39 protein-coding genes, 1 tRNA gene and 1 pseudogene are annotated in these 44,549 nt (G+C 75.2%); 25 read left to right on the top strand and 16 right to left on the bottom strand.

All coding sequences use genetic code 11. The features are described from left to right. The 5 genes from GJV82_RS20145 to GJV82_RS13640 all read left to right on the top strand — a co-directional run. Positions 1-395, top strand: a 395-nt coding sequence (locus GJV82_RS20145; protein WP_404812986.1) for a ComF family protein, incomplete at its 5' end; no start/stop codon positions are given. A gap of 194 nt (positions 396-589) precedes the next feature. Then, complete coding sequence (hpf, locus tag GJV82_RS13655) at positions 590-1,243, top strand: ribosome hibernation-promoting factor, HPF/YfiA family (RefSeq protein ID WP_024839345.1); 654 nt, start codon at positions 590-592, stop codon at positions 1,241-1,243. A 211-nt stretch (positions 1,244-1,454) separates the two neighbouring features. Then, complete coding sequence (locus GJV82_RS13650) at positions 1,455-2,690, top strand: winged helix-turn-helix domain-containing protein (protein WP_155099606.1); 1,236 nt, start codon at positions 1,455-1,457, stop codon at positions 2,688-2,690. A 249-nt stretch (positions 2,691-2,939) separates the two neighbouring features. Continuing rightward, a complete protein-coding gene (gene secA, locus GJV82_RS13645) occupies positions 2,940-5,993 on the top strand; it encodes a preprotein translocase subunit SecA (protein WP_318657646.1) in 3,054 nt (1,017 codons plus the stop codon). Between the two features lie 308 nt (positions 5,994-6,301). Beyond that, the gene (locus GJV82_RS13640) at positions 6,302-7,972 is read left to right on the top strand and encodes an enoyl-CoA hydratase-related protein (protein ID WP_155099597.1); all 1,671 of its coding nucleotides are present in this window, start codon (positions 6,302-6,304) and stop codon (positions 7,970-7,972) included. A gap of 70 nt (positions 7,973-8,042) precedes the next feature. Here GJV82_RS13640 and GJV82_RS13635 read toward each other — a convergent pair whose 3' ends face one another. Both GJV82_RS13635 and GJV82_RS13630 read right to left on the bottom strand, forming a co-directional pair. After that, the gene (locus tag GJV82_RS13635) at positions 8,043-8,741 is read right to left on the bottom strand and encodes an Rv3235 family protein (RefSeq protein WP_155099596.1); all 699 of its coding nucleotides are present in this window, start codon (positions 8,739-8,741) and stop codon (positions 8,043-8,045) included. A 28-nt stretch (positions 8,742-8,769) separates the two neighbouring features. Continuing rightward, the gene (locus GJV82_RS13630) at positions 8,770-9,942 is read right to left on the bottom strand and encodes a LysM peptidoglycan-binding domain-containing protein (RefSeq protein WP_155099595.1); all 1,173 of its coding nucleotides are present in this window, start codon (positions 9,940-9,942) and stop codon (positions 8,770-8,772) included. A 159-nt stretch (positions 9,943-10,101) separates the two neighbouring features. Here GJV82_RS13630 and GJV82_RS13625 point away from each other — a divergent pair, with 159 nt between their 5' ends. Further along, complete coding sequence (locus GJV82_RS13625; protein ID WP_024839339.1) at positions 10,102-10,641, top strand: hypothetical protein; 540 nt, start codon at positions 10,102-10,104, stop codon at positions 10,639-10,641. 68 nt (positions 10,642-10,709) lie between these two features. Here the strand turns inward: GJV82_RS13625 and GJV82_RS13620 are convergent, their stop codons facing one another. Beyond that, positions 10,710-10,925: a helix-turn-helix domain-containing protein gene (locus GJV82_RS13620; protein WP_024839338.1), complete on the bottom strand. Its 216-nt coding sequence runs from the start codon at positions 10,923-10,925 to the stop codon at positions 10,710-10,712. Positions 10,926-11,051: 126 nt separating this feature from the next. Between GJV82_RS13620 and GJV82_RS13615 the strand changes: the two genes are divergently transcribed. Genes GJV82_RS13615 through GJV82_RS13605 form a run of 3 tightly spaced genes read left to right on the top strand, consistent with a single transcriptional unit; the run spans position 11,052 to position 13,625 of the window. Then, positions 11,052-11,741 carry a CpaB family protein gene (locus tag GJV82_RS13615; RefSeq protein WP_155099594.1) on the top strand — a complete coding sequence of 230 codons (690 nt, stop codon included), beginning with the start codon at positions 11,052-11,054 and terminating at the stop codon, positions 11,739-11,741. Further along, positions 11,738-13,093: an AAA family ATPase gene (locus GJV82_RS13610; RefSeq protein WP_318657645.1), complete on the top strand. Its 1,356-nt coding sequence runs from the start codon at positions 11,738-11,740 to the stop codon at positions 13,091-13,093. Before GJV82_RS13615 ends, GJV82_RS13610 begins: the two co-directional genes overlap by 4 nt. Positions 13,094-13,097: 4 nt before the next feature. Further along, a complete protein-coding gene (locus GJV82_RS13605) occupies positions 13,098-13,625 on the top strand; it encodes a DUF6912 family protein (protein ID WP_155099593.1) in 528 nt (175 codons plus the stop codon). Positions 13,626-13,730: 105 nt separating this feature from the next. Here the strand turns inward: GJV82_RS13605 and hisN are convergent, their stop codons facing one another. From hisN to GJV82_RS13585, 4 genes are all read right to left on the bottom strand, one after another. Continuing rightward, positions 13,731-14,525, bottom strand: a complete 795-nt coding sequence (hisN, locus tag GJV82_RS13600) for a histidinol-phosphatase (RefSeq protein WP_024839334.1) — start codon at positions 14,523-14,525, stop codon at positions 13,731-13,733. A gap of 57 nt (positions 14,526-14,582) precedes the next feature. Next, on the bottom strand, positions 14,583-15,635 hold the full coding sequence (gene rsgA, locus GJV82_RS13595; RefSeq protein WP_024839333.1) for a ribosome small subunit-dependent GTPase A: 1,053 nt from the start codon (positions 15,633-15,635) through the stop codon (positions 14,583-14,585). Then, positions 15,635-16,984, bottom strand: a complete 1,350-nt coding sequence (gene aroA / locus GJV82_RS13590; protein ID WP_115942975.1) for a 3-phosphoshikimate 1-carboxyvinyltransferase — start codon at positions 16,982-16,984, stop codon at positions 15,635-15,637. Before aroA ends, rsgA begins: the two co-directional genes overlap by 1 nt. A gap of 71 nt (positions 16,985-17,055) precedes the next feature. After that, positions 17,056-17,703: a DoxX family membrane protein gene (locus tag GJV82_RS13585; RefSeq protein WP_155099592.1), complete on the bottom strand. Its 648-nt coding sequence runs from the start codon at positions 17,701-17,703 to the stop codon at positions 17,056-17,058. Between the two features lie 288 nt (positions 17,704-17,991). On the opposite strand from GJV82_RS13585, the gene GJV82_RS13580 reads away from it, so the two are divergent. Then, positions 17,992-18,768 (top strand): sigma-70 family RNA polymerase sigma factor, encoded by a 777-nt coding sequence (locus GJV82_RS13580; protein ID WP_203232023.1) that lies wholly within the window; start codon positions 17,992-17,994, stop codon positions 18,766-18,768. A gap of 17 nt (positions 18,769-18,785) precedes the next feature. Beyond that, positions 18,786-19,061, top strand: a pseudogene (gene rsrA / locus GJV82_RS20890) (mycothiol system anti-sigma-R factor); the annotation flags it as partial. 212 nt (positions 19,062-19,273) lie between these two features. On the opposite strand, the gene GJV82_RS20885 reads toward rsrA, so the two are convergent. Further along, positions 19,274-19,348 (bottom strand): 50S ribosomal protein bL37, encoded by a 75-nt coding sequence (locus GJV82_RS20885; protein ID WP_099052597.1) that lies wholly within the window; start codon positions 19,346-19,348, stop codon positions 19,274-19,276. A gap of 145 nt (positions 19,349-19,493) precedes the next feature. Between GJV82_RS20885 and GJV82_RS13565 the strand changes: the two genes are divergently transcribed. Genes GJV82_RS13565 through GJV82_RS13555 form a run of 3 tightly spaced genes read left to right on the top strand, consistent with a single transcriptional unit; the run spans position 19,494 to position 21,966 of the window. Further along, on the top strand, positions 19,494-20,513 hold the full coding sequence (locus GJV82_RS13565; RefSeq protein ID WP_155099591.1) for a DUF4097 family beta strand repeat-containing protein: 1,020 nt from the start codon (positions 19,494-19,496) through the stop codon (positions 20,511-20,513). Then, complete coding sequence (locus GJV82_RS13560; RefSeq protein ID WP_024839327.1) at positions 20,513-21,109, top strand: PadR family transcriptional regulator; 597 nt, start codon at positions 20,513-20,515, stop codon at positions 21,107-21,109. The genes GJV82_RS13565 and GJV82_RS13560 overlap by 1 nt, the downstream gene beginning before the upstream one ends. A 53-nt stretch (positions 21,110-21,162) precedes the next feature. Continuing rightward, on the top strand, positions 21,163-21,966 hold the full coding sequence (locus GJV82_RS13555; protein ID WP_024839326.1) for a DUF4097 family beta strand repeat-containing protein: 804 nt from the start codon (positions 21,163-21,165) through the stop codon (positions 21,964-21,966). A gap of 129 nt (positions 21,967-22,095) precedes the next feature. Here the strand turns inward: GJV82_RS13555 and GJV82_RS13550 are convergent, their stop codons facing one another. Then, positions 22,096-22,710: a GDSL-type esterase/lipase family protein gene (locus GJV82_RS13550; RefSeq protein ID WP_231492778.1), complete on the bottom strand. Its 615-nt coding sequence runs from the start codon at positions 22,708-22,710 to the stop codon at positions 22,096-22,098. Between the two features lie 100 nt (positions 22,711-22,810). Further along, positions 22,811-23,725: an aldose 1-epimerase family protein gene (locus GJV82_RS13545; protein WP_318657643.1), complete on the bottom strand. Its 915-nt coding sequence runs from the start codon at positions 23,723-23,725 to the stop codon at positions 22,811-22,813. Positions 23,726-23,833: 108 nt separating this feature from the next. Between GJV82_RS13545 and GJV82_RS13540 the strand changes: the two genes are divergently transcribed. Next, entirely contained in the window at positions 23,834-24,829 is a 996-nt protein-coding gene (locus GJV82_RS13540; RefSeq protein WP_155099590.1) for an aldo/keto reductase, read from the top strand. Between the two features lie 92 nt (positions 24,830-24,921). On the opposite strand, the gene GJV82_RS13535 is transcribed toward GJV82_RS13540, so the two are convergent. The 3 genes from GJV82_RS13535 to GJV82_RS13525 form a co-directional block, all read right to left on the bottom strand. Beyond that, positions 24,922-28,743 (bottom strand): multifunctional oxoglutarate decarboxylase/oxoglutarate dehydrogenase thiamine pyrophosphate-binding subunit/dihydrolipoyllysine-residue succinyltransferase subunit, encoded by a 3,822-nt coding sequence (locus GJV82_RS13535; RefSeq protein WP_404812985.1) that lies wholly within the window; start codon positions 28,741-28,743, stop codon positions 24,922-24,924. 394 nt (positions 28,744-29,137) lie between these two features. Next, on the bottom strand, positions 29,138-30,439 hold the full coding sequence (locus tag GJV82_RS13530) for a sensor histidine kinase (protein ID WP_155099589.1): 1,302 nt from the start codon (positions 30,437-30,439) through the stop codon (positions 29,138-29,140). Next, complete coding sequence (locus GJV82_RS13525; protein ID WP_231492789.1) at positions 30,436-31,116, bottom strand: response regulator transcription factor; 681 nt, start codon at positions 31,114-31,116, stop codon at positions 30,436-30,438. Before GJV82_RS13525 ends, GJV82_RS13530 begins: the two co-directional genes overlap by 4 nt. A gap of 275 nt (positions 31,117-31,391) precedes the next feature. Between GJV82_RS13525 and GJV82_RS13520 the strand changes: the two genes are divergently transcribed. From GJV82_RS13520 to GJV82_RS13505, 4 genes are all read left to right on the top strand, one after another. Then, entirely contained in the window at positions 31,392-32,765 is a 1,374-nt protein-coding gene (locus GJV82_RS13520) for a hemolysin family protein (protein WP_115943734.1), read from the top strand. Further along, entirely contained in the window at positions 32,762-33,805 is a 1,044-nt protein-coding gene (locus GJV82_RS13515) for a hemolysin family protein (RefSeq protein ID WP_024839318.1), read from the top strand. Before GJV82_RS13520 ends, GJV82_RS13515 begins: the two co-directional genes overlap by 4 nt. Positions 33,806-33,958: 153 nt before the next feature. Continuing rightward, positions 33,959-34,768 (top strand): M15 family metallopeptidase, encoded by an 810-nt coding sequence (locus GJV82_RS13510; RefSeq protein WP_034603340.1) that lies wholly within the window; start codon positions 33,959-33,961, stop codon positions 34,766-34,768. A 52-nt stretch (positions 34,769-34,820) separates the two neighbouring features. Next, entirely contained in the window at positions 34,821-35,378 is a 558-nt protein-coding gene (locus GJV82_RS13505; RefSeq protein WP_155099587.1) for a P-loop NTPase family protein, read from the top strand. Positions 35,379-35,435: 57 nt separating this feature from the next. Here GJV82_RS13505 and GJV82_RS13500 read toward each other — a convergent pair whose 3' ends face one another. The 3 genes from GJV82_RS13500 to GJV82_RS13490 form a co-directional block, all read right to left on the bottom strand. After that, complete coding sequence (locus GJV82_RS13500) at positions 35,436-36,068, bottom strand: CYTH domain-containing protein (protein ID WP_155099586.1); 633 nt, start codon at positions 36,066-36,068, stop codon at positions 35,436-35,438. A gap of 96 nt (positions 36,069-36,164) precedes the next feature. Beyond that, positions 36,165-36,237 (bottom strand) — tRNA-Arg (locus tag GJV82_RS13495). 129 nt (positions 36,238-36,366) lie between these two features. Further along, positions 36,367-37,170, bottom strand: coding sequence for an isocitrate lyase/PEP mutase family protein (locus GJV82_RS13490; RefSeq protein ID WP_196217252.1), 804 nt, complete (start codon positions 37,168-37,170; stop codon positions 36,367-36,369). Between the two features lie 215 nt (positions 37,171-37,385). On the opposite strand from GJV82_RS13490, the gene argS reads away from it, so the two are divergent. The 6 genes from argS to GJV82_RS13460 form a co-directional block, all read left to right on the top strand. Beyond that, positions 37,386-39,071, top strand: a complete 1,686-nt coding sequence (gene argS / locus GJV82_RS13485) for an arginine--tRNA ligase (RefSeq protein ID WP_318657641.1) — start codon at positions 37,386-37,388, stop codon at positions 39,069-39,071. Continuing rightward, positions 39,068-40,456: a diaminopimelate decarboxylase gene (gene lysA / locus GJV82_RS13480; RefSeq protein WP_318657640.1), complete on the top strand. Its 1,389-nt coding sequence runs from the start codon at positions 39,068-39,070 to the stop codon at positions 40,454-40,456. Before argS ends, lysA begins: the two co-directional genes overlap by 4 nt. Positions 40,457-40,620: 164 nt before the next feature. Continuing rightward, positions 40,621-41,958, top strand: a complete 1,338-nt coding sequence (locus tag GJV82_RS13475) for a homoserine dehydrogenase (RefSeq protein ID WP_318657639.1) — start codon at positions 40,621-40,623, stop codon at positions 41,956-41,958. Then, complete coding sequence (gene thrC, locus GJV82_RS13470; RefSeq protein ID WP_024839310.1) at positions 41,958-43,061, top strand: threonine synthase; 1,104 nt, start codon at positions 41,958-41,960, stop codon at positions 43,059-43,061. Before GJV82_RS13475 ends, thrC begins: the two co-directional genes overlap by 1 nt. Further along, a complete protein-coding gene (thrB, locus tag GJV82_RS13465; RefSeq protein WP_155099585.1) occupies positions 43,061-43,984 on the top strand; it encodes a homoserine kinase in 924 nt (307 codons plus the stop codon). Before thrC ends, thrB begins: the two co-directional genes overlap by 1 nt. Before the next feature lie 248 nt (positions 43,985-44,232). Continuing rightward, the coding region (locus GJV82_RS13460) for a Rho termination factor N-terminal domain-containing protein (protein ID WP_318657638.1) at positions 44,233-44,549 on the top strand (317 nt) is incomplete at its 3' end.

The following is a 44,549-nucleotide window of genomic DNA, read 5'->3' as shown; positions in this document are numbered from 1 at the left end:
CGGCGGGCGTGCGCGCGCAGGTCGTGCCGCTCGTGCGCCAGCGGGGACGCGCGCGCGACCAGGTCGGGCTCGGGTCGCGGGCGCGCGGCGCGCGGCTCAGGGGGGTCGACGTCGCACGCCGCCCCGGGCGCGTGCGCGACGCCCTGCGGGACCGGACGCCGTGCCTCCTCGTCGACGACGTCCTCACGACGGGGGCCACGCTCGCGGCGTGCGAGAGCGCCCTCGCCGGTGCCGGCGTGCCCGTGCTGGGCGCGTTCGTGCTGGCCGCGACCCCGGCCCCCGGGGAGCGTCGCGGGCCGCGGCGCGTGCCGTCGTCGGGCCCCCACGGAGGACGGGACCGAGGTCCCTCGGCCCGGGCCCCGTTGGTGCTGCCTGGAACCCGGGGCGGGGGTTAGTCTGAGGGCCAGTCGCCGCGGACGACGGACGTGCAGGGCACGTGCGACGCCGCGCGAGCGTACCGAGCGCGCGGCCTCGTGCCGCAAGGAGGTGGTAGCCCACCGCACCCGGCACCGGGTGCTCCTACCGAATCCGAACGAGGCGCCCGGACGCACCGGGCCGGGCGTCGCACAAGATCCTCGCGGAGGCTCACATGGAGATCGTCGTCGTCGGCAGGCACACGGAAGTGGCAGACCGCTTCCGCCGGCACGTGGAGGACAAGCTCGCCAAGGTCCAGCAGCTCGCGCCCACGGCGCAGCGCGTGGACGTCGAGGTCACCCACGAGAACAACCCGAGGCTCTCCGGGGTCCGCGAACGCGTCGAGCTGACCGTGCGCGCCAAGGGACCCGTCGTCCGCGCCGAGGCAGCGGCCGACGACCGGTTCGGCGCCCTCGACCTCGCGATGGACAAGCTCGCCGAGCGCCTGCGCCGAGCCCGCGACCGTCGCAAGGACCACCGCAACCACACCGTCGTGCCGCCCGTCGACGTGCGTCCCTACGACCCGGCCACGCACGCCGCACCCCCGCCGCCTGCGCCGACCGCGCCCAGCGAGCCCGGGGAGGCCGTCGAGACGACGCTCGGCGACTCGCCCGTCGTCATCCGGCAGAAGCTGCACACCGCGGAGCCCATGACCGTGGACGACGCGCTGTACGAGATGGAGATGGTCGGTCACGACTTCTTCCTCTTCGTCGACGTCGAGACCTCCCGCCCGTCGGTGGCCTACCGCCGCCGCGGGTGGACGTACGGGGTCGTCGCGCTCGACACGTCGTGCGACTGCGCGCAGGCCCCGGCCGAGAAGACCGCCTGAGCCGCGCCGACGCGCCCGGACCCGCGCGGGTCCGGGCGCGTCGTGCTGTCCGGTGTCCGACGACCAGGCGGTCCTGGCCGGCCGAGCAGGCGGTCCTGGCGCGACCGGCGGCCGGGACGCGCCAGGAGCACCTGGTCGGCGCGGGGCGGGCGGTGTGGGTGGGGGAGGGCAGGATCGGGACGTGGTCGCCACCTCGCCCCGGTCCGAGTCGATGTCCCTGTCCCAGGCGCGCCGCGTCGCGCTCGCCGCGCAGGGGCTGCACCGCGAGCGCCCGTACGGCGGCGGCGACGGCCGGACGCCCACGATGCGGCAGGTGCAGGGGGTGATCGACCGCCTCGGGCTGCTGCAGATCGACTCCGTGAACGTGCTCGCGCGCGCCCACCTCATGCCGCTGTACGCGCGGCTCGGCCCGTACGACACCGCGCTCCTCGACCGCGCCGCGGGGCGCGCGCCGCGACGGCTCGTGGAGACGTGGGCGCACGTCGCGTCGTACGTCCCGCCCAGCACGTGGCCGCTGCTCGAGTGGCGCCGACGCCGCTACCGCACCGAGGCGTGGGGGACGATCAGCGCGGTCGAGATGAGCCACTCCGACGCCGTCGAGGACGTGCGCCGCCTCGTCACCGAGCGCGGCCCGATCACGGCGAGCGAGGTGCACGACGTCCTCGAGGCCGAGGGCCGCGCGCACCCGCGCGACCGGTCGCAGTGGGGCTGGAACTGGACCGTGGCCAAGCGCGCGCTCGAGTTCCTCTTCTTCACGGGCGAGATCACGTCCGCGCGTCGCAACAGCGCGTTCGAGCGCTGCTACGACCTCACCGAGCGCGTGCTCCCGCCCGAGGTCGTCGCCGCCCCGCCCGTCGCGGACGCCGACGCCGTCCGGTCGCTCCTCGAGATCGGTGCCCGCGCCCACGGGATCGGGACGCTGCGCTGCTTCAAGGACTACTTCCGCCTCAAGGGGCCCGCCGTGCGGACGGCCCTCGACGAGCTCGTCGAGGCCGGGACGCTGCGGCCGGTGACCGTGCGTGGGTGGGACGAGCCGACGTACCTCCACGCCGACGCCGCCCTCCCGCGGCGCGCGACGGCCGTGACGCTGCTCAACCCGTTCGACCCGCTCGTGTTCGAGCGCACGCGACTGGAGCGCCTGTTCGACGTGCACTACCGGATCGAGATCTACGTCCCCGCGCCGAAGCGCGTGCACGGGTACTACGTGCTGCCCTTCCTCGAGGGCGAGGACCTCACGGCGCGCGTCGACCTCAAGGCCGACCGGCGCGCCGGGGTCCTGCGGGTGCTGTCGGCGCACCGCGAGCAGGCCGCGGGGGACCTCACGGCCGCCCGGCTCGCCGCGGAGCTGCGCGTCCTCGGCGGCTGGCTGGGCGTCCCGGAGGTCGACGTCGCCCCGGCGGGCGACCTGGCGCCCGCGCTCGCCGCCGAGGTCGCCGCCGCGCGCTGAGAGCGCTCGGCGCCCGGCGCGGGCGGTGGGCCGACCGGCGCGGCGAGGACGCGTCGTCGTACGCTGGCGGGCGACCTCGCGGGCCAGGTTCGTCGTCGGCGAAACCCGGACGGGACCGACGCGGCTCCGACTCGCCTACGATGTTGTGTGACGTTGCCGACGTCCGCTGCCGTGCGCGCCCGCGCGGCAGAGCGTCGGCGCTGCCCCCGGACCACCCGGCCCGGGCACCGATCGATACGGGAGTCCTGCGTGCCTTCGATCCTCGACAAGGTCCTTCGCATCGGCGAGGGCCGGATCCTCAAGAAGCTGTCCGGCATCGCCGACCAGGTCAACAAGCTCGAGCCGGGCTTCGAGGATCTCACCGACGAGGAGCTGCGGGAGGAGACCGACCGCTTCAAGGCGCGGCTCGCGGCCGGCGAGACCCTCGACGACATCCTGCCCGAGGCGTTCGCCGCGGTGCGCGAGGCGTCGCGCCGCACGCTCGGCCAGCGGCACTTCGACGTCCAGCTCATGGGCGGCGCCGCGCTCCATTTCGGCAACATCGCCGAGATGAAGACCGGTGAGGGCAAGACGCTGGTCGCGACGACGGCCGCGTACCTCAACGCGCTCGAGGGCAAGGGCGTGCACGTCGTCACGGTCAACGACTACCTCGCCAAGTACCAGAGCGAGCTCATGGGCCGCGTCTACCGGTTCCTCGGCCTCAGCACGGGCTGCATCCTGTCCGGGCAGACGCCGGCCCAGCGCCGCGAGCAGTACGCCGCGGACATCACGTACGGGACGAACAACGAGTTCGGCTTCGACTACCTGCGCGACAACATGGCGTGGTCCACGGACGACCTCGTGCAGCGCGGCCACCACTTCGCGATCGTCGACGAGGTCGACTCGATCCTCATCGACGAGGCGCGCACGCCGCTCATCATCTCGGGCCCCGCGTCAGGCGACACGAACCGCTGGTTCGGCGAGTTCGCCAAGGTCGTGCGCCGACTCAGCCCGGGCACGGACTACGAGGTCGACGAGAAGAAGCGCACCGTGGGCGTGCTCGAGCCCGGCATCGAGAAGGTCGAGGACTACCTCGGCATCGACAACCTCTACGAGTCGCTCAACACGCCGCTCATCGGGTTCCTCAACAACGCCATCAAGGCGAAGGAGCTCTTCAAGCGCGACAAGGACTACGTCGTGCTCAACGGCGAGGTCATGATCGTCGACGAGCACACCGGGCGCATCCTCCCGGGCCGCCGCTACAACGAGGGCATGCACCAGGCCATCGAGGCCAAGGAGGGCGTGCAGATCAAGGCGGAGAACCAGACGCTCGCCACGATCACGCTCCAGAACTACTTCCGCCTGTACTCCAAGCTCTCGGGCATGACCGGTACGGCGGACACCGAGGCGGCCGAGTTCCAGGGCACGTACAAGCTCGGCGTGGTGCCGATCCCGACCAACCGGCCGATGCAGCGCGTCGACCAGCCGGACCTCGTGTACAAGAACGAGGAGGGCAAGTTCGACGCGGTCGTCGCGGACATCGTCGAGCGCCACGCGAAGGGCCAGCCGGTGCTCGTCGGCACGACGAGCGTCGAGAAGTCCGAGCTGCTGTCGTCCAAGCTGAAGAAGCACGGCGTGCCGCACGAGGTCCTCAACGCCAAGCAGCACGAGCGCGAGGCGTCGATCGTCGCGCTCGCCGGTCGCAAGGGCGCCGTGACGGTCGCGACGAACATGGCCGGCCGTGGTACCGACATCATGCTCGGCGGCAACGCGGAGTTCATGGCGGTCGCCGACCTCGCGGCCCGCGGCCTCGACGCCGCGGAGAACCCGGAGGAGTACGAGGCCGCCTGGCCCGACGCGCTCGAGAAGGCGAAGGCCGCGGTCGCGGCGGAGCACGACGAGGTCAAGGAGCTCGGCGGCCTGTACGTGCTCGGCACCGAGCGTCACGAGTCGCGCCGCATCGACAACCAGCTCCGCGGTCGTTCCGGCCGTCAGGGCGACCCGGGCGAGTCCCGGTTCTACCTGTCGATGCAGGACGACCTCATGCGGCTGTTCAACTCGAACCTCGCCGAGTCGATGATGAACCGTGCCGGGTTCCCCGACGACGTGCCGCTCGAGTCGAAGATGGTCACGCGCGGTATCGCGAGCGCGCAGGGCCAGGTGGAGTCGCGCAACTTCGAGATCCGCAAGAACGTCCTCAAGTACGACGACGTCCTGTCGCGCCAGCGCACCGTCATCTACGACGAGCGCCGCCGCGTGCTCGAGGGCGAGGACCTGCAGGAGCAGGTGCAGCACTTCCTCACCGACGTCGTCACGGCGTACGTCGAGGGCGCGACGGCCGAGGGCAACCCCGAGACCTGGGACCTCGACGCGCTGTGGACCGCGCTGCGCGCCGTCTTCCCGATCTCGATCACGGTGGACGAGGTGGTCGAGCAGGCCGGCGGCGAGACGCGTCTGACGGGCGAGATGCTGCTCGAGGAGATCCTCTCCGACGCGCGCATCGCCTACCAGAACCGCGAGGAGCAGCTCGGCGCGGCGAACATGCGCCAGCTCGAGCGTCGCGTGACGCTCTCGGTCCTGGACCGCAAGTGGCGCGAGCACCTCTACGAGATGGACTACCTCAAGGAGGGCATCGGGCTGCGCGCGATGGCGCAGCGCGACCCGCTGGTCGAGTACCAGCGCGAGGGCTACCAGCTCTTCCAGGCGATGACCGAGGCCATCAAGGAGGAGACGGTCGGGTACCTGTTCAACCTCGAGGTCAAGGTCGCCGAGCCGGGCGCGGGCGCCGCGGGCCAGGCGTCGATCTCCGCGGCGGACGCGGCGCAGGCCGCGCAGTCGGCTGCGGGCCAGGCGCTCGGCGGCGCGGCCGGTGCGGCGTCCGCAGGTGCGGCCGCGGGCCTCGCGGCGGCGGCGCAGCAGCAGGCCGCCGTGCAGCAGGACGCCCCCGTGGAGGACGCACCGGTCGCCGACGAGCCCGTCGAGGACGCCCCGGTCGCCGACGCCCCCGCCGCGGCACCCGCGCCCGTGGCGACCCCGGCCGCGTTCGGCGGCCCGGACGGCGCCCGCGCGGGGACGCTCATCGCGAAGGGCCTGGACGGCCCCGACCGCCAGGTGCCGCTGTCCTACAGCGCGCCGAGCGAGGACGGCACGGGGCGCGCGGTCGTCTCGGGCGACGCCGGGCGACGGGCGCGCCGCGCCCTGCACGGCGAGGCGACGGCGGTCGAGAGCGACGGCCGGACCTTCCCGGGCACCCCGCGCAACGCGCAGTGCCCGTGCGGCTCGGGCAAGAAGTACAAGGTCTGCCACGGCCAGAACGAGGAGTGACGGCCGGACCGTCCTGACGCCACGAGGTGTGTCGCGCGCGCGGCACACCTCGTGGCGTCTCCGGAGGCCGGGCGCCTCGGCGCCGCGCGTCTCGGGTGCGGCGTCTCCGGTGCCGCGTGTCTCCGGTGCCGTGCGGCTCGGACCCGCGGTCGAGGGCTGCGTCCTCGGCGCGCGAAGGGACCGCGCCCGGACGCGCGCCGGGTCCGTGACGATCGTCCCGCGAATAGCGAATTGTCGTGAATGCGGTGCGTCTGGTTAGAGTGCAGGACGTCCGAGCACGTCTGCACGACGAAGGAGTTCGCCGCCCGATGAGGATCCTCCTGCTGGTCTCAGCCTTCAACGGTCTCACCCAGCGGGTGTGGTGCTCCCTGAAGGAGCAGGGCCACGACGTCGGCGTCGAGCTCGCCCCGACGTTCGACTCGGCCGCCGCGATGACGCGTGCGGTCGAGCGGGCCGACCCCGACCTCGTGCTGTGCCCGTTCCTCAAGCACCGCGTGCCGAGCTCGGTCTACGACCGCTGGCCCACCGTGGTCGTGCACCCCGGCCCCGTGGGCGACCGCGGCCCGTCGTCGCTCGACCACGCGATCCGCGACGGGCGCGAGCAGTGGGGCGTCACGGCCCTGTCGGCCGTGGAGGAGCTCGACGCCGGGCCCGTGTGGGCGACGTCGGTCTTCGACATGCCGTCCGGTCCCGTGTCCAAGAGCGCGCTGTACAACAGCCGAGTCGCTGACGCCGCGATGGCGTGCGTCGACGAGGTGATCCGCAAGGTGGCCGACGGCGAGGAGCCCGCCTTGGCGGAGACCTGGCCGCAGGTCGTCACGGACGTCGGCGAGCTGCCCCTGCTGCGCCGCGCCGACTTCCGGCTCGACTGGAGCCGCCCCGCCGCGGAGCTGGAGCGCCTGGTCGCCGCCGCGGACGGGGCGCCCGGGGCTCCTGCGGAGGTCGACGGCCGGTCGGTCTGCCTGTTCGACGCCGTCGCCTCGCCCGAGCACACCGGGGAGGCGCCCGGCACCGTCGTGGGGCGGCACTTCGACGCGGTCGCGGTCGCGTGCGGCCAGGGCACCCTGTGGGTCGGGTACGCGGCCGAGCTGGGCGCGCGCCGGGGCCCGAAGCTCCCGGCGACGCAGGTGATCGACGCGGGCCGGGCGCCCTTCCGCCCCGTCCCGGACGCCCTGGCGGAGACGACGTACGTGCGCGACGGCGCCGTCGGGACCCTGACGATCCGCTCCTACAACGGGGCGATGCACACCGAGCAGTGCCGGCGCCTCACGACGGCCGTCGAGAAGGCCCTCACCGAGGACACCCGGGTGCTCGTCGTCCGCGGGACCGAGCACGCGTTCTCGAACGGGATCCACCTCGGTGCGATCGACGCGGCCGTGGACCCGGCGACGGAGGCGTGGGAGAACATCTGCGCGATCGACGAGCTGTGCCTGGCCGTCGCGTCCGCCGAGCAGCTCACCGTCGCCGCGTTCACCGCGAACGCGGGCGCGGGCGGCGTGATGGCCGGCCTGTGCGCCGACGTGACGCTCGCGCGCGACGGCGTCGTCCTCAACCCCTACTACGACATGGGGATCTTCGGGTCGGAGCTGCACACGTGGAGCGTCCCGGCGCGCGTGGGCGCCCGGCGTGCGTCCCGGCTGCTCCAGGGCAAGCTGCCGGTCTCCGCGGCCGAGGCCGCACGCATCGGGCTCGTCGACGGGGTCGGCCCGCGGGAGTGGGGCGAGTTCGAGGGCTGGCTGTCGTCGACCGCGCAGGGGTACGCGGAGCCGGAGACGCTCGCCGCGATGCTCACGGCACGCGCCGAGCGCCGCGCGACCGACCGGCCCCTGACGTCCTACCAGACGATCGAGCTCGCCGAGATGGCGCGCGACTTCTTCGACGACCGCAACGGGTTCTCCGCCCAGCGCCGCGCGTTCCTGCGCAAGTCGCCCGCCGACGCCACGCCGGAGAAGCTGCGGTTCGCCACGCCGCGCGCGTGACGCGCCGACCGCGGCCCGTCGGACCGGCAGGTCGGGCGGGCCGCGAGCGTCCGGTGGCGTGGCTGGGCGCTCAGCCGATCTCCAGGGCCACGACCCGCCACGTGCCGCGGCGGGTCTCCAGCCGAGCGGCGGCCGCGCGTACGCGGTCGCCGTCGTCGACGACGACCGTCCCCTCAGCGACCCCCTCGCCGATCCGGACGAGTCGCGCGCGCCGGATCGTCACCGGCCGTGTCGCGCTCTCGACGCCCGCGTCGGCCACGAGCCGGGCCCGGCGGGCGAGCGTCTCGTAGATCTCGGGCGAGACCCAGCGCGCGAGCTGGCCCACCGTGCGCTCGCCGCGAAGGACCTCGAGCGCCGCACGGACGACGGCGCAGCACATCGCCGTCGGGTCCGGGAGCGGCACCGGGGCCGTCGGTGCGAGCGGGCGGCCGCGCACGACGTGCTGCGGAGGTCGCGCGCCGCCGTCGCGCACGTCGACCGCCGGGGGGAGCTGCTCGCCGACGCAGCGCAGCAGGCGCGCGGGCGGCGGCGCGGGCACGCTCGCCGAGCGGGCCGTGCGCGCCGGGGCGGTCCTCGGGGTGGCGCGGGTCGCGATCCCGGCGGGCGCGCCGGCCCCGGTGGTCGTCGTGTCGGAGCCGGCGTCGGGTGTGGCAGCCCGGCGGAGGGTGCCCGTGCCCGTGCCGGGGGTGGTGGGGCGGCGGAGGGTCGCGGTGCCACCCGTGACGGCGGCGGCGGGGGTCTCGGAGCAGGGGCGCAGGGGAGCGGTCATCGTCGGGCTCCTTCGTGAGGTCGGGTCGTCATGCGACGGGCGCGGTGAGCACCTGGCCGGGGAGGATGAGGTCGGGGTCGTCGCCGACGACGTCCGCGTTCGCCGCGTGCCAGCGCTGCACGGCGGAGGCGACGTCGGCGGCGGTCGCGTCCGGCGGGAGGTGGCGCGCGGCGATGGACCACAGCGTGTCGCCCCGCACCACGACGACCTCCGCCGCCGGGCCCGGCGACACGTCGCGCGTGGCCGTGAGCAGCGCGTCACCCCGCCCCGTCGCGCCGCCGTGGACGGTCGCGGCGCCGCGGTCGGGCCCGACCGTCACGCGCGGCCCGCTCTCCGCCGTGCCGGTGCTCGTCAAAGCGGACGATGCTTGCGCCCCTGTCGCGCCGGGCGCGGTCGTGGCCGCCCCGCGCTCGGTCCCGGCGTCGCGGGGCTGCGCCCCGGAGTCGCGCCCGGTGGTCCCGGCGCCTGTCGCGGGTGTCGCCCTGCTCGCGGCTTCCTCCGCCGCCGACGCGGCCCCGCCCCGGCCGGCGGCCGAGGAGGTCGCGCCCCCGCTCGTCGCACCCGTGCCCGTCGCCGTGTCCGTCGCCGTGTCCGTCGCGGCCCCGCGGCCGGTCACCGCACCGGTGGCCGGGACGACGCCGCGGTCGGCCGCCCGGTCCGCGGCACTCGGTCCCGTCGGCGGGGTGCCGTCCTCCTCTCCGTGCGCGGGCCGCTCGGGCGCGGGCGTCGAGGTGCCGCGAGGCTCCGCCCCCGTGTCCGGGGCCGAGGCGCGCCACCCGAGGTCGACCGCGACGACGGCGGGCTCGTCGGGCGGCGGCGCGCTCGCGTGGGCCGCCCCGCCGGAGAGGACGAGGCCCGCGCCGACCGAGACGCCGACGCCGACGCGCGCGGCCCGGCGGACCACGCGCGGCGCGGCGCGCAGGACCAGGCGCTCGCCGACCGCCCACGACCGGCCCGCCGCGCGGGCGACGACGCAGCCGAGCCCGAGGGCCGCGCTCGCGGCGACCCACGCCGCGGCGAGCCCGCCGACCGCGACGGCGACGAGCTCGAGGTAGGGCTCGGCACGCACGCCGGGCAGGCCGCCCGCGACGTGCACGGCGCGCAGGGTCAGCCCTGCCGCCGCGCCGCCCATGACGACGACGAGCGCGACGAGCACCGTGAGCCCTCCGCCCTGCCCGCGTCTCGTTGCACGACGTCCCATCGATCCCCCTGCCCGTCGCCGTGGCGACAGTTGATGTCGTTTGATGTCGTTTGACAACGACGGATCGATCTAAGCGGGCGCTGGTGCCGGTGTCGAGGGTCTTCTCGTGATGTGGACAGACGGGACGATCCCGTCCGCGAGGACCGCTACGGTGTGCGCGTGCGATGGGACGCCCTCTTCGACGACCTCGCGGCGCAGCTCGTCGCGGCGCAGTCCGAGGACAGGGCTGCGGCCGTCGCGGACCTCACCCGCGCCGAGCACGCCACGATCGCGCTCGTCGAGCGGCTGCGGGGCACGGCGGGATCCGTCACGCTCGAGCTGCTCGACGGCTCCGCGGTGACCGGCGTGCTGCGCGACGCGGCCGAGGAGTGGGTGCTCGTCGACGAGCGGCGGCGCCAGCACCTCGTGCCGACGAGCGCGATCACCGCGGTCGCGGGGCTCGACCGCCACGCGCAGCCGGCGCCGTCGGCACGGTCCGCGCGCCTCGGGCTCGGGCACGCGTTGCGCGCGCTCATGCGCGACCGGCGGCCCGTCCAGGTCCGGACGCCGTCGGGCACCGTCGCCGGCTGGGTCGCGCGCGTCGGCAAGGACCACCTCGACGTGGAGGTGGCGCCGGGAGCGGCCCACGGGGCGCGGGTCGTACCGTGGTCCGCCGTCCTGTGCGTCAGCGAGTCCCGGACGGGGTACGTCGAGCGGTGAGGACGCGGCAGGGGGAGCCACGGGGGGCGCGGGACGACGCGCGGTCGGCGCAGCCGGTCGCCGTGCGGTCAGCCGTCGAAGTCGCCGGCCTCGATCCGCTGGCGCGTCTGGGCGTACATGCGCTGGATGTACGCCTCGAGCTCGCTGACCTCGACGCGCCACTGCCCGCGACCGCCCACCTGGATCGCGGGGAGCTCGCCCGACCGGACGAGTGCGTACGCCTGCGCCGCGGAGATGTTGAGCTCCTCCGTGACGTCGGCGAGGGTGAGGAACCGCTGGGCCATGGCGTCAGTCTGGCACGCGCGAGCCGGTCCGCGGTGCTCGTCCACAGCCCCCGCCGCGCGCGCCGCGGACCGGGGATCATGAAGCCTCGGCACGACTGACGTGCCGGACCACCGAGGGGGATACCGATGACGACGACCGTGGAACGACCCGTGCGCGCCGTGCCCGAGCCTGCGCCCGCCGCCCGCCTGCGACGGCCGGGCTGGAGGGACCCGCGGCTCCTCGTCGGGGTCGTCGTGGTCGCCCTCTCGGTCGCGCTGGGCTCGTGGGCCGTGAGCAGCGCGGCCCGGACCGTCGACGTCTACGCGGCCGGCACGGCGCTGACCCCGGGCACCCCGGTGACCGCGGCGGACCTGCGGACGGTCGAGGTCCGCCTCGGCGCGCAGACGGACCGCTACCTCCTCGTGGAGGACGGGCTGCCGGACGAGGCGGTCGTCCTGCGGACGGTCGCCCCGGGCGAGCTCGTGCCGGCGGCCGCTCTCGGCGCGGCCGCGGACCTCGCGGTGCGTGCCGTCGCGGTGCCCGTGTCGACCGGCCTCTCCGACCGCATCGTGGCCGGCGCGGCGGTGGACGTGTGGCACGTCCCCGCGGAGGCCGGCGCCGCACCCGGCGGCGACCCCGTCGCCGAGACCGCGGAACCGCAGCTGCTCGTGAGCGGCGTGACCGTCGCGGAGGTCGACGAGGGGAGCGGGACGCTCGTCGTCGGGGGACCGGTGACGGTCCACCTGCTCGTCGGGGCCGACGACCTGCCCGGCGTCCTCGCGGCGGTCGCGGGCGACGGGACGATCGCGCTCGTGCCGGTCGGGAGCGCGGGGTGAGCGGCGCGACGACCACGACCACGGTCCTGTGCGCCGTGCGCGGCGCGCGGGAGGCCGACGTCGTCACGACGCTCGGCGCCCCCGGTCTGCAGGTCACGCGGCGGTGCGCGGACGTCGTCGAGCTGCTCGCCGCGGCCGCGGCGGGCGCCGGGCGCGTCGCGGTCGTCTCCGACGACCTGCCGGGTCTCGACCGGGGCGTCGTCGCGGACCTGCACGCGCACGGCGTCCGGGTCGTCGCGCTCGCGGCCGACGGCACGTGGGAGGAGGGCCGGCTGCGCGCCCACGGGGTCGACGCCGTGGTGGACCTCGACCTCCCGGGCGACGCGCTGCGCGACGCGGTCCGCGCCGTCGTGCCGTCCACCGACCCCGAGGCCCGTCCCGGTGCGCCCGGGCAGGCGCCGGAGCACGGCGGCGGCCCCGAGGAGCCGGCCCGGCAGGGGATCGTCGTCGCGGTGTGGGGCCCGACCGGGGCGCCCGGTCGCACGACGCTCGCCACGAACCTCGCGGCCGAGCTCACCGGCACGACGCCGGAGCCGCGCGCCCGTCGCGCCCGACGACGACGGCGCACGCCCGGACCCGGTGCCGCCTCGCCCGCCGAGCAGGTGCTGCTCGTCGACGCGGACACGTACGGCGGGACGGTCGCCCAGCGCCTCGGGCTGCTCGACGAGTCACCCGGCCTCGCCGCGGCGGCGCGCGGCGCCGCTCAGGGCACGCTCGACGCCGCGCGCCTCGCCGCGCTCGCGCCCGCGGTCCTGCCCGGCCTGCGCGTGCTCACCGGCCTGACGCGCGCGGCGCGCTGGCCCGAGCTCCCCGGGTCGTCGCTCGACGCCGTGTGGGAGACCGCGCGGTCGGTCGCGGACTGGACGGTCGTCGACACCGGGTTCGCGATCGAGCGCGACGAGATGCTCACGTACGACACGCGTGCGCCGCAGCGCAACGACGCGACGCTGAGCGCGCTCGCCGCCGCGGACGTCGTGGTCGTCGTCGGGTCCGGTGACCCGGTCGGCCTCCAGCGGCTGGTGCGCGCGCTCGACGAGCTCGCGGAGTCGGGGACGGCCGTCGGCGCGGCGCGGGCCGTCGTCGTGAACCGGGTGCGGGCGAGCGTCGTCGGCGCCGGGCCCGAGCGTGCCGTGCGCGACGCGATGGCCCGGTACGCGGGCGTCGAGGACCTGCACCTCGTGCCCGAGGACGCGGCGCTCGACCAGTCCCTGCGCGAGGGGCGCGCCCTCGCGGAGACGGCGCCGTCGAGCCCGGCGCGACGCGCGGTCGCGCACCTCGCGGCGCACGTGCGGGCCGTCGCGCCGTCCGGGCGTGGTGCGGTGCCCGGTCCCGTGCTCGAGACGGCACACTGAACCCATGCGCATCTACCTCCCCGCGACGCTCGACGAGCTCGACGCCGTGACCGTGACCGCCGACGCCGCCCGCTGGACCGTCGCCCCGCGCGGCGCCCACGCCGTCACGGCCGCGCTCACGCGCGCGCTGCCCGACGAGGACGAGGAGGGCCTGGAGTACGCGGCGGCGCTCGAGGCGGCGGACGACTCGCTCGCGCTCGTCGCGTCGCGCCCGGACGCACCGCGCCAGCGTCTCGTCGTCACGGTCGAGGTGCCCGACGGCACGGTCCAGGTGGTCGGGGGCGCGGACGACGACGAGGACGCGCCCGCGCCGAGCGCGGTCGAGGTGCTGCGCACCGTGCCCGACGTCGCGATCGTGTGCGTGCACGTCGACGAGCCCGAGGCGGTGCCGGACGTGGAGGCCGTGCTCGCCGCGGCCGACGGCGACGGACCCGAGGCGGACGCCGCGCTCGACGCCGCGATCGAGCGCGTGGGCGAGCGCGACCTGCTCTGGTACGACTGGTCGGAGCTCAAGGACGTGCCCCGCGGCTGACGCCGGGAACGTCCCTCGAACCGAACCCCCCGCCGTCGAGCATGTGCTGGTGGCCCGTCCCGACGTCGCGACGGGCCACCAGCACATGCTCGGCGGCAGGGGCCGTCAGCCGAGGCGGTCGAGCACCTCGTCGTGCAGGAGACCGTTCGTCGCGACGGCGTTGCCGCCCCACGGGCCGTCGGCGCCGTCGAGCGACGTGAAGCGGCCGCCCGCCTCGGTGACGATCGGCACGAGCGCGGCCATGTCGTAGAGCTCGAGCTCGGGCTCGGCGGCCGCGTCGACGGCGCCCTCGGCGACGAGCATGTACGACCAGAAGTCCCCGTACCCGCGCGTGCGCCACGCCCCGCGCAGGAGGTCGAGGAACGGCTCGAGCCTGCCGCGCTCCTCCCACCCGTCGAGCGACGCGTAGGAGAAGGAGGCGTCGGACCACGACGAGACGCCCGAGACCTGCAGGCGCGTGGCCGCCGCGAGCGACTTGCCCGTCCAGGCGCCGGTGCCCTTCGACGCCCACCAGCGGCGGCCCAGCGCCGGCGCGGACACGAGCCCGACGACGACCTCGTCGCCGTCGGCGAGCGCGATGAGCGTCGCCCACACGGGCACGCCGCGCACGAAGTTCTTCGTCCCGTCGATCGGGTCGACGATCCAGCGGCGCGACCCGTGACCCGTCTCGCCGTACTCCTCGCCGACGATCGCGTCGCGCCCGCGCGCGCGGGCGAGCTGGGCGCGGATGATCTCCTCGGCGGTGCGGTCGGCGTCGCTCACCGGGGTCGAGTCCGGCTTGGACTCGACGCGCAGGTCGAGGGCCTTGAAGCGGGACAGGGTGTGCGCGTCGACCTGGTCGGCGATCACGTGGGCGAGGCGCAGGTCGTCGTCGTAGCCGCGCGTCGAGGGGGGCGTCATGGCTCACACCGTAGCGGTGCCCGCGCTGGTCGGAGGAGCCGCCGCGCGGACCGGGCCTCAGGCGGCGCCGGTGCGTGACGCGAGGACCCGCCGGAACGACTCGAGCCGCGCGGCGCGCGCCGCGCGCGTCGCGTCGTCGGGCGACGCCTCGACCCACTCGTCGAGCGCGCAGTCCGGCGCGTCGTCGAGGTGAGTGCACCCGCGCGGGCAGTCCGCCGCGACGGCGTCGAGGTCCTCGAACGCCTTGAGCAGGTGGTCGACCTGCACGTGCGCGAGCCCGAACGACCGCACGCCGGGCGTGTCGATGACCCAGCCGCCGCCGGGCAGGCGCAGCGCGACCGCCGACGTCGACGTGTGCCGGCCCCGGCCCGTGACGTCGTTGACGACGCCGGTCGCGCGCCGGGCGTCGGGCACGAGCGCGTTGACGAGCGTGGACTTGCCGACGCCCGAGTGCCCGACGAACACCGACGTGCGTCCGGCGAGCGCGTCGCGGACGGCGTCGAGCGGCTCGATCGCCCAGCCGTCCGGCGCGAGGCCGTCGGGCACGCGCCGCGTCACGACGACCGAGACGCCGAGCGGCTCGTACAGCGCGCGCAGCGGGCCCGGGTCGGCGAGGTCCGCCTTGGTGAGGCACAGCAGGACGTCCATCCCGGCGTCGTACGCGGCGACGACGCACCGGTCGATCATGCGCGTGCGCGGCTCGGGCTCGGCGAGCGCGGTGACGACGACGAGCTGGTCGGCGTTGGCGACGATCACCCGCTCGTAGGGGTCGGTGTCGTCCGCGGTGCGGCGCAGCACCGACGACCGGTCCTGGATCCGCACGATGCGGGCGAGCGACCCGTCGTCGCCGCTCACGTCGCCGACGAGGTCCACGCGGTCGCCGCACACGATGCGCGTGCGGCCGAGCTCGCGCGCCTTCATCGCGAGGACCGTGCGTTCCTCCGCGCCGTCGTCGTCGCCGACGAGCAGCGTGTACCGCCCGCGGTCGACGCCCGTGACGAACCCCGTGACCGCGTCCGCGTGCTCGGGGCGCTGCTTCGTGCGCGGTCGGCTGCCCCGTTTGCCGGGTCGCGAGCGGAAGTCGGACTCGTCGGGGACGCGGCGCGCCATCAGCGGGTCGCCGCCCCCGAGCCGGCGAGCATGCGCTCCCACATCCCCGCGAACCCGGGCAGCGTCTTGGCGGTCGTCCCGACGTTCTCGACGCCCACGCCGGGCACGCGGAGCCCGATCACGGCCGCCGACGTCGCCATGCGGTGGTCGTGGTACGTGCGGAACAGCGCGCCGTGGAGCGGGCGCGGGGTGATGACGAGCCCGTCGCGCGTCTCCTCCGCCTGCCCGCCGAGGCGCGTGATCTCCGTGGCGAGCGCGGCCAGGCGGTCGGTCTCGTGCCCGCGCAGGTGCGCGATGCCGCGCAGGCGGCTGGGGGAGTCGGCGAGCGCGGCGAGGGCGGCGATCGTCGGCGCGAGCTCGCCGGCGGCGTGCAGGTCGACGTCGACGCCGCGCACCTCGCCCGTGCCCGTCACGGACAGCACGTCGCCGTCGAGCGACGCCGTCGCCCCCATGGACTCGAGCAGCTCGGGCACCATCGCGCCCGGCTGGGTCGTGGCCGCGGGCCAGCCGGTGACGCGCACCGTGCCGCCCGCGACGAGCGCGGCCGCGAGGAACGGCGCGGCGTTGGACAGGTCGGGCTCGACCTGGACGTCGCGCGCCGCGACCGGCCCGGGCTCGACGCGCCAGATCGCGGGGCGCGAGTCGTCGACGACGACCCCGACCTCCCGCAGCACCTCCACCGTCATCTCGATGTGGGGCATGCTCGGCAGCGTGCGACCGACGTGCCGCACCGTGAGCCCCTGGTCGTAGCGTGCGGCCGCGAGCAGCAGACCGGAGACGAACTGGCTCGACGCGGACGCGTCGACGTCGACCGACCCGCCGCGCACGTGCCCGCGGCCCCGGATCGTGAAGGGCAGCGTCGTGGGGAGCCGCCCGTCGGGCGCCTCGACGGGCACGTCGAGCGCGGCGAGCGCCGCGAGGACCGGCCCCATGGGGCGCACGCGCGCACCCTCGTCGCCGTCGAAGCGCACCGTGCCGTCGGCGAGCGCGGCGACGGGCGGGAGGAAGCGCATGACCGTCCCGGCCAGGCCGCAGTCCACGTCGACCGGCCCGCGCAGGGGGCCGGGCGTCACGTGCAGCTCGCTCGGCGTCGACCCCTCGACGACCTCGACGCCCAACGCGCGCAGGCCCGCGATCATGAGGTCGGCGTCGCGGCTGCGCAGAGCACCGCGCAGCGTGCCGGGGCCGTCGGCGAGCGCGGCGAGGACCAGCAGCCGGTTCGTCAGCGACTTCGACCCCGGGACCTCGACCGTCGCGTCCAGCGGCCCGTGCGCCGTGGGCGCGGCCCAGCCCTCGTCGGCAGGGGCGGAGGACTCGGTGGCGGGAGGCGCGGGGGGCGGCGTCGTCATGACGTCCAGGCTAGTGGAGCGGCCCGGCCCGACGACGGGCGGTCCCGCCGGGCGGACGCGTCGCGACCGCGTCAGGCGACCTTCGCGCGGACGGCCGCGCCGGCGTCGTGCACGGCGCTCGACGCGCTGCTCGCGGCGTGCTCGGCGGCCTCCCGCGCGGCCTTGGCGGCCCGGCGCGCGGACCCGGAGATCTCGTGGGCGGCGCCCTTGCCCCGTGCGGCGGCGCCCTTGACGCCCGCCGCGGAGGCCTCCTGCTTCGCCTGCCGCGCGAGCGCGAGGTCGTGGCGCGCGCGCTCGAGGCGCCACTGCACGCCCGGACGACCCTCGTAGTCGGCGCCGGCGATGAGCGCCGCGCCGATCGCGCCGACGTTCGCCACGAACTTCCGCGTCCGCTCGGTGCGCGCCGCACCGCCCGAGGTGAACGGCTGGTTGACGACCGCGAGGGGCACGGTGAGGGCGGCGAGGGTGAGTGCGGCGGTGCGCGGCGCCTTGCCCACCGCGAGGAACAGCCCCGCGAGGGCCGTGGCGGCGCCGTGCGCGCGGACGAGCGTCGCGACCTGCTTCTCGCTGAGCGGCGCCTCGATGCCGGCGCTCTTCTCGACGAGCTCGACGCCCGAGCGCGCGGCTCGCACGTGCTCGGCGGGCCTGAGCGCGGCCTGGAGCCCGTCGTAGACGAACCACGAGGCCAGCATGGGCCTCGCGACGTGGCGCAGCAGCATCGGTTCTCTCCTCATCGCAGGCGGTCCTCCGGCGGCCCGTGGGGGCGCCTCCGGTCGGTCCCAGCCTGCCGCGCCCGCCGGGACGGCGCCACCCGCGGGCCGCCCGGGGGTGCGCATCCGGGTCCGCGGGCCGGGAATGCGCGCGCGGCTGGAGCGGTTGCACCACTCGTGACCGTCCTGCTCGACTCCTCCGCGCCCGCCGCACGGGCCGTGCCGTCGACCCCGCGGGCGTCCCTCGGGGACGCCGGGTTCGCCGCCGCGTGGTCGGCGCCGGGCCGCACGGACGACATGGCCGTGCTCACGCCAGCGAACACCCAGACGAACGGGGGACTAGGCTCGTTGTTGATGACAGAGCGAATCTCCGGCAGCGACGTCTCCGGCAGCCCTGCGACGACGTCGGGAACGACGCCCGTCGAGGGCACGGACGTGCCCGTCGACGCGACGGACACCGAGGACACCAACCGCGCGCCGCAGGCCGAGAGCGACGCCGCGCGCGCCGCGCGGTTCGAGCAGGACGCCCTGCAGTACCTCGACCAGCTGTACTCGGCGGCGCTGCGGATGACGCGCAACCCGTCGGACGCCGAGGACCTGGTGCAGGAGACGTTCGCGAAGGCGTTCGCGGCGTTCCACCAGTACCGCCCGGGCACGAACCTCAAGGCGTGGCTGTACCGGATCCTCACGAACACGTTCATCAACACGTACCGCAAGAAGCAGCGCGAGCCGCAGCAGGCGCAGACGGACGACGTCGAGGACTGGCAGATCGCGCGCGCCGCGTCGCACACGTCGCAGGGCCTGCGCTCCGCCGAGGCGGAGGCGCTCGACCGCCTGCCGGACTCGGACGTGAAGCGCGCCCTGCAGGAGCTGCCCGAGGACCGACGCATGGTCGTGTACTACGCGGACGTCGAGGGCTTCCCCTACAAGGAGATCGCGGAGATCATGGGGACACCGATCGGCACGGTCATGTCCCGCCTGCACCGAGGCAGGCGTCAGCTGCGCGAGCTGTTGGCCGACTACGCCGCGAGGCGAGGACTGGTGGGGGCCAAGGGCCCCGGAGGTGAGTCGTGAGCACGTCAGAGAGCAGGATGGCCGCACGGGGCCAGGCGGAGGAGCCGGTGACGCCGATCCCGCACTCCACCGCGGGCGAGTCGGAGTGCGAGCACGCCCTCAAGCACCTGTACGAGTACCTCGACTCCGAGATGACGCCGGACGACGAGCTGCGCATGCGCGCGCACGTCGCGCACTGCTCGCCGTGCCTGGCCGAGCTGAGCATCGAGGAGCTCGTCAAGCAGCTCGTGCGCCGCTCGTGCCATGAGAAGGCGCCGGCCGGTCTGCGCGAGCGCATCCACACGCAGCTCACGGTCATGGTCTCGACGACGACGGTCGTNGAAGGCGCCGGCCGGTCTGCGCGAGCGCATCCACACGCAGCTCACGGTCATGGTCTCGACGACGACGGTCGTCGAGACGCGCTGACCGCCGGCCCCGCTCGACGGGCCCGCTCAAACGCCGGAGGGCCCGGACCGACGTCGTCGGTCCGGGCCCTCTCGCGTACCCCCGCGGGGGTCGGGCGTGCTCAGGCGTTGGGGCGCTTGCCGTGGTTGGCGGCGTTGCCCTTGCGGCTGCGACGCTTGCGTCCGCGCTTACTCATGGTGTTCTCCTGACGGTCGGGGAGTGCTGCCGGTCTCGGCGGTTCTCGACGGGTGTCGACGTGGAACGACCGGTCTCGGCGTGTCCAGTCCGCCTCCCATCGTCCCACACGCGGCCCCTTGCCAGCCCCGCGGACGCGATATATCGTGTTTGCCACGGACGAGATATATCGCGAGTTCGACGCGGGCCGCACGGTCGTCCGCCGCGCCGCGACGACCAGGACGGAGCACCCGATGACGCACGAGAGCTGGACCGTCACCGGTCCGCAGGCCATCGACCTCGCGCACGTGAGGACGCTCGACGCGACGGTGATCGGCGGGCGGCTCGACGTCGTCGCGCACGACGACCCCGCGCGCACCGACGTGCGCGTCGAGGTCCACTCGGTGACCGGCCGCCCCCTCGAGGTGCGCCTCGACGGCTCGACGCTCCGCGTCGGGTACGGCCCGTTCGGGTCCGGCTGGAAGGGATTCCTCGAGCGCTTCCGGACCTACACCGGTCGGGACGCGGCCGACGTGCACGTCGCGGTCCCGGCGTCCACGACGGTCAAGGTCGCGACCGTCCAGGGCGAGGCGCTCGTCGCGGGAGTGCGCGACGGCGCCCGGCTCGCCACGGTCTCCGGCTCCGTCGTGACGAGCCGCACGCGCGGGGAGCTGCGCGTGGACACCGTGTCCGGCGAGGTCTCGGCGAGCGAGCACGACGGCGCCGTCCGCATGGACTCCGTCTCGGGCTCCCTCACCGCGACCGGCGCGCTGCGCTCCCTGCGCCTCGACTCGGTCTCGGGGTCCGTCACGGTGGACACGCGCACGACCCCGGACGAGATCCAGGTCAGCGCGGTCTCCGCGGACGTGCTCGTGCGCCTGCCCGAGCCCGACGCGATGGACTACGCGATCCGGTGCATAAGCGGTCGCCTCGTCGTCGACGGCGAGGAGCAGCGCGGCGCGGCACGCTCGTTCCACCGCCCCGCCGTCGTCGGCGCGGGCGCCCCGGTGCGGGTCTCCGCCGTCTCGGGCGACGTGACGGTCCTGCGGGGCGGGGCGCCGTCCGGGACCGCGGACGCTCCCGGGACCGAGGACGCCGCCCCCGACGGCGACCGCGCCGACGTCCCCGCCTGGGGCAGCCCCGGCGGCGCGCGCCCCGCCCCGACGACCGGAGCGGCGGACCGCTGATGGCCACGGTCTTCGCGCACGGCCAGCTCCGCCTGTACCTCCTGGCGCTGCTCGACGCCGGCCCCAAGCACGGGTACGAGCTCATCACCGAGCTGTCGGACCGCTTCGGGGGCACGTACCGGCCCAGCGCCGGGACGATCTACCCGCGGCTCGCGCGGCTCGAGGACGAGGGCCTCGTGCACCGCAGCGCCGACGGCCGCAAGACGACCTACGAGCTCACGCCGGCGGGCCGCGCCGAGATCGAGGCGCGCCGCGCGGACGTGGCGGCGCTCGAGCACGGCATCGCCGAGACCGTGCGCCAGCGCGCCGAGGCGCTGCGCGCCGACGTGCAGGGCTCGCTCCAGGGCCTGCGGGCCGAGCTCGCCGCGGCCGCGCAGAGCGCGCGCGCCCGCCCGCGGTCCGGCGAGCCCGAGCGGCGGCGCGCGTCGTCCGTCGCGCGCGCGGAGGCCGAGGCCGTCCTGCAGCGGTTCCGCGAGGAGGTGCGCGCCGACCTGCGTCGCGCCGACGCCGCGGGCGTGGTCTCCGACCTCACGGTGGACACGCTGCGCACCGTGCTGGAGAGCGCGCGGCGGGCCGTGCGCGCCACGCTGCCCTGACCGACGACACCCACCACCGCACCCGAACCAGAGAACCGAACGAGGAGAAGCGCATGAGCACCGAGTCCTGGGTCATCACCACACCCCAGACGGTCGACGTCGCCGACGTCCGCCGCGTCGTCGTCCAGCTCACCGACGGGTCCGTGGACGTCGTCGCCGACCCCGCGCGCCCGAGCGGGGCGCACCTCGACGTCAGCGAGGTGTCCGAGCGCCCGCTCCAGGTGAGCTCGCACGACGGCGAGCTGCGCGTCGGCTACGACTTCGCGGGCGTCGAGGGGATCGTCGAGCGGGCGAAGGGCCTGCGGGACAAGGACCGCGCCGTCGTGCGGCTCACCGTCCCGGCGGACGTGCCGGTCAAGGTGACGACGGCGCGCGCCTCGGCGAGCGTGGTCGGCTCGCGGGCCGACCTGTCCGTGACCACCGCGACGGGCGCCGTGCGCGTCCAGGGCGTCTCGGGCACCGCGACCGTCCGGACCGCGACCGGGGCCGTCGACGTCGGCGAGCACGTGGGCGACGTCCACGTGAGCACCGCGTCCGGGCCGGTCACGCTCGGCGGCACGCTCGGCCGCGTGTCCGTCAACACCGTGACGAGCGGCGTGGAGGTCGTCGCGCGCGAGAGCACGCCGCTCGTGGACGCGCGCACGGTCTCCGGCGACGTGGCGGTGCGCCTCGGCGCCGGCTCGCCCGTCAACCTCAAGGCCCGCAGCGTCACGGGCAAGGCCGTGCTCGACGGCGTCCGGCTCGGGTCGAGCGCGCAGCGCACGACGTCGGTCGACCACGTCGACCAGCCGGGAGCCGGGGGAGCGTACGTCTCGGCGAACACCGTCTCGGGCGACCTCACGGTCTCGCGCGGCTGAGCGTCGGCACGGCGCAGCACGGCCCCGCGGTGCGGGAGCGGTCGGACGACCGCCCTCGGCCCGCGGGGCCGCGTCGCGTCCCGGGGCGTGCCCGGCGACTGCCGGCGTCGGCTCCGCGCGGGGGCGTTCTCAGACCGTGTCGTCGGGCAGGCCCAGCCAGGCGTGCCACCCGGTGTGCAGCACGAGCCAGGCCATGAGGCCGTAGCCGGCCTGCCCGGGGAAGCCGTTGCCGCTCTGCGCGAGGTCGGCGAGCCACTGCTCGTGCGTCACGAGCGGGCTGAACGTGTCGACGTACGGCACGCGACGCCGGTTCGCCACGTCGGAGAACGCGTGCGAGAGCTCGGCGAGCCGCTCGGCGTCCTGCGCGTGCCCGGGCGGCGGGCCCACGACGAACGTCGGCAGCCGCCGCGACTCCGCGACGTCGAGGACGTTCGCCAGGTTGAGGCGCGAGCGCGCGACGGACAGCCCCGCGTCGAGGTCGTGCCGGCCCAGCCCGATGACGAGGCGGTTGTCCACGTCCGGCTCGGGCGAGAACCGGCGCGCGGTCTCCGCCTCCCAGCGCTGGCTGAGCGCCGTCGTCGTCTCCCCGGGGATCGCGAGGGGGAACACGTACGCCGGCTGGGGGAAGCGCGTGCGCGCGACGACGCGCCCCGCCCACCCCAGGGCCTTGGCGTCGCCGACGCCGGCGCTCAGCTCGTCGCCGACGACGCAGATCCGTACCTCACGACTCACCGCGTCTTCCACGGGCGCCATTCTCCCCGACGCGGGGCGCGCAGGTCGATCCGGCCCGGTGCGGACGGCGTGTCGAGCGCGCCGGGAGCGGCAGCGGCCCGCGCGCGGACCGTCACAGGAGCGTCGCGCCCCACGTGACCTCGTGCGAGGAGCCCGGCGCGAGCCGGACGAGACGCTCGCCGGTGCGGAACGCGTCCGCGACGCAGCTCATCGGCTCCGCGGCCACGCCGGAGCGCTGGAACGCGGCGTCGCCCACGTGGTCGCCCGTGCACACCTGCCACGTGTCCATCGAGCCGTCCATCCAGACGGCGGCGGTGCGCCCGTCGGGCGCGGTGAGGCGCACCCACGACAGCCCGTCGGCGTCGCGCAGCACGTCGACGTACGCGTCGTCGAGGTCGACGCCCGCGAGCGGGCGCGGCTCGCGCAGGTCGTAGGTGCCCGCGACCGGCTCGGTGCCCGTGGGCAGGAGGCGGTCGTCGGTCGTGACGCGCGTCGCGGCGTCGAGCTGCAGCGTGCACGCGTCGAGGTCCGCGCCGTCGGCGGACAGCCACGGGTGGAAGCCCACGCCGTACGGGGCGGTCGACGCGCCGACGTTCGTCGTGCGCACGTGGACGCGCAGCCCGGCGTCGTCGAGCGAGTACGTCACGCGCACGACGAGGTCGAACGGGTAGCCGGGCGAGGGCGGCAGGTGCAGCTCGAGCGCCGCGCGCGCGGCCTCGTGCTCGACGACCGTCCAGCGCTGCCAGCACGCGAGCCCGTGCAGCGCGGTGCCGCGGCCCGGCTCGGTGATCGGCACCTGGTACGTGGTGCCGTCCACCTCGTAGGAGCCGTCGCGCAGGCGGTTGGGCCACGGGACGAGGACCGCGCCGTTGAACGCGGGCGCCACCTCGTCCTCGCGGAACGGGGTGAAGACGGGCCGGCCGCCCACCGTGTACTCGCGCACGGCCGCTCCGACCTCGGTGATCGTCGCTGCGTGCTCGCCGTGGGCGATGCGGACCTGGGTTCCCGACGGGGCTGGGGTGTTCACGCTCACATACGGTACTCGGCGTGCGAGCGTGCGCGATCCGCTCCCGACCGTCAGACTCGGTGCCCGGGCGCGTCTTCCGACGCGCCCGACGCAGCACGAGGAGGAACGATGGAACGACAGGTGCTCGGGCGCACGGGGCGTCTCGTCTCGGTCGTCGGACTGGGAACCTGGCAGCTCGGCGCCGACTGGGGCGACGTGAGCGAGCAGGACGCGCTCGCCGTCCTCGAGGCCTCGGCCGAGGCGGGCGTGACGTTCTTCGACACCGCGGACGTCTACGGCGACGGTCGCAGCGAGCAGGTCATCGGCGCGTTCCTCGCCGACAACCCCGGCCACTCCATCACCGTGGCGACGAAGATGGGCCGCCGCGAGGCCCAGGACCCGGACAACTTCACGCTCGCGAAGTTCCGCGAGTGGACCGACCGCTCGCGCCGCAACCTGCGCACCGACCGGCTCGACCTCGTCCAGCTCCACTGCCCGCCGACCCCGGTGTACTCGCGCGACGAGGTGTACGACGCGCTCGACACGCTCGTCGCCGAGGGCGCGATCGCGAGCTACGGCGTGAGCGTGGAGACGGTCGACGAGGCGCTGACCGCGATCGCGCGGCCCGGCGTCGCGACCGTGCAGATCATCCTCAACGCGTTCCGGCTCAAGCCGCTCGACACGGTCCTGCCCGCGGCGTCCGACGCCGGCGTCGGGATCATCGCTCGCGTGCCCCTGGCCTCCGGTCTCCTGTCCGGCAGGTACACCACGGCCACGACGTTCGCGGCCGACGACCACCGGACCTACAACCGCGACGGCAGCGCGTTCGACGTCGGCGAGACCTTCTCCGGGGTCGACTTCGAGACGGGCGTCCAGGCGGCGGGCGAGTTCTCCGCGCTCGTGCAGGACGTCGTCGGGCAGGACCTCACGCCCGCGCAGGTCGCGATCGCGTGGGTCTGGCAGCAGCCCGGGGTGTCGACCGTCATCCCCGGCGCCCGCAGCGTCGAGCAGGCGCGCGCGAACGCCGCCGCCGGCAGCGCCGACGTGCTCGGGCCGCTGTTCTCGTCGGGCGTGCGCGAGATCTACGACCGGCACCTGCGCGCCCAGGTGCACGACCGCTGGTAACGGCACCGCCCGGGACGGCCGGGCGACCGACGACGAAGGCCCCCTCCGCACGGAGGGGGCCTTCGTCGTGTCCGGGTGCGGTGACCCGCCGGTCAGCGCGCGAACGCCTGCTCGAGGAGCACGGCCTGCTCGGCCTGGTGCTTCTTGGCCGTGCCGGCCGCGGTCGACGCCGACGCCGGGCGGGAGACGACGCTCACGCGCGGCAGGTCGTCGGGCAGGTTGATGTGCACGAACGACCACGCGCCCTGGTTCTCGGGCTCGTCCTGGACCCAGACGACCTCGGCGCCCGGGTACTTCGCGAGCTCGGCGCGGATGCCGTCGACGTCGAGCGGGTAGAGCTGCTCGAGCCGGACGAGCGCCACGCCCTCGTCGCCGCGCTTGGTGCGCTCGGCGAGCAGGTCGTAGTACACGCGGCCGGTGCACAGCAGCACGCGGTCCACCTTCGCCGGGTCGGCCGCCGCGTCCGGGATCACGGGCCGGAACGTGCCGGTCGTGAAGTCCTCGACGCTCGACGCGGCCGCCTTGAGGCGCAGGAGCTGCTTGGGCGTGAAGACGATGAGCGGGCGGCGCGGGCGCGCGTACGCCTGGCGGCGCAGCAGGTGGAAGTACGACGCGGGGGTCGACGGCTGCGCGATCGTCATGTTGTCCTCGGCCGCGAGCTGCAGGAAGCGCTCGATGCGCGCGGACGAGTGGTCCGGCCCCTGGCCCTCGTAGCCGTGGGGGAGGAGCATGACGACCGACGAGTACTGGCCCCACTTCTGCTCGGCGGACGAGATGAACTCGTCGATCACCGTCTGGGCGCCGTTGACGAAGTCGCCGAACTGCGCCTCCCACAGCACGAGCGCGTCCGGGCGCTCGACGGAGTAGCCGTACTCGAACCCGAGGGCGGCGTACTCCGACAGCGAGGAGTCGTAGACCCAGAACTTCGCCTGGTCCGCGGACAGGTACAGCAGCGGCGTCCACTCGGCGCCCGTCTCGCGGTCGTGGAGCACCGCGTGGCGCTGCACGAACGTGCCGCGGCGCGAGTCCTGGCCGGCGAGGCGCACGGGCGTGCCCTCGACGAGGAGCGAGCCGAACGCGGCGAGCTCGCCGAAGCCCCAGTCGATGTTTCCCTCGACGGACATCTGGCGGCGCTTCTCGAGGAGCTGCGCGAGCTTCGGGTGGACCGTGAAGCCCTCCGGCGGGGCGACGTGCACCTGGCCGACGCGCTCCAGGACCGAGCGGTCGATCGCCGTCTTCCAGCCGACCATCGTGCCCGCGTCCTCGAGCTGGGACTCGGGGCGCTCGAGGCCCGCGACCGGCTCGCGGTCCGCGGACGGCGTGAAGCCGCCCTCCTTGGTCTCGGTGAAGACGCGCTCGAGCTGGGCCTGGTAGTCCTGCAGGACGTGCTCGGCCTCCTCGAGCGTGATGTCGCCGCGCGCGACGAGGTTCTCGGTGTAGAGCTTGCGCACCGAGCGCTTGGCCTCGATGAGGTTGTACATGAGCGGCTGCGTCATCGAGGGGTCGTCGCCCTCGTTGTGACCGCGGCGGCGGTAGCAGATCATGTCGATGATCACGTCGCGGTCGAACTGCTCGCGGAACGCGAACGCGAGCTCCGCGACGCGCACGCACGCCTCGGGGTCGTCGCCGTTCACGTGGAAGATCGGGACCTGGTAGCCCTTGGCGACGTCCGTCGCGTACGTCGTCGAGCGCGACGACGACGGGCCCGTGGTGAAGCCGACCTGGTTGTTGATGATGACGTGGACCGTGCCGCCGGTGCGGTACCCGCGCAGCTGCGAGAGGTTGAGCACCTCGGGCACGACGCCCTGGCCCGCGAAGGCCGCGTCGCCGTGGATGAGGATCGGCAGCACGGAGAAGCCGTCGCCGCCCAGGTCGATGCGGTCCTGCTTGGCGCGCACGATGCCCTCGAGCACCGGGTCGACCGCCTCGAGGTGCGACGGGTTCGCCGCGAGATAGACCTTCGTCGTCGCGCCGCTCTCCGCGGTGAAGACGCCCTCGGTGCCGAGGTGGTACTTCACGTCGCCCGAGCCCTGCACGCTCTTCGGGTCGAGGTTGCCCTCGAACTCCGCGAAGATCTGCGCGTAGCTCTTGCCGGCGATGTTGGCCAGCACGTTGAGACGGCCGCGGTGGGCCATGCCGATGCCGACCTCGTCGAGGCCGTTCTCCGCCGCCTTCGACAGGATCGCGTCGAGCAGCGGGATGAGCGCCTCGCCGCCCTCGAGCGAGAAGCGCTTCTGCCCGACGAACTTCGTCTGCAGGAACGTCTCGAACGCCTCGGCGGAGTTGAGGCGGCGCAGGATGCGCAGCTGGTCCTCGCGCGGCGTGCGGGCGTACCCGGACTCGAGCCGCTCCTGGAGCCACTTGCGCTGCGTGCGGTCCGCGAGGTGCATGTACTCCACGCCGACCGTGCGGCAGTAGGAGTCGCGCAGCAGACCGAGGATGTCGCGCAGCGACGAGCGGGACCTGCCGCCGAACCCGCCCGTGGGGAAGGTGCGGTCGAGGTCCCACAGCGTCATGCCGTGGTTCTGGATGTCCAGGTCGCCGTGCTTGCGCTGGCGGTACGCGAGCGGGTCGGTGTCCGCCATGAGGTGGCCGCGCGAGCGGTAGGAGTGGATGAGCTCGGCGATCTTCGCGGGCTTCGCCGCCTCGATCTCCGCGTCCGTCGTGTTGTCGCGGACCCAGCGCACCGGCTCGTAGGGGATGCGCAGCGCGGCGAACACGCGGTCGTAGAAGCCGTCCTCGCCGAGCAGCTTCTGCGACAGGATCCGCAGGAACTCGCCCGACTGCGCGCCCTGGATGATGCGGTGGTCGTAGGTCGACGTGATCGTCAGGACCTTCGAGATCCCGAGGCGCGCGAGGCGCTCGGTCGAGGCACCCGCGAACTCCGCGGGGTAGTCCATCGCGCCGACGCCGATGATCGTGCCCTGGCCCTGCATGAGGCGCGGCACCGAGTGCACGGTGCCGATGCCGCCCGGGTTGGTGAGCGAGATCGTCGTCCCGGCGAAGTCGTCGACGCCGAGCTTGCCGCCGCGCGCCCGGCGCACGAGGTCCTCGTAGGCCGCCCAGAACTGGGCGAAGTCCATCGTCTCGGCCTTCTTGATGCTCGGGACGAGGAGCTGGCGCGAGCCGTCCGGCTTGGCCAGGTCGATCGCGAGGCCGAAGTTGACGTGCGCGGGCTGGTTCACCGCGGGCTTGCCGTCGATCTGCGTGTAGCTCGCGTTCATGACCGGCATGTCGGCCAGCGCCTCGACGAGCGCGAACCCGATGAGGTGGGTGAACGAGATCTTGCCGCCGCGGCCGCGCTGCAGGTGGTTGTTGATGACGATGCGGTTGTCGACCATGAGCTTGGCCGGCACCGCGCGCACCGACGTCGCCGTCGGCACCTGGATGCTGGCCTCCATGTTCGTCACGACGCGCGCCGCGGGACCGCGGAGCTTCTGCACGTCGTCCGACGCCTCGTCCTCAGGCGTCGGCGCGCCGGCCACCTTGCGGGCCGGGACCTGCGCGTACGGGGCGGTGGCCGGCTGCGCGGTCGCGACCGGACGTGCGGCGTGCACGGCCTCCGCCGCGGCGTTGACCGCCGGGTCGGCCGGGAGCTTCGGGGGCTTGACGCGCTGGGCGGCCTCGGCGGCGGCCGAGCCGTCGGTGACGGCGGCGGGCGCGGCCGGGGCCGCGGGCGCGGGAGACTTCTCGGCGGCGGGGGCGGCCGGGGCGGCGGGAGCCGTCGTCGCGGAGGCCGGGGCCGTGGCGCCGTTCACGGGTGCCGCTGGCTCGTCGTCGGCCGGGGCCGCGTCGGCACGCTCCGCGGGACGGTAGTCCTCGAAGAAGTCCCACCACGCGGGGTCCACCGCGTTCTTGTCCTGGAGGTACTGCTCGTACAGTTCGTCGACGAGCCACTCGTTCGCTCCGAACACGGAGCTTGCGTCGCTGATCGCCTCTGACTCAGCCTTCGGGGACACGCGAGGATCGCCCACTTTCACACACAGGTCGCTGTCGGTCACAGCCCGTGAGCCGGCGCGCGGCGGCACGCGGGGACGCGCGGCACCGACGACGGCACGGACTCGTCCGGATTCCGGACCACTCCAGCCTAGGCCCTCGGCGGGCTCGCAGGGGGCCGGGGGAGGCGTTCCGGCGCGGCCTGTCCGCGGGTTCTTCACGCCGCGTCTGGGGCAGGCAAACGCGACGCCACGCGCACGCCGTCGGAGGGCAAGATCGCGGAATCCCAGGCCATCCCCGGGTATCCGCCGCGGGCGGTGTGACGGATCTCACGCGCCTGCCGGCGGCGTGCGAGCACGGGGCCGCGGCCGGTCAGCGCGACCCGCGTGCGCCGGGGTCGTCGCGGTCGTCGCCGGCGGGACCGTCCGAGGTGCTCGTCCCCGGTCCGTCGGCGAACCCGTCCGCCGCGTACCCGTCGTCCGCGTACCCGTCGTGCGCGGACCCGTCGTCCGCGAGCTCGCCGTCGAGCGGCGCGCCGAACGCCCGCGGACGGGCCGGGAGCGTCACGCGCATCGTCGCGCCGCTGCGCGAGTCGGCGACCTCGATCCGCCCGCCGTGCAGGTCGACCGCCCACCGGACGATCGCGAGGCCGATCCCCGTGCCGCCCGTCGAGCCGCCCGTCGTCGTGTGCGCACCCGTCGCGCTCGCCCGCGCGAAGCGCTCGAAGATGCGCTCGCGGTCCTCCTTCGCGATCCCCGGCCCCTCGTCCACGATCTCCAGCACGACGTCGTCGTCCACGGGGTAGGCCTCGAGCCGGATCTCGCCCCCGGGCGGGGAGTGCCGGATCGCGTTCTGGAGCAGGTTCGTCACGACCTGGTGCAGGCGCTCGCGGTCCGCCTCCAGCACGAGGTCCGGCGGCGTGACGTCGACGACGTACCGCAGCCCCTTCGCGGCCTCGACCATCGAGACGGCCTCCGCGTTCTCCTCGAGGAAGTCGCCGACGTCGATCTCCGTGATGTTCAGCGCGGCCGCGCCCGCCTCGATGCGCGACAGGTCGAGGAGGTAGGACACGAGCCGCGTGAGGCGCTCCGTCTGGGCGAGGGCCATCTCCATCGTCGCGGGCGTCGGCTGCGTGACGCCGTCCACGACGTTCTCCAGCTGCGCCTGGAGCGCCGCGACCGGTGTGCGCAGCTCGTGCGAGACGTTCGCGATGAGCTCGCGACGCACCTGGTCGCTCGTCGCGAGGTCCTCGGCCATGACGTTGAACGCGACGGCGAGCTGCCCCACCTCGTCGCGGCTCGTCGCGCGCACGCGGCGCGTGTAGTCGCCGTCGGCCATCGCGCGCGCCGCGGCCGTCATCTCGCGCAGCGGCGAGGTCATCCCGCGCGCGAGCAGCTGCGTGAGCAGGAGCGACAGCACGATCGCGAGCGGGAACGTGCGCGACGGCCCGAGCTGGTTCTGCAGGCCGATCCACGTGATGAGGACGGCGAGCGTCACCGTCGCGGCCACCAGCACGCCGAGCTTGATCTTCAGCGAGCGAAACGAGTCCAGCGGCCGGACGTCGGGCAGGTGCGGGCGGATCGTGTGCGCGCGCACCCCGCCGCGCGCCGGGCCGGTGCCCGGCGCCCGTGCGGGACCGGCGCCGGGGTCCGTGCCGTCGGCGGGGGAGGTCATCCGACGGGCGGCTCGAACGCGTAGCCGACGCCGTGCACCGTGCGGATGAGGTCCGCGCCGAGCTTGCGGCGCAGCGCCTTGATGTGCGAGTCGACGGTGCGCGTGCCGCTCGCGTCCGCCCAGTCCCACACCTCCGCGAGCAGGCGCTCGCGGGTGAGCACGGTCTTCGGGGAGCTCGCGAGCATCACGAGGAGCTCGAACTCCGTGGGCGTGAGGTGGACCTCCTCGCCCGCGCGGTACACGCGGCGCTGTGCCTTGTCGATCGTCACGTCGCCCACCGTCATGGGCGGGTCGGTCGGCGCGGCGCTCGCGGCCTGCGTGGCACGGTCCACGCGGCGCAGCAGCGCCTTGATGCGCGCGACGAGCTCGCGCATCGAGAACGGCTTCGTCATGTAGTCGTCGGCGCCCACCCCGAGACCGATGAGCATGTCGGTCTCGTCGTCGCGCGCGGTGAGCATGAGGATCGGGACCGGCTGCTCGGCCTGGATGCGGCGCGTCACCTCGAGGCCGTCGATGCCGGGCAGCATGACGTCCAGCACGATGACGTCGGGACGCAGCCGCGTCGCGGCGTCGACGCCCGAGAGGCCGTCGCGCGCGACCTCGACGCGCCAGCCCTCCGCGCTCAGCCGCTGCGCGATGGCGGTCGCGATCGCCGGCTCGTCCTCGACGACGAGCACGGTGGCCGCCTGCTGCGGCGTCGCGCCGGCCAACGGCGCGGTCGTGGGCACGGGCCCGCGGCCCGGGACGGGACCGGCGCCCGCGCCGGTCGGTGATGCGCTCGCTGCCCTCGGATCTGCCATGGGATACAGCGTGGCACACGTCGGCCCAGGTCGGCCGGATTTCCCGTGCGGGCACCGGGCGCGCGGGTGCGCCGACCGGGCGGGCCGCGGGGCACGGGCGCTAGCATCGTCGGCACGATGAAGAGCACCCCCCGATATCGGTGGAGCACCTCGTGGTAGGCGACTGGGTCATGGTCGCGCTCGGGGTGCTCCTCACCGCAGGCACCGCCGTCTTCGTGGCCAGCGAGTTCTCGCTGGTCACCCTCGACCCCGCCGTCCTCCCGGCGGGCGACGACGCCGACGAGGAGGGCGACAGACGTCGCTCCGGCACCTCCGGCGGCGCACGCCCGGACCGCCGCGACCGCAGCGTCCGCGCCGGGCTCAAGCACCTGTCGACCGAGCTCTCCTCGGCGCAGGTCGGCATCACGCTGACGACGATCCTCCTCGGCTACACCGCGCAGCCGGCCCTGCTCTCGCTGTTCGGCGCCGGGCTCGCCGCCACGGCGCTCGGCCAGGCCACGGCGGCGGTCCTCGCCGGCGTCCTGGCCCTCGTCGTCGTGAACTTCGTCTCGATGCTGTTCGGCGAGCTCATCCCCAAGAACTTCGCGCTCAGCGCGCCGTACGCGACCGCCCGCCAGGTGGTCCCCGTGCAGCGCCAGTTCACCAAGCTGTTCCGCCCGGTGATCGCGGTGCTCAACGGGTCGGCCAACGCGATCCTGCGCCGCGTCGGCGTCGAGCCGCGCGAGGAGCTGTCCGGCGCCCGCTCGGCGTCCGAGCTCGCCGCGCTCGTGCGCCGCTCGGCCCAGGAGGGCACGCTCGACGTCTCCGTCGCGACCCTGCTCACCAACTCGATCGAGCTCGACGAGCTGAGCGCCGTCGACGTCATGACCGACCGCATGCGCATGGTCGTCGTCGGGCGCGACGCGACCGCCGCGGACGTCGTCGACGCTGCGCGCCGGACCGGCCACTCGCGGTTCCCCGTGATCGGCGAGGACCGCGACGACGTCGTCGGCCTCGTCCACCTGCGCCGCGCGGTCGCCGTCCCCTACGACCGGCGCGACGAGGTCCCCGCCGCCGCGCTCATGGTCGACGCACCCCGCGTCCCCGAGACGGTGCGGCTCGGCCCCCTCCTCGTCGAGCTGCGCGGCTTCGGCCTCCAGATGGCCGTCGTCGTCGACGAGTACGGCGGCACGTCCGGCGTCGTGACGCTCGAGGACGTCGTCGAGGAGCTCGTCGGCGACGTCGCGGACGAGCACGACCCGCGCCGCGCCGGCGCCGCCCGCCGCGCCGACGGCTCGTGGCTCGTTCCCGGCGTCATGCGCCCGGACGAGCTCACCGAGGTCACGACCCTCACCGTCCCCGAGGACGGCGCGTACGAGACGCTCGGCGGGCTCGTCATGGCGCGGCTCGGACGCGTGCCCGCGCCGGGCGACGAGGTCGTCGCGGGCAGCGGCCGCTCGCGCGTCGTGCTGCGCGTCGAGGCGATGGAGGGCCGGCGGGTCGAGCGGCTCTCCGTGCGCCCCGACCCCGCGGAGGAGGACGCATGAGCTCGACCACCGCGCTCCTCCTCGCGGTCCTGCTGCTCGCGGGCAACGCGTTCTTCGTCGGCGCCGAGTTCGCGGTCATCTCCGCGCGCCGCTCGGCGATCGAGCCGCTCGCGGCCCAGGGCAACCGCCGCGCGCAGACCGTGCTGTGGGCCATGGAGAACGTCTCGCTCATGCTCGCGTGCGCGCAGCTCGGGGTGACGATCTGCTCGACCGGGCTGGGCGTCGTCGCCGAGCCCGCGCTCGCGCACCTCATCGAGGACCCGCTGCACGCTCTCGGCGTGAGCACGGCGCTCGCGCACCCGATCGCGTTCGTCGTGGCGCTCGCGGTCGTCGTGTACCTGCACGTGGTGCTGGGGGAGATGGTCCCCAAGAACCTCGCGGTCGCGGGGCCGGAGACGGCCGTCATGTGGTTCGGGCCGCCGCTCGTGTGGATCGGGCGCGTGCTGCGTCCGGTCATCGCGGCGCTCAACTGGCTCGCCAACCACGCCGTGCGCGCGACGGGCGTCGAGCCCAAGGACGAGGTGGCCTCGGCGTTCACGGCCGAGGAGGTGCAGTCGATCGTCGAGCACTCCCAGGCGGAGGGCGTCCTGCGCGACGAGCAGGGCCTGCTCTCGGGCGCCATCGAGTTCTCGGAGCGCACGGCGCGCGACGTCATGGTCCCGGTCGCGGACCTCGTCACGGTGACCGAGGGCTGCACGCCCGACGACGTCGAGCACCTCGTCGCCAAGACCGGGTTCTCGCGCTTCGCGGTCGCGGACGCGACGGGCGACCTCGTGGGCTACCTCCACGTCAAGGACGTCCTCTACGCGGACGAGGCGACGCGCGGTGCGCCGGTCCCCGCGTGGCGCGTGCGCGCGCTCGCGACGGCGGCGCCCGAGGACGAGGTCGAGGACGCGCTGCGGGCGATGCAGCGCTCCGGCGCGCACCTCGCGCGGGTCGACGACCCCGAGGGCGGCGGCGCGCTCGGCGTCGTGTTCCTGGAGGACATCCTCGAGGAGCTCGTCGGCGAGGTGCGGGACGCGATGCAGCGCCGGCACTGACGGGCCCGGAGGTCCCCCGAGGGCGTCCGCTCGGCGTCCGCGGGGCCCTGAGCAGGGGACTTGGCATCGCCGGGGTGCTTCGTTACTGTCTCGTGATTGATCGCACGTCGGCGGCCGTCAGGTCGCCCCGAAGGGTGGAGAGGCAGGTGGCGGGTGGAGTCGCAGCAGACCGGCGCCCCCGCACTCGAGTCCCGACGTGCCCGGCGCGAGGCGGAGCAAGGCTCCCGCCGTCGCCGCCCCCAGGCACAGGTCGCCAGCCAGCACCGCTGGGTGCCGCGCGTCGCCGTCCTCGGGACCCTGGCCGCCGCGACCATCGCGATGCCGCTCTCCGCCGGGGCCGACGACGGCCTCGGCTCGCAGTCGCCCTTCGAGCCGGACACCCGTCCCGCCGGGCCGAGCGCGCTCGACCTCGCGACCGCCGCGTCGACGGCCCCCGCGGTCTCCCCGAGCGTCGCGGCCGCCCCGCGCGTCGAGGTGCGTCGCGAGGCCGCCTCCCGCTCCGCGGCGCGTGACCCGCTCCCCGGGTGCGACCCGTCGGTCCGCCCCGCGGGCGAGAACGGCAAGCTCGACGAGCACGCGCTGTGCGAGCTGTGGCAGGCGGGCGAGCACCTGCGGCCCGACGCCGCCGTCGCGCTGTCGGCCATGAACGAGGCGTTCCGCGCGAAGTTCGGCCGGGACCTGTGCCTCGTGTCGTCGTACCGCACGCTCTCCACGCAGGTCTCGCTCAAGTCCACTCGCGGCGCGTTCGCCGCGCCCCCCGGCTGGTCCATGCACGGCTGGGGCCTCGCGATCGACCTCTGCTCGATCGAGACCGGGTCCCGCGAGGTCTACGCGTGGATCAACCAGAACGGCGCCACGTACGGCTGGGCGAACCCGGCGTGGGCCAAGCGCGGCGGCAGCGGCGCCTACGAGCCGTGGCACTTCGAGTACGTCCAGGGCGTCGAGGAGATCCAGAGCTCCTGACGCGGGGGACGTCCCGCGCCCCTTCCGGCCGTGCCGACGTATCGTCGAGGACGTGGCCGACCTGCTCCTCGCCGCGGTCGTCCTGCGCCGCCCCGAGCACGCGCTCGCCGCGCAGGTGCTCTCCCTCGCCCTCGCGGGCTGCGTGCGCGTCGAGACGGCGGAGCCCGGTCCCGCGCTCGTCCTCCTCGACACCCCGCTCGGCTCGGAGCGTGAGCAGGGCGCGGTCGAGGCGCTGTTCGGCGCGGACGCCGCACCCGGCGCGCGGGTCGTGCTCGACCCCGCCGACGACGCCCTGCGCACGCGGCTGCGCGCGGGCGCGCGCCGGGTCCTGCAGGGCGCGCGTCGTGACGGCTACCTCGAGCCGGGGCGCGCGCACCGGCTCACGGAGAAGGGCGACGCCCTGCGCGCCGAGCTCGTGGCGCTCGAGGACGCGGTCGAGCGCGAGGTCGCCGACGCACGCGCCCACGACCACGTACGCGAGCACGTCTCGCCGGGCGCGCTCCCGTGGGCGGTGCTGTTCGGGCACGAGCCGGGCTGGGTGCCGGTCGACCGCCGCACCGTCCGCTTCGACGTCGCGGCGGTGTGCGCCGCGGCGGACGCGCTCGCCTAGCCGGACCCGGTCGCCGGGGGGTGGTCCGCCCGGGGCGGTACGCACGCCCGGCCGGCGCTACGGCCCGGACAACCGCTCGTTGCGGCCGAAGTCCTGGAGGAAGCGCGGGCCCGACGCCGCGAGCTCGGCCTCGAACTCCTCGCGCCACCGGCCGTAGGGGCGGCTCGCGAGGGCGTCGTTGGAGAACCGCGGGTCGTCCGTGAGCTCGGTGACGCAGAACGCGGGGATCTGCAGGTCGGTCACCGGTCCGGTGCGCTCGCACTCCGCGACGACGAGCGGGTGGTTCTCGCCCCCGAACACGTCGACGACCCAGCCGTCGGCACCGACCCACACCGAGTAGCGCGTCTTGACGACGCGCGCGCCGCCGCGCCGGATCATCTGCACGCCCACCGCGACGTCGACCTCGCGCTCCGCCTCGTAGCGCGTGCCGCCCGCCATCGGACCCTTGACGGTCAGGGTGCACAGGTCGACGGCGGGCGCGTACCGGTCGAGGAGGCGCACCGGGTCGGTCGTCGCGTCCATCGTCTCGTCGACGGTCGGGACCTTGGCGCGCAGCCGCAGCGCGTACCCCTCGTCGGCGAGGTAGTAGCTCTGCACGACGAGCGCCGGGGCGTCGCGCAGGTCCTCGGGGAGGTCGCGCACGAGGAACCGGCGCTCGAACTCGAAGTCGCCGTAGCCGCCGTCGGTCATGGGCTCACCGTAGCGGGAGCGCGCGGGCCGCGGCAGGACCCGGGCCGGGGACGACGCGAGCCCGGCCGCACGTGGCGGGCCGGGCTCGGGGAGAGGTGCCCTCGATAGGATTCGAACCTACGACCTTCTGCTCCGGAGGCAGACGCTCTATCCACTGAGCTACGAGGGCGTGCACCGACGGAGACCGTCGACGCGATGCATGAGACTACCAGCACGTCCGGGGTGCGTGGACCCGTCCCGCACCCGGCGGGTCGGCCTCGGCCCGGGCGGGTGCGGCGGCGCGCGACGGCCCGTGAGGCTACCGGTGCGGGGCGAGCAGCGCGTCCACGTCGGGGAGCGCGTCGAACCGCGTGAACGTGCCGGCCTCCGCCATCTCGCGCGCGGCCGCGAGCCACCCGCCCCAGGCGGCGCGCGCCAGGGTGCCGCCGACGCTGATCCGCCGGACCCCGACCGCGGCCGCCTCCGCGACCGTCGTGAACGGCGCGTTGACGAGCAGGTTCACCGGCTTCGGGGCGACCGCCTCGACGACCGCCGCGACCTGCTCCAGCGAGGCGAGCCGGGGTGCGTAGAGGCAGTCCGCGCCCGCCTCGGCGTACGCCACGAGCCGGCGCAGGGTCTCGTCGAGGTCCGTTCGGCCGACGACGAACCCCTCCGAGCGGCCGGTGAGCAGGACGCCCGTGCCGCTCGCGTCGATCGCCTCGCGCGCCGCCCGGACGCGCTCGACGGCGAGACCGAGGTCGTGCAGCGGGCGGTCCGGGTCGCCCGTGGAGTCCTCGACCGACAGCCCGGCGACGCCGGTCGTCACCGCGCGGGACACGTGGGCCGCGACGCCCTCGGGGTCGACCGCGTAGCCTCCCTCGAAGTCCGCGTTGACCGGCACCGCGACGGCCGCGGCGACCGCGCCGAGGTGGTCGAGCACCTCCTCGAGACCGACCCCGGCGTCCGGCGCGCCGCGCGTCCACGCGAACCCCGCGCTCGTCGTCGCGAGGGCGGGGAAGCCGAGCTGCTCCAGCACGCGTGCGGAGCCGGCGTCCCACGGGTTCGGCATGACGAAGCACCCGTCCTCGTGCAGGCGGTGGAACGCGGCGACGCGGTCGTCCATGACAACTCCCAGGCTCTCGGCGGAACGGTGCATCGGCGGGACGGCGGGCAGGGCGCGAGGAGTGGATCGTCGCCCCGCGGACCGCCGTCGTCCGTGTGCCCATCCCACGCCCGGTCCACCCGGGGCCACAACCCCTTTCCCGCGCGCGTCGACCGGACGGGACGTGGTGCGGACGCCGCGACGGAACGCGCCCGCGCCCTCGGTAGAATCGTCCGGTGACCCCCGACGAGCTCTCCGAAGCGCTGAGCGCTGCCCTGGCCGCCGCCGTCGCCGACGGCACCCTCGCCCTGGACCCGACCGCGGTCCCCGAGCGCGTCCACGTGGAGCGACCCCGCCAGCGCGAGCACGGCGACTGGGCCACGAACGTCGCGCTGCAGCTCGCGAAGAAGGCGGGCACGACGCCGCGCGCGCTCGCCGAGGACCTCGCCCACCGCCTCGCCGCGACGCCGGGCGTCAAGGCCGTGGACGTCGCCGGCCCCGGCTTCCTCAACATCACGCTCGACGCCGCCGCCGCGGGCGAGCTCGCGCGCACGATCGTCGAGGCGGGCCCCGCGTACGGTCGCGGCGACTCGGAGGCCGGCAAGAAGGTCAACCTCGAGTTCGTCTCCGCCAACCCCACAGGCCCGATCCACATCGGCGGCGTCCGCTGGGCGGCCGTCGGCGACTCGCTCGCGCGCGTCCTCGAGGCGAGCGGCGCGGACGTGACGCGCGAGTACTACTTCAACGACCACGGCGCGCAGATCGACCGCTTCGCGCGGTCCCTGCTCGCGCGCGCCCGCGGCCTGGAGGCGCCCGAGGACGGGTACGGCGGCGAGTACATCTCCGAGATCGCGGACGCGGTGATCGCCGACGCGACCGCCGCCGGCGAGCCCGACCCGCGGACGCTGCCCGACGACGAGGCGCAGGAGGTGTTCCGGGCCCGCGGCGTCGAGCGCATGTTCGGCGAGATCAAGGCGTCGCTGCACGACTTCGGCGTCGACTTCGACGTGTACTTCCACGAGGACTCGCTGCACGAGTCGGGCGCCGTCGAGCGCGCCGTGGAGCGCCTGCGCGCGTCCGGGCACATGTTCGACAAGGACGGCGCGACGTGGCTGCGCACCACGGACTTCGGCGACGACAAGGACCGCGTCGTCATCAAGTCCGACGGCGACGCCGCCTACATCGCGGGCGACATCGCCTACTACCTCGACAAGCGCGAGCGCGGCTTCGACGAGGTCATCATCATGCTCGGCGCGGACCACCACGGGTACGTGGGCCGCATGATGGCCGTCGCCGCCGCGTTCGGGGACACCCCCGGGAAGAACCTCCAGCTCCTCATCGGGCAGATGGTCAACCTCGTCAAGGACGGCCAGCCCGTGCGCATGTCCAAGCGCGCCGGCACGGTCGTGACGCTCGAGGACCTCGTCGAGGCCGTCGGGGTCGACGCCGCGCGCTACTCGCTCGCGCGCTCGTCCGCGGACCAGAACATCGACCTCGACCTCGACCTGCTCGCCCGCGCGACGAACGAGAACCCCGTCTACTACGTGCAGTACGCGCACTCGCGCACCGCGGCGGTCGACCGCAACGCCGCCGAGCGCGGGGTGTCGCGCGCCGACGGGTTCGAGCCCGCGCTGCTCGACCACCCGTCCGAGGCGGCCCTGATCGGGCGCCTCACGGAGTACCCGCGGATCGTCGCGCAGGCGGCCGAGCTGCGCGAGCCGCACCGCGTCGCGCGCTACCTCGAGGCGCTCGCGGGCGACTACCACACGTGGTACCAGCAGAAGTCGCAGCGCGTCCTGCCCTACCCCGACGAGGAGGTGACGGACACGCACCGCACGCGCCTGTGGCTCAACGACGCCGTGCGCCAGGTCCTCGCCAACGGCCTCGGGCTGCTCGGCGTGTCCGCGCCGGAGCGCATGTGAGCACGGGCGTGCCCGGGCACCCGGGCGAGCCGTGGTCGCGCGGCGTGCGTCGTCGCGAGGACGGCGTCGTCGAGGTCGCGGGCGTCGACGTGCACCGCCTCGCGGCCGAGCACGGCACGCCCGCCTACGTGCTCGACGAGGACGACTTCCGCACCCGCGCCCGCGCGTACCGCACGGCGTTCGAGACGGCGTTCCGCGCCGTCGGGTCGGACGTCGACGTGTACTACGCGGGCAAGGCGCTGCTCACGGTGGCCGTCGCGCGCTGGGCGCGCGAGGAGGGCCTGCGGGTCGACACGGCGAGCGGGGGCGAGCTCGCCGTCGCACTGCGCGCGGGCGTGCCCGGCCCTCAGATCGGGCTGCACGGCAACAACAAGTCCGACGCGGAGATCGTCCGCGCGCTCGACGAGGGCGTGGGCCGGATCATCGTCGACTCGCTCGTCGAGGTCGCGCGCGTCGCGCGGCTCGCGGGGGAGCGGGGCGTCGTCGCGCCGGTCATGGTGCGCGTGACAACGGGCGTCCACGCGGGCGGGCACGAGTACATCTCGACGGCGCACGAGGACCAGAAGTTCGGCCTGTCGATCGCGGCGCCGCGCGGCGCGGACGGCGAGCCGGCCGGCGACTCCCCGGCCATGACGGCGCTGCTCGACGTCGTCGCGCGCCCCGAGCTGCACCTGCTGGGGATCCACTCGCACATCGGCTCCCAGATCCTCGACCCCTCGGGCTTCGAGGTCGCGGCGCGCGCGGTGCTGGACCTGCGGGCCCGGCTCGCCGCGCGCACGGGCGTGCTCGTCGACGAGGTCGACGTCGGCGGCGGCTACGGCATCGCGTACCTCCCGGGCGACGTCGCGCTCGACCCGGAGCGCGTCGCGAAGGACGTCGCGCGCGCCGTCGAGGCGGCGGCGGCCGAGCTCGGCACGCCGCTGCCGCGGTTCTCGATCGAGCCCGGGCGCGCGATCGTCGGCCCGGCGGGGCTCACGCTCTACACGGTGGGCACGGTCAAGCCCGTCGCGCTCGACGACGGGCGCGTGCGCACGTACGTGTCGGTCGACGGCGGCATGAGCGACAACATCCGCCCCGCGCTGTACGAGGCGCAGTACCACGCGGAGGTCGTGGGCCGGGCGTCGGACGCGGAGCCGGTCCTCGCGCGCGTGGTGGGCAAGCACTGCGAGAGCGGCGACATCGTGGTCCACGAGGTGCTGCTCCCCGGCGACGTGCGGTCGGGCGACCTGCTCGCGGTGCCCGCGACGGGTGCGTACGGGCGCTCGATGGCGTCCAACTACAACCTCCTGACGCGCCCGCCCGTCGTGGCGGTGCGCGACGGCGCGAGCCGCGTGCTCGTGCGGCGCGAGACGGTCGACGACCTCCTCGCGCTCGACGAGGGCTGAGGCCCGGCCCGCGGGCGGGTCGCGCGGCATCCGACCCGTGGGCACGCCCCGGGCGGCGCCGCGCGGCGCCGTATCCTGTGCCTGCGGCGCCCGAGCCGGCCGGGCACGACCCGGGCCGCGCGCACGGCGTCGCACCCGTCCTGACCACCCGAGGAAGGTCCGTCGTGCCCCCTGCCGCCGAGTCCCACCCGCCCCTGCGCGTCGCCCTGCTGGGCTGCGGCGTCGTCGGTACCCAGGTCGCGCGGCTGCTGACGGAGCAGGCGGACGACCTCGCGTCGCGCGTCGGCGCGCGGCTCGAGCTCGTCGGGATCGCGGTCCGCGACGTGACCGCCCCGCGCGACGCGGCGATCGACCGCGCGCTCCTCACGGACGACGCGGCGGGGCTCGTGCAGCGCGCGGACATCGTCGTCGAGGTCATGGGCGGCACCGAGCCGGCGCGGACCCTGCTGCTGCGCGCGATCGAGGCCGGTGCGGCGGTCGTCACGGCGAACAAGGCCCTCCTCGCCGAGGACGGCCCGACGCTCTACAAGGCCGCGGACGCCGCCGGCGTCGACATCTACTTCGAGGCCGCGGTCGCGGGCGCGATCCCCATCGTGCGCCCGGTGCGCGAGTCGCTCGCGGGCGACCACGTGCGCCGCGTGCTGGGCATCGTCAACGGGACGACGAACTACGTCCTCGACCAGATGGCCACCACGGGCATGGACCTCGAGGAGGCCGTCAAGGAGGCGCAGGCTCTCGGCTACGCCGAGGCCGACCCGACGGCCGACGTCGAGGGCTACGACGCCGCGGCCAAGGCCGCGATCCTCGCGAGCCTCGCGTTCCACACGCGCGTGTCGCTCGACGACGTCGCGCGCGAGGGCATCCTGTCCGTCACGGCCGACGACGTCGCGTGGGCCGCGCAGACCGGCCACGTCATCAAGCTGCTCGCCATCGCGGAGCTGCGCGACGGCGCCGCGGGCGTCCCCGCGGGCGTCTCGGTCCGCGTGCACCCGGCTCTCGTGCCCACGGCGCACCCCCTCGCGACGGTGCGCGGGTCGTTCAACGCGGTGTTCGTCGAGGCGGAGTCCGCGGGCGAGCTCATGTTCTACGGGCGGGGGGCCGGCGGCGCGCCGACGGCGTCCGCCGTCCTCGGCGACGTCGTCTCCGCCGCGCGGCACCGCGTGCTCGGCGGCAAGGGCCCGCAGGAGTCGACGTACGCCGAGCTCGCGATCCTCCCCGCGAGCGCGGCCGTCACGCGCTACCAGGTGCGCCTCGACGTCGAGGACCGCCCGGGCGTGCTCGCGCAGGTCGCGCACGCCCTCGCCGAGCACGGCGTCTCCATCGAGGCCGTGCGCCAGCCGACGGCCCCCGGCGGCGCGGGCGCCGCCGAGCCGGGCGTCGCCGAGCTCGTCATCACCACGCACGCGGCGCCCGAGTCGGCGCTGGCGGCGACCGTCGAGGCGGTCGCCGCGCTCGAGCCCGTCCGCACGATCACCTCCGTCCTGAGAGTCGAGGGAGCCTGATGGCCCACCAGTGGCAAGGAATCATCGCCGAGTACCGTGACCGGCTGCCCGCGCACGTGTCCGAGCGCGTCGTCACGCTCGGCGAGGGCGGCACGCCCCTCGTCGAGGCGCCGGCGCTGTCGGCGCGCACGGGCGCGCAGGTGTTCGTCAAGGTCGAGGGCATGAACCCCACCGGGTCGTTCAAGGACCGCGGCATGACGACGGCGATCTCCGCCGCCGCCGCGCGCGGCGCCCAGGCGGTCGTGTGCGCGTCGACGGGCAACACGTCGGCGTCGGCCGCGGCGTACGCGGTGCGCGCCGGCATGACGTGCGCCGTGCTCGTGCCGGACGGCAAGATCGCGATGGGCAAGCTGAGCCAGGCGATCGCGCACGGCGCGCGCCTGCTCCAGGTCGACGGGAACTTCGACGACTGCCTCGTCGCCGCGCGCAAGCTCGCCGAGGCCTACCCGGTCGAGCTCGTCAACTCCGTCAACCCCGACCGCATCGAGGGCCAGAAGACGGGCGCGTTCGAGATCGTCGACGCGCTCGGCGACGCACCGGACATCCACGCGCTGCCCGTCGGCAACGCCGGCAACATCACGGCGTACTGGAAGGGCTTCCGCGAGTACGCGGGCCAGGGCGAGCCGGGCCACGCGGGCGAGGGCCTGCCCGCCGTGGCGACGCGCGTGCCGCAGATGTGGGGCTTCCAGGCGGCCGGTGCGGCGCCCATCGTCGCGGGCCACCCGATCACCGAGCCCGAGACGGTCGCGACCGCGATCCGGATCGGCAACCCCGCGTCGTGGGAGCTCGCCGAGGCGGCGCGCGACGACTCCGGCGGCGTCATCGAGGCCGTCACGGACGAGCAGATCCTCGCCGCGCACCGCGTCCTGTCGAGCGAGGTCGGCGTGTTCGTCGAGCCCGCGTCGGCCGCCGGCGTCGCGGGGATCCTCGCGCGCGCCGAGCGGGGGCTCGTGCCCGCGGGCGCGAGGATCGTCGTCACCGTGACGGGCCACGGGCTCAAGGACCCGCAGTGGGCGCTGCGCACGCCCGACGGCGCCGAGGTCGAGCCCACGCGCGTGACCGCCGACGTCGTGTCCATCGCCGACGCGCTCGGGCTCGGCTGATGCAGCTCGGCGCGGACCACGTCCAGGTGCGCGTCCCCGCGACGAGCGCGAACCTCGGCCCCGGGTTCGACGCGCTCGGCCTCGCGCTCGCGCTCCACGACGACCTCGACGTGCGCGCGCTCGCGAGCGACGAGGTCGTCGTCGAGGTCGAGGGCGAGGGCGCCGGCGAGGTGCCCGACGACGAGACGCACCTCGTGGTGCGGGCGCTGCACGCGGCGCTCGACCTCGCGGGCGCGCCGCGGACCGGTCTGCACCTGCGCTGCGTCAACCGCATCCCTCACGGCCGTGGGCTGGGCTCGTCGGCTGCCGCCGTCGTCGCGGGCGTCGCCGCGGCGCGCGCCCTCGTCGCCGACCCGTCCGTCCTCGACGACGACGCGGTGCTCGGCCTTGCGTCCGCGATCGAGGGGCACCCCGACAACGCCGCGCCCGCCATCCTCGGGGGAGCGACGGTCGCGTGGGGCGCCGGCGGCCGGGGAGCGCGGGCCGCCCGGCTCGACGTGCACCCGGACCTGCGCGCGACGGTGCTCGTGCCGTCGTCGCGCCTCGCGACGAGCCGCGCGCGCGGGGTGCTTCCCGAGCGCGTGCCGCACGCCGACGCCGCGTTCAACGCCGGGCGCGCCGCGCTCCTCGTCGAGGCGCTCACGCGTCGCCCCGACCTGCTGCTCGACGCGACCGACGACCGCCTGCACCAGGCGTACCGGGCCGACGTCATGCCGTCGTCGTTCGAGCTCGTGCAGGCGCTGCGGTCGCACGGGCTGGCCGCGACCGTGTCGGGGGCCGGGCCGACGGTCCTCGTGCTGTCCGCGGCGGCCGACCTCGACCGCGTCGAGCGCGCGGTCGACGAGCTCGTCGGGGGCAGCGCCGACTGGGTCGTGCGACGTCCCGACGTCGACACGCGCGGCGTCGTGGCGCGTCGGCACTGACCCCAGTCCTCGCGGTGCTACGATGATGTCAGCCTTCGGTCACGCTTTCCGCACCAGCATCGAGCGTTCCCCAGCGCAGACGTGCCGCGACACAGCCCGTCCGAGAGAAGGCCATCCAGCCCGCGTCAGCTGACGTCGTCGTACCACTGGCGCGTGGTAACACCTGCGCACCGGTCGGACGACCGGGCGTCGACCACCCGCGGCCCGCCCTCTGAGAGGCGGGCGCAAACGAGGGGGAAGGGTCCTTCGTGACAGACACCATCGACACCGCCACGAGCAGCGCGGCCGGTTCGGCCGCTGCCGGCGGGAACGCCCGGACCGGCGCGCTCTCCACGCTGCGCCTCCCGGAGCTGCAGGCCCTCGCCTCGCAGCTCGGGGTCAAGGGCACGTCCAAGATGCGCAAGGGCGATCTCGTGGACGTCATCCGCGCCCGCACCGGCGAGCAGAGCGCCTCCGAGCGCCCCGCCGCGTCGCGGCGCGACACGGACGGGGCGAGCGCCCCGGCCCGTGAGACCGGCGAGGCGCCCGCCGCCTCCGGGCGCGGCCGCAGCCGCCGCGCCGAGCG

The sequence above is a fragment of the Cellulosimicrobium composti genome (assembly GCF_009711085.1).
Lineage (GTDB): Bacteria > Actinomycetota > Actinomycetes > Actinomycetales > Cellulomonadaceae > Cellulosimicrobium > Cellulosimicrobium composti.
Note: the sequence above shows the minus strand (reverse complement) of the source record. Positions and strands in the feature narration are given on the sequence as shown.

Bases quoted from the DNA above. Each gene is read 5' to 3' on its own strand.
- GJV82_RS13640 (WP_155099597.1), top strand. From the start codon at position 6,302: ATGAGGATCCTCCTGCTGGTCTCAGCCTTCAACGGTCTCACCCAGCGG.
- GJV82_RS13540 (WP_155099590.1), top strand. From the start codon at position 23,834: ATGGAACGACAGGTGCTCGGGCGCACGGGGCGTCTCGTCTCGGTCGTC.
- rsgA (WP_024839333.1), bottom strand. From the start codon at position 15,635: ATGGCGCGCCGCGTCCCCGACGAGTCCGACTTCCGCTCGCGACCCGGC.
- GJV82_RS13650 (WP_155099606.1), top strand. From the start codon at position 1,455: ATGTCCCTGTCCCAGGCGCGCCGCGTCGCGCTCGCCGCGCAGGGGCTG.
- thrB (WP_155099585.1), top strand. From the start codon at position 43,061: ATGCAGCTCGGCGCGGACCACGTCCAGGTGCGCGTCCCCGCGACGAGC.
- thrC (WP_024839310.1), top strand. From the start codon at position 41,958: ATGGCCCACCAGTGGCAAGGAATCATCGCCGAGTACCGTGACCGGCTG.
- GJV82_RS13630 (WP_155099595.1), bottom strand. From the start codon at position 9,942: ATGGGACGTCGTGCAACGAGACGCGGGCAGGGCGGAGGGCTCACGGTG.
- GJV82_RS13615 (WP_155099594.1), top strand. From the start codon at position 11,052: ATGACGACGACCGTGGAACGACCCGTGCGCGCCGTGCCCGAGCCTGCG.
- hisN (WP_024839334.1), bottom strand. From the start codon at position 14,525: ATGACGCCCCCCTCGACGCGCGGCTACGACGACGACCTGCGCCTCGCC.
- GJV82_RS13500 (WP_155099586.1), bottom strand. From the start codon at position 36,068: ATGACCGACGGCGGCTACGGCGACTTCGAGTTCGAGCGCCGGTTCCTC.
- GJV82_RS13515 (WP_024839318.1), top strand. From the start codon at position 32,762: ATGAGCTCGACCACCGCGCTCCTCCTCGCGGTCCTGCTGCTCGCGGGC.
- aroA (WP_115942975.1), bottom strand. From the start codon at position 16,984: ATGACGACGCCGCCCCCCGCGCCTCCCGCCACCGAGTCCTCCGCCCCT.
- GJV82_RS13560 (WP_024839327.1), top strand. From the start codon at position 20,513: ATGGCCACGGTCTTCGCGCACGGCCAGCTCCGCCTGTACCTCCTGGCG.
- GJV82_RS13555 (WP_024839326.1), top strand. From the start codon at position 21,163: ATGAGCACCGAGTCCTGGGTCATCACCACACCCCAGACGGTCGACGTC.
- GJV82_RS13530 (WP_155099589.1), bottom strand. From the start codon at position 30,439: ATGACCTCCCCCGCCGACGGCACGGACCCCGGCGCCGGTCCCGCACGG.
- GJV82_RS13620 (WP_024839338.1), bottom strand. From the start codon at position 10,925: ATGGCCCAGCGGTTCCTCACCCTCGCCGACGTCACGGAGGAGCTCAAC.
- GJV82_RS13585 (WP_155099592.1), bottom strand. From the start codon at position 17,703: ATGCTGCTGCGCCACGTCGCGAGGCCCATGCTGGCCTCGTGGTTCGTC.
- GJV82_RS13635 (WP_155099596.1), bottom strand. From the start codon at position 8,741: ATGACCGCTCCCCTGCGCCCCTGCTCCGAGACCCCCGCCGCCGCCGTC.
- GJV82_RS13605 (WP_155099593.1), top strand. From the start codon at position 13,098: ATGCGCATCTACCTCCCCGCGACGCTCGACGAGCTCGACGCCGTGACC.
- GJV82_RS13490 (WP_196217252.1), bottom strand. From the start codon at position 37,170: ATGGACGACCGCGTCGCCGCGTTCCACCGCCTGCACGAGGACGGGTGC.
- hpf (WP_024839345.1), top strand. From the start codon at position 590: ATGGAGATCGTCGTCGTCGGCAGGCACACGGAAGTGGCAGACCGCTTC.
- GJV82_RS13580 (WP_203232023.1), top strand. From the start codon at position 17,992: ATGGCCGTGCTCACGCCAGCGAACACCCAGACGAACGGGGGACTAGGC.